The organism is Lutibacter sp., assembly GCF_033723435.1.
Lineage (GTDB): Bacteria > Bacteroidota > Bacteroidia > Flavobacteriales > Flavobacteriaceae > Lutibacter.
Window position 1 is genome coordinate 230685 of the sequence record NZ_JAWVXC010000003.1, and the last position, 57671, is coordinate 288355.

Below are 57671 nucleotides of genomic sequence, written 5' to 3' on the forward strand. Positions count from 1 at the left end.
AGTAACCACATTAATAATTTGACTAATATTTCTTTTTACAACGCAATGAAAGGTTATTATAAAACCAAGATTGCAGACATTGAAAAGGAATATGTCAAAGTAAGAGACAAACGTGAAGAACGTTTGAAAGAGAGAATTGAAATTCTTGAAAAAGAAATCAAGGAATTGAACGATTAGCTTTTGTTGTTAGAAGAGGGGGTCAGTATTCGTGCTGGCTCTTCTTCTTCTTCTTCTTCTTCTTAGATAATTTTTATTTGAAAATTTAGTACTTAATAGTAAGAAATAATCAATCAATATAAGCGCAAAGATAAACTCGTAAAATACACCCATCAAAAGACTACGGCATAAAGCCGTTCGCCCACTCACTATTTATTCCGTTTCCTTTTGAGCTGTGATTTTAGCTTCTGTTTGGGTTCTGCTCAAATATTGTTTAATCTAAAATCAAAAGTTATGTATTTACACAATTTACAACAAGATGAAATTTTCGTTTCTAATGAAGTGAAGTCATTGTCAAGCATTACTGGAATGGAATCCCGAAAGGGACTTGAAAATGCCATTATATCCAATGGTAAAATTGTCAGCGTGGTATCGAATCGTTACGGACATATTCCGAATGAACTCTTCTTCAAAAAGGCCGAAGAGCTATTAATCGATGCCCACTTGAACTATCACAAACGTACCATCAATAGAGACGACAGGTCTTTTATTACTGACTTTATCATAGAGGATGAAAACCAGTTTACCTTAAAAAATGAAAACGATAGGATATTACCGATGCTTCGTTTTAAAAATTCCTATGATGGAAGTGAAAAGACCTCGGGACATTTTGGGTTTTATCGGGAAGTATGCACTAATGGTCTTCACGTTTCAAACGCGCAGATAGACTTTTCAATAAAACATACGAAAAACAACACCGAATTGATACTGCCGAAATTGAATGGATTGTTCGAGCGGTTTTTGAACAATGAATATTACGAAATCACTCAAAAATTCAAGGAAATGGAAGAAATAGTACTTATCGACACTAAAGCTTTCGTGAAAGAAATACTGGAAAAAACGAAGCTGTTCCGATATGAATGTAGTGACAAAAACGATAGTCCATCCAAAAAATCTAGAGAGCTACTGGATCTGATAGCTGAGGAAGGTCACGATTACTATGCAACACCAACATTATGGGACGGCTACAATGCCTTCAACTGGATGCTTCACAACACCTTGAAAAAGACCTTTTCACAACAAGAAAAGTTGGATAAAATGGTATTCGATGAAGTTTATGCGATGGTGTAAATTCCGTTCAAAGGTTTATCCAGTACCTAATGAAACTGGATTTTTTTCTTCTTATACTTAAAAAATACTTGTTTGAAATTACTGAATTATGATTCCATTCAGCACATTCCTCTACATTTCGCAAAAAGCTTCATTTCGGGGAAAGAGCTTCATTACAAAGGTCTTGGACACCATCCTCAATTTCAGCTGTCCACTGCGTTAACCCTTCCCGCTATGCTGGAAAGGAACACTTCATTACCGAGCTAAAATCGTGAATAGCGTCCGCTTGATAGGAATTCCAATATTCATTTGGTATTGCTTCCTATGTTTTGGTACTTCACAAAAACCTTTAGATCTACATCCGCACCCTCACTGTCCCTCCCTTTTTTTACAGCAAAATACCAATAGTTGGAAGTTGAACGGACTGCATAAACCATTTCGCTACGCTTTACTATTTATAAGTCCTTATCAATTCCAATTATTGAAAATGTATCAGCAACAAAAAAAGGTAACAGCGAGGGCGCTATGGGAAGTAAATCTAAAATGAATCTTATGAAATCTTACAAAAACATCAAAAAGGAAGCAGCACCAAAAAAAACAAAAAAGAAAAACGCTCAAGATATACTAAGTAAATCACTTCAAAAAAAAATACAAAAGTAAACTGTCTGAATAGTTCAGATGGTATTTTAATTAATCTTTAAATATTTTATTATGAGTACGCTAAAAAACAAAGTACAGTTAATCGGAAACGTTGGGCAAGAACCAACCATTACAAACCTTGAAAGTGGTAAAAAAGTAGCCCGTCTATCATTAGCTACCAATGAAAATTACAAAAACTCTAATGGAGAAAAGCAAACAGAGACCAACTGGCATACGATTGTAGCTTGGGGAAAAACAGCTGAAATTATTGAGAAGTACGTTACGAAAGGCAAAGAGATTGCCATTGAAGGTAAATTGACATCTCGGTCGTATGAAAACAAAGAAGGTGAAAAACGCTATGTAACTGAAGTAATAGCAAATGAAATATTATTGCTAAGTAACGCAGAATAGCACACAAATTAAAGAGGGTGTTCTCTTCGAAAATTACACCCTCTTTTATTTATTAGTATTAACCATAAAAAGTAAAACAATGAAAGCGAAGATTCACGAATTCCAAAACAAATATTTAACTATGAGTAATAACAAAGTTAATGAGATAAAAATCAGTTATAAAGAAAATATTACGACTTCAAAATCCAATGCCATCAAAAGTTCAACAGATGCAGGAAAATTATTGTTTGAGCATTGGGATAAAAATACCATTGGATTGCAAGAAGCATTCAAAGTACTATTATTAAATAATTCCAATAAAACAAAAGGAGTTTATCAATTGTCCTCGGGAGGCATCACAGGAACTGTTGTTGACATACGGATATTATTCGCCATCATTTTAAAATCACTGTCAGTAGGTATTATTATAGCGCACAATCACCCAAGCGGTAAGTTAAAACCAAGTGAAGCTGATAAACAGCTTACGGATAAAATTAAGAAGGCAGCCGCATTTTTTGATGTAAAAGTGTTAGATCATTTAATCATCACTCCTGATGGTAGCTTCTATAGTTTTTCTGACAATGGTCTTTTATAATCTAATCTAAAATTTTAAATGATGATTTACCTAAATTATTCAAATCTGAACGAAGAAACCCAAGAGCGATTACTTCAAGATTCAAAAAAGGATGTAGAGCAACAATTTGGTGATTCCATCCGAAGCTATGCTAAAGAGCATTATATAAATTATGATACAATGCTGGAAGAAGAAGCCACACGAAATCTGTACAACTACAAGTTTGTTTTCAATATTTAGCCCACCAGTGGGTTTAATTCCTAAACTAACAAATTAAATAAATAACAGTAAAGACCTTTGAAAGAAGGTCTTTTTTTAGGGTCTATTCAAAACCACAACTATTGAATGACCCCTATTAAAAAATAGACGTTTTATATCACAACAATTTTGAAAATCATTTTTTATGGTTACAAATCATTGCATTTGGAAACAAGCCTAATTTTCATTTCAAACATAAAAACGATACATTTATAAAGCTGATATCAGCCTATTTTAAAGGATTGTTGTTTCTAAATAGTTGACTTTTATGGGTAAATATACCAATCAATAAAAGTAATTAGCACGGAATTTTAATTCCAATAAAAAGCAACTGACTCGGTCAGGTTGTGTGAAATTTTTGTTCGCTTTGGCGAACGAAAAGGAATAGCAAGAGGGTAACACGGCAAGCCGATGTTATTTATTTTTTAATTCGTAATACATTGATATACAAATAGTTATGTATTTGCTTGTGTTTAGAGGAACCTACGATTTGAGTCAAATCGTTCGGCAACCCTAATAAAATCACCAAATTTTGCGTCAAAAAGCACTTAAAATGAAGAAAAAAGATACGTTTTCAACGATTCGATTTAAGATAAAAATTGCCAATAGGTTTAGAAAATTCTCTATGAAAATAGCAAAAACCCATTCTGAAGCATTGAAAAGTATTCTTGATTTTTTTGAAGTGAATGGTATTTCTCCGAATGAAAAAATAGGTGCCAATATGAATACTTTAGAAAACCGCTTAAAAAAGCGCATTAATGCGCTAATTGCTATTGTAAAAGATATCGAAAAGAATGAGATTAAACCTACTAATGCTATGATACAAGCATTATTTCAAGAAAATCCTATGGATAATGTGAGTGATGAAGTATACAAATTTGAAGCGCCAGAACTTATTACGGAGAATGAGGAATTGAATTATTACAGAGATGGGTATTATAAAAACCAAGAAAATTATAATAAGTTACAACAAGAGATTGTACTTATTATTGAAAAAGCAAGGTATGTGAAAAGTAATTTTAGTACAGGATATTTAAGGTTGGATATATCTAAAGAAGAGTTGGAACAATTAAAACAAAAATTAAAAAGATGTACATCACTATAACGCCACAGAAACTTGGAGAAAACTATATGCAAAGTGTAACCGACTTTGTAGCGTATCTCGAAAAAGAAAATGAAAATAAATCGGTGGAGGTCAAAGAGTATTTCTTTAATCAATATGAGGGGAAAATATCCAGTAAGGAAGTTATCAATGAAATAGATAGCAATACTTCAAAACTAAAAAAGTCAGAAGCTAAGTTTTATTCTATTACCGTTAATCCAAGTAAGTATGAATTAAAACATTTACAGAATGATTCTGAATCATTAAAAAGATACACCAGAGAAATAATGAAGGATTATACGAAAGCTTTCAATAGAGAAATAAATGGACGTGCCATTACCGTGGATGATATTAAATATTATGCTAAGATTGAACACCAGCGCACTTATAAAGGCAGTGATAAAGCAGTACGAGAAAATGCTTTCTATCACAAAAAAATTGCAAGGCTTAAAAATGAAATTCAACAGGTAAAACGTGGGGAGTTAACAGGGAATATAAAAATGAAAAAAGCACAAATTAAAACACTTGAAAAGGAAGCTCCGTATAAGTTGAATGGTAAAATGATAAAGCAGGGTATGGCGAAAGAAGGACCGCAAAGCCATATTCATATTATTGTTAGTAGAAAAGATGTATCTAATAAATACAGCCTGTCTCCAGGAAGTAAATACAAAGCCTCCGAAGTGGTATTTAACGGGAGAAAAGTTAAGCGTGGCTTTGATAGGGATAACTTCTTTTCTGCTTCTGAAAAAACGTTCGATAAGTTGTTTGACTATAAACGAAATTTTGTGGAAACGTATAATGCTAGAAAAGTGTTTGTGAAAAATCCACACCATTATTTTACTAGTATATTAGGATTACCTATTAAGGAAAGAGCAGTAGCATTCAAACTATTAGGTAAATCAGGAATAAATACATCGCTACTAAATATCCCAACTAATAAAGTTCAGTTGGCTTTAAAATTAATTCAAAAATTAAAACGTGGAGTGGATGTTGCTATTAAATCAAGTTCCATCGGTATATGAGTTGGACGTTTGTATATAGTATCCTTTTGGTTTGTACCCCGATATTATTTATAAGCACGTTTTTGTATGCTTTTTTTTATACAAATCCGTCTATAAAGGAACGTAAAAAGTATAGGGTTCGTTTCCAATTAAATAGCGGTAGATTTCAAATAGCTAATTTAATACGTGGTGTGTCAGTAATCGGATCGGCAGGAAGTGGAAAAACGGAAAGTGTTATTTATAATTTCTTACAGCATTTTAGTAAATACCAATTTTGTGGAATTATGCACGATTATAAAGATTTTGAACTTACAGAAATTGCCTATCCACTTTTTAAAGAAAGAAATGTTAAATTTTATCCCATATCCTTTGATCCAATCTATTATCGCGTAAACCCTATAGCTCCAAAATATTTACCAAATGAAGAAAGTGTTAATGAAATTTCAAGGGTGTTGATGGAGAATTTATTAGAACAAAACTTTTCTGAGACTTCTGGTAGTTCTAAGTTTTTTATAGATGCAGTAGAGGGCTTATTAAGCGGACTTATTTGGAAACTTAGAACCTCGTATCCAAAATACTGTACTTTGCCTCACTTAATTGCTATATTTCAACTTCTGAATACTAAAAAACTGGTTGCTTTTTTAAACACGGACCTCACCTCAAAAAGCATGGCAAGTGCCTTCATTAATGGCATTGAATCTGAAAAACAAACCGCTGGTGTAAAAAGTACCTTGGCCAATGCATTTAAAAAAATTAGTTCTCAGAAGATATTTATGGTGTTGTCTAAAGATGAGGTTCCCCTAAATATTAATAGCAAAGAAAATAAAGCAATTATATCCTTGGTTAATAATCCAAAGTATGCATCGGTTTATTCTCCAATTATTGCTACGATTATGCATACCGTAATCCAGCAAATGAGTGTGCGAAAACAACAGGCTTCTTTTATTTTAATGGAAGAAGCACCTACTCTAAAACTGCTAAATATGCATCGTATTCCTGCAACATTGAGAAGCTATGATGTTGCTACGATCTATGTGATGCAGGATAAAATTCAGAACGATATGCTCTATGGAGACAAGGCTAGCAAGGCAATTCTAAGCAATTTATCGTATCAGTTTTTTGGAAAAGTAAACGATCCGGATACTGCTAAATATTATGAGCGTTTTTTTGAATTTATAAAAATGAAAACTACGAGTATTAACAGAGGGTTTAATTTAAATTTTGATACAAGAGTTACCAAAGGGGAAAGGGAGGTCTCCAAACGTAGAGCAGCTATTTTTTTTAGACTACAGCAAGGAGAATTTGTAGCTTTTGCAGATGGGAAAGACAAAAAAATTCAATTTAAACTGCAACAAATTCAGAAAGAAACACCTCCAAAGAAACATCAGTTTTCCAAGAAAGAACTGCAATTAAACTTTGATCGTATTTTTCGAGAGGCTATTGCTATTTTAAATAAATAGAATGTGATATGACATGATGCATTTTTAGGTATCCTAATATTTTTAATCACCTTTTTCACAGACTTTTGTAAAAAAAATGTATACGATGCTGTTTTAATTTTTAAAATTAGGATCTGCACTCAATTTTTTAGTATAGGAAATATATTGCCAACCGATCTTAGAAGCATTTGTATATTTTTGTTCAACTACTTTTGGTACCGAAATACCATAGAAGTTTTTCCAAAATTTTATTAAGCATTATTTAATAAAATTGAAAAATAGTCTACTGTTTTATAAGATTCTTTAGTTTATAAACATCCTTTATTTTATTTCTAATCGAATTTATAGTGCCATCTTTATCACAGGTTGAAGGCACATTGGGGGTAAGCCCAAGGCGATGATGGTTGCAACCTCCCAACAAATAGGCAAGATAATATAATTTTCGCATGATTCACTTTTGGAATAATTATAATTATTCCATCTTATATACTCTGCTTCGATATAATCGATATCTCCACTAGCATTAATCTTACCTATTGAATTGTTTGGTGGATTCACATCCTTAAAACATTTATACACAAGTCTATCATGATTAATGGCGAAACCATTTACAAGGCCCACACTACAATGGTGAAACCCAGTGTTTTTAGGTAAAAAATCCAACGGTTTTCTATATTTTAGTAATTCTTTCTGTGCTATTCTTGAAACTTATTGATATTTTTCAGTTGTTCACTTAATAAAATACTAATTTCATTATTTTGTTCAAGATAATTTATTAGCTCTAAAAAATTTGTTATTGCCGTAGATTATAAGCTGTTTTTTTTTCATTCAGATTACTATTCAGCGTTGGCGAGAAAGCTCTTTTATATTTGTGAGGTACGAGCAAACTTTAAATATACTTGTACTTGCGTTAGCTTTAGTCTGTTTATACTTCTGCAAACTTCTTTTTTGATTTGGCAGACTTTCCTCTGTTTACCCTACGGTCAGACATCTTTTTCCAAATCTGTCTAAATTCTAAAGTCTCTTCTAATGTAAATCCATAATGATCAATAAGAACAGCTTTATCTACAATGTCTAAGACTTCTTCAATTCTATCTTCACGGATTAACTCATCTATGAGATTTAAATCAATTCCGTGTTCTTCAACAACTGGAATGAGTAACTCTTCAATTTCAGTGGGTTCAAAAGTCATAACTCCTCCACCATAACTACGTCCAGTGACCTCTGAAAAAGCAAAAGTTAATGAGTTTAAAAAACAAACTACAATACTCTCTGGACTGAACTCTTCTGATATAAATCGAACCCTATGTATGGTGTCTGTTGAAGAAGCTTCAACGTGATTTAATACCAGCTTTGGGTATCTGTTTACTTGTCTCAAGGCAAAACCTTGAGGAATCCATAAAGAAGGTGTGATATACCATCTCTTTCTAATTCGACATTTATAGCCTTTGTGAAACTCTTTTTCTTCACCGTATTTGATATACTTCTTACTATATCTATCTAAATTTTCAAATTCCGTATTATCTGGCAGAAAAAGTTGGTTTGGCAAGTCCTTCTGAGCATTTTCATCAAAGTCTACATCATTAAAAATAATGCCTGATAATTGATTTGACTTGCTTACTACTTTTGTCGTAACGTCTTGTAGCTTCCATTCAACAACTTGAGATTGCTTTAGCATAAAGAACTCATTGCGACCAGTTACAATACCTACATCAGCATCTAAAATATCATTAGCCAAAGGGATACGATTACTGTCCTTTATTTCTCTCAGTAAATCTATCTCCCTTGGATTTAAAAAATATTTAGTCCACTTTTCAGTATCGTGTTGTATTTCTACAACCTCAGTTTCTGCTACTGCATCAAAATCAATATCATTAAGATCATCTAAATCGTCTAATTGTAGCACTCTGATTCCTTGAGCATTTGGAACTGACTTTTCACATAATAGTAGAACTACTTCTTGCTGTATTCCGTCAAAGACTAATTTCTTGAATGTTACTATAGTAATTCTTTCAAAGAAATTTGAAAGGAATACTCTTGTTTGTTCAGCATACTTAACTTGAAACAATTCCGCAGGAATAACCATTCCTAAACGACCAGTATCATTAAGGAGAGTTGAACAAATTACTAAAAATGGAACCCAAATATTTGTTAGTTTATTGGGCTTTAAGCCAATGTCTTCCATCATTTGAATTGCAATGTCTCTATGCTCTGCTGGAAAATTCTGATACCTTATAAATGGAGGATTTCCAATTATTGAATTAAACGTTGCATTCTCTTGATTTGAAATGAAGCTAAAGAAATCATCATTTACTATCGTATTATTATTTAAACCAAAATTAGCTGCACGATTTGCAGCTTTTGTTGCTTCTTCAGATATAAGTTCAACACCTCTTATTCTTCCATATAGATCATCACCGTTTACACCAAGCTCACCGAATCTCTCAATAGCTGCTTGAATAAAGTTTCCGTCTCCACAACTGGGTTCTAATACTAAATCATTCTCGTTTTGGATTGCCCAAGAACAAATGAACTCAGCAATTGGAGAAGGTGTATAATATCCGCCTCTCAGCTTGTCAAAATCAATATGTTGTTCTTTCTCTGCCATTTAAGATTTCTATTGGTGCGACAAATAAATTGTCACCTGTTATGCATTCTATATCCTCTTGAGTGAAACCATATAAAGTATCAATCTGAGTAAATAGATTGTTGTATAATCTGTTTATTTTTCTTTGTAATACTCTCTTCTTAATATACCCTGTTTCTGCATTAAAACTTTGCTTAGCTTTTATTATAGATTTTACGGTTCTTACAATTGTATTATATGCTTTCTTCTGGTCATTATCCGTAAAGTCAATTTCTTTTATTGGTAAATTCTCAATAAACTGTTTGCCGTGAGAATAGTACTCTCCTCTAAATTCACTTGCTCGGGATTTGACCATAGCTTCTATGATTGGGTGAGTCAACAATCCAGCTAAATAGTATATGGAGTAATCAGAATTTGAAGTTATCGAATAATAAGGACCATTTCCACCACCAGTAAATTGGAAGTTAGTTTCATCTATAATATAGCTTGGTTCTTGACTTAGAACAGGGAATACTATCTTATCAGTGTTGTGGAATTTTGTTAGACTTTGGTTTCTTCCATATTGATACCATTTTGGGTTTTTTCCGTTTGTACTTCTTTTCTCCAATTTGTCTTTAAACAAATTTAGGTACGCCCAGCAATCTGGGTAATCATTTTGAAAATTTGCCTCCGAAATCACTGTAGCATCATCTCCCTTGATTTCATAGGGAAAAATCATTTGCCCATTAGCTGAAACCGTATCAAAACTGCTATAACTTACATCATACAATGAGGGCTTACAAATTCCTTTTTCAACTCTGTGTTCGACTTCATCTTTAACAAAATAAAAGTGAGTATCATCGTCTTTCGTTGGTGTGAAAATATAAATAGGGTCTGCACTTGTTTGTAAACCAACTGGAATTTCAGCAACAGTCTTTAATGGAATTGTACTCGTAGATATAATTCTTTGAAATAATTTATCTGCTTTTTCAGAAACAAATACCCAAGGAGCTGAGTCAAAACTACTATTGTTGTATTGAATAACAGGAGTTGTATTAAAAACATCTTTGGATTCCAGATTGTCAATACGGCTAAAATCAAGTTTATCTTTTTCTTTTTTGACTAAAACCACAATTGCTGTGTAAGTACTTCTGTTGGGGAATAGTTGAGTTACCCCAAAGTGAATAATTCTATCTAAGGAAGTGGTATCAGTGATGTAGGCTCTTAATTTCTTTCCTCCCTTTACAATGAAAAATTTATGAGGAACTATATAGCCAACTCTACCGTTTTCACATAGAAGGTTTATAGCCCTTTCTATAAAGAGGTAGTATTTGTCAAATAAATCCTTCTTGGTGTATGTATAAGGGGATTGATTGCTTCTGTAATATTGAATTTCTTCTGGTGAGTACTTTACAAAATTTTGAATTCTAACGTAAGGAGGATTCCCAACTATTGCATTAAACCCATTAGTATCTTCTAAGAAAGGAAATTCTTCTTCCCAGTTGAATGGGTTTATTTTAAAAAGTAATTCGTCATTATCCTCTGCATCTTCATCAAAATCAAAATAAGTATCATCAAGAAGTGAATTTCCACACTTGATATTTTCGTCAAGATTAGGCAATACCTTTTGTCCTGTTCTATCCAAAAAGCTTTGAATAGATACAGCGTTTTCATTTTCAATTAACCGAAGAAGTAAACTGAAATGAGCTACTTCTACTGCATAAGGGTTTATATCAACACCAAAAATATTATCAGTTAGTATGGTGTGCTTCTCAGATAGTGATAAGCCAAATTGCCCTTCAGAATATTCGGTTAAATGCCCTAGATCTAATTCCTCTTGTTCTATATAATAAGTTTCACGATAATGAAGAATGTAGTCGAAAACGGAAAGTAAAAATGTACCAGAGCCACAGCAGATATCCGCTATTTTAAACTCCAAGGAATCATTAAAGTTAGTCCCTTTATATAGATTGTCTAAAGTCTCACTAACAATTTGCTTTACAATTCTTTTAGGCGTAGGTACTACACCATTTGAGGCAACTACTTCCGGTTCTTGTACTATTGAAACTGAATAGTCTGCTGCTAATTCAATTTTATTCCCTAAGTACTGCTCATATATTTGACTTAAAATATCTGAGTCAATTACAGAGAAATCATAAGGGCTAACAGGATAATATAATTCGTAGAAAATATCTATGAGTATTTGGTCATCAATTGTTATTTGTTGAGCCAAATCATCTTCTATGAATGAGAATAAACCAGAGTTATACTTGTTATCCGAAGCTATAAAAAGTTCTTTTAGCTTGTCATAGGTAGTGATATTTTTTAAGGTCTCGTATTTCTCTATTTCCCTGTCTTCACATATTCTTAAGAATATGATTTTATTAATCATCCTTTGGATAAGGAAGTTAATATCATCTTGAGATAAACCTGCATTATTTTCAACTACGTTTTCAGCAAGTACTTGTCTCCAATTTTCAATTTGATTTAAGAAATGACTATCGAAAGATTCTTCTCCCTTTAATTCGCCAGTATCTATTCTATCTAAGCTACCTGACTTTACAGCTTCATACGATAGAAGCGAGTGTATTTCTTCTAAGTTGTCAAGAAAGTCAGTGTAGTAAAATGTCTTGTATCTGTTGTGAGAAGAAAGGTCTTCTAATTCTGGTTTTACTGTGCAATCGTAAAAAATTAAATACTCAAAATTTGTAAGAACCGAAAAAGGCAAATTTGCACTCCATCCATATCTCCTAGTTTGAAAGGCTGGTGCTTTTTCTATTACTATATCTATAGAAACCTTTTTAGCTTCAACAAACAAAGAACGTTGTCCCATTTGCTTTAAGGTATAATCGGGATTCTTTTTAGTAATCTTATCTTCTTCCTCTACATCAATAGATTCTTCTTGAATAACTTCTCTGTAAAGTTGTGTCTTTCGAGCTACATTATCGACATCCCAACCAAAACACTTCAGTAATGGGTTTAAAAAATCAATTCTTACTTGAGCTTCACTATATGCACCTTTTTTATACTCGGCATAGTCATTACCAAAAGCATCAACTAAAATTTTTAGTTGATCCCTACATTCGTTAATATTTTGGCAAATTTTGTACGCCATTATTCAGTTACTTTCTTTTGGTATTTCACTTCTTTTTTAGCAACAATCAATGCCTTTAGTGCCTCATCTTCATTCGCTACTACAGCATATACCTGGTCTGCTAACCAAAGTGCTATTGTTTCCGCTTCGTTAAGTTTAAAGATTTTAATGAGCTGGTGTACGTGTTCACGTTTAGCCGTTCGTTCCCCTCTTTCTATTTTGCTCATTTGAGCAGTGTCTATATCCAGTTCTGCCGAAAGGTGTCGTAAAAGCATTTCTTGCTCTTCTCTTTTAGCTCTAATAAGGTCTCCGAATTTATTCATTGTTTCTTTGTGACTTGACAAATAATGACAAATGTAATAAAAACAAGAGGATATTTGTCAATTTTTATAATCAAATCTTAGCGTGGGCAAAAAAAGCAATATGAGCGATAGCACTCTTTGCTTTTTTGGGTTGGGTTTTAGCTTGTGTACAGCGTTTAGTGTATGCGTAGTGGCGGACTCCGGAGCTACTCGCTATCAAACGAGATGGTGTTGATACGAGCCACTAACCTTGATATTTACTACTTTCCCAGCCATTACGTATGACACATTGTTGTATGCCGTTATTATTTTATTCATTTCGTTTTCAGCGTTGGTGCAGACATACTCTTTGACAAGTTTTGGCTTGGGCGGTTGGCTTTGAGCGACTTGACAATGTGTATGGATGCTATTGGTTGGTGTTTCATTATTGTTCTTTATTAAACGGTGATAATTCTATCACTTCATCCTCTTGAAATCTAAATCTTTCGTTCAAGAATGACTTCAATGCTTCAAAATTTGGGAAACGAGATTTATCTTCTAGTCCAAATGACTTGAGTACATGATGTGCTACTTGTTTCAATTGAAGCTCCAAGTTTTGTCCGATCAATTCACTTATTGGTATCTCAACGTAAGTTTCCGACTCGTCCTTAAATCTGATTTTATGAAAGGTTTTTTGAAAATCTTCGAGCCATTCTTCATCGTTGGAATATGTTTTGCTATTTTGGCCAAGTAAGTTTTTTGCCTTTAGGTCAACAATGTTGTTGTAAAGAGCAAGTACTATTTGCCAGTCTAACCATCCTTTACCTTTCAATCTATTCAGTTCTGCATTAAACTGGTCAGATTGTTTTAAGCGTTCAAGAGTCAGATGTATTACGCCAATACAATTTTTGTAACGTTCCTTAATATTTTCAATTGAATTGTCTCTATTGTAGAGTGGACTATCGTTTTTTTTTGAAGAGAGAGTATCAGATTCATGCTGTTGAATATTCAAAATTTCAGATTGGAATTTGTTTCTCATGGACTCTTTGAATTTGTCCTCAGAGATCAAATCTCTATATGCTCTTTGATAAGCATTAATAGTTAAAGCTCTATTACCAAGTCCCTCTTTAAATAAGGTATGAAACTTTTCTTGAAAATCATCAGCTGATAGGAGGCTCAATTCATTTAATATCACTTGAAAAGCAACAGTGATTGCTGCATAATGCATGTTCTTTTCAGTAGGTTCTTTTGATTTAAGAACAGGCAGAAATACTTTCCAGTGGTATTCCGAATTTGATGGAAGTTGTTCTGGGCCTTTTGGATTATCAACCGATTCAATTATGATATTTATTCGCCCCTTAGTCAAATGAAAGTCAACATCACGCAAAGCAATTTCGGCTTGAATGATTTGAATTAAAGAAGCAAACTCCTCACCAACTGAATTAGTTAAAAAATCATTTTCAAACTCTATGTTCCACCCGCTACCAAAAGCCTTCCAACTTATATTTCTTCTTAAACCAAGATCATTAATTGGAGGGTTTTCAAGTTTACGGGCAATAAGCTCATTCAGACCAATTGTACTTTGTTCCTTTTCAATGTAATCAACCATGTCCTTCAGAAAATCTAAGTACAATTGACCCATTCTATTTTTTTCGAAATCAATAAACCCTGTTAATTGGTTCGTTAGAATAGGTGCTAAGCCAATAATAAAGGCACATTCCACAAGTGTTTTTCTAAAAAGTTCATCTGTCTCCGGATCAAATTCCCTATGGTCAAATTCGTTGCGTGCTGTTATGTAATTTTCAAATACTTGTAAATAACTCATCCATGATCCTTGCTTAAAATCATAATGTAGCAGCAATGCATAAGAATCACTTATGCGTTTGTAGAGTTGAGAATCTTCCTTTTGAAAGCAGAACCAAATGGCAGATAATGAATAGTATTTCGCTGCAAGGTTCATTCCAATAGCTGAATATAATTGGGATATACCCATTACAGCCAAAATAAAACCTTCATAAGTAGCTTCATTCTGATAAAGATCTTTAGCCTTATGAAAAAAGTCTAGGGCTTTTAAAATACCCTTGGAATTTGTCGAGTGTAGATGTTTCCATCCTTTCTCGGTGTAACGTTTTGCAGCACTAAAATCACCCTCACGTTGTTGAACAAGTGGTAGGATATCTTCTGAATATTTCTCAAACTCAAGAAATTCATCATCCAATCCGAACTGAATGGCTAAATCAACAATGGCATCAACTCTTTTGCCTAATTGAGAAATGGCATATTGTGGAGCATTAGGTAATTCAACGATTATTTCATTGAAACATGCTAGGGCGTTTTCTTTGTTATCAGATCCAATACAAATAGAGCTCTTATTAAGACTTGAAAATCCTTCTAACTCTAGAAGACTGCAATAAATATTTCTATCTGCTGCTACGGCTTTTTGCTCTTCGACTATTGAATCGAAAAGTTCAAACCATTCTAGAATCTGACCTTCTTCAATATCAATTAGATCTAGCTTTTGTGTTGTTGATATTACAGTCAGTAAATTGAGAGAATCTTCAAGACTTCCTAAATCAGTAAATACTCGAATATAAGAAAAGTAATCATTGATAATCCCCTCTAATCCTTTTAAATTTTTCTTCGGCCTTTCATCAACAGATGGCCTTAATGTCAACCATACAATTTCATATATAGCTTCTCTCTTCAGTCTTCTTAAAATGTCCGCATGATTTTGGTAAATCGTTAAGAGATTTAGCCATAATTCACTTTGGTCTACTAAGTAGCTGTTTCTTCTATAATGTTTTGCAGCAAAAAGTACTTGATAAAACTCGCCAATATTAAAATTTGGAATATCCTTAACATCTTTCCATAACTCGTATGAATCCAGGTACACCTTGTCGTCCTTACTGCCTAAACTTAACAGTTGACTGTCAAGGAGTTCATTCGTAAGTAAGCGATTTTCAGGATCTGACTCCATTGATTTATCACCGACTACGCCTCTAAGTCTATCAAAAACTAATGACTGCTCATCCTTGCTGATAGGAAAGGGTAACTGACGTATTAATTCAAATGAATTTTCAATGGAGACGTCAATTGCTTTTTCACTTGATATTCCATCAAATACCCACCGAATTGATTTTGCAAAAGTCTCCCAAACATTCTCAGGTAATTTATCATACACCTCTTTTGCAATCAGCAGCTCTCTATTGTCTCCATCTGTTTTTAAATTCTCATACTGCTCTTGTATGTAAGAATCTATAATTGTCTTCAACTTGACTGTACATTTAGCAAGTAGCTCAGGAGAAGGTTTATCTTGATTTGAAGCCCACTTTGATAATAGTTCCGCATCATTATCACCTCTTTTAGCTGCTATTGAAGTATTTGTTTCGAATATAAAAAGAGGGGCATCCATTAAATACTCACCCTTTACAAAAAGCATAAAGAAGTGAGCTAATGATTTGGTTATTTCAATGCTTGAGAATGAAAAATTCTTGGATGAATAGAGTTTTAGTTGTTTGAATGTTGATTTAAATGAAGTCAGGTCTCTTTGAAAAATATCATCTTCAAAATCACAGTAAATATGCTCATCAATTCCATAGACCTTGTTGTATAACCAAACTTCCAAAGTTTTAAGCTCTTGATATTTAAACCCTTTAATGACATCCGGGGCATCTGTGTCCTTTGCAAAGAGATGAAGTTTCGATATGTGTCCTGTATTAGTCATTGTTTTAGTATGTAAAAAACAGCTCTTTGGGTTTTTCAGCGTTTGCTATGTGTGTCGCCAAAACCAAAAGTGCTGTTTGTGCGTTTGGCTTTTAATGGCATACAACGATATTTTATAAGATTTGTGCGACTGAGAAATCGGAGATTTTTCGGACGTAGCAAATCGTTTGTTGAATGTTTGTCAGTTAGTTATTTAGTTTAAATGTAAGCATAAATTTTATGAGGTGTTGGCAAATCGGTTTTTTTATCCTAATAATAATTTCATACGTTCATTTTCAATTTTATTCAATTCTGATTCGGTTAATTTGTAATTTTTCTCGTTAAACATTACTTTTAATTCAGGGAGATTATTTTCAAATAATTCACTTTCTTGCTCTAAATTCAATCTTTTTGATAAGTCGGATTTTCCAAATTTTGGTTTTTCCTCCTTAGATTTATTTCTCCGATTGAGATAAATGTTTATTACTCCAAAATCATAAAAATTTTCAGAGAAAAGTGAAGAAATTTGAGTTTCAATTATTCCTCTGTCATTTATAATATCAAAGTTTAACCAACTATTCTTAAAACGATAAATTCCACCCATTCCGCTAAAATCAGATTCGCTCATTTCAAATCCGTTATGGTTCAAAATTCTGAGATAATATTTGTTCAGACATTTATCTAAATATTCTTTCATTTCAATAATCGTTCGGATTGCTTTTCATCAACTGTTTGCCAACGTGTTTGTGTAAGATTAGTTGCGTGTTTTAAGCACTAAAGTTAGCAAATAAAACACAGATAGAAAGTCCGCGAGGACTTTCGTAAATTGGCTGAAACCAGCAATTAATTTTACACGGTGTTGGCTGTAGTTTTTTTCCATTTAGAAATCCATTCATTAAACCATTTATTTCCTCGTAGTCCAGATTTGAATTCCCATTTATTAAGTTTTGTTAATAAATCTTGAGTTAAAAGTTCGTCTTTTTCGTAAATATCAAAATAACCTTCTTGTGATAATTTTCTCGAACAAACCTCTTTTAAATAGTCATTTAATAAAGATACCATTTGTTTAGCATCTTTCTCTTTTATCCTTTGTGGAGTGCTAATTCTACTTGTTACATCAATCTTACTTTTTATTCTATCTAATCCAACATATGTTGCTTTCTGTTTTTTTTGGTCAAGCTTTTTATCTTTAACAAATTCAACAAATTTTGGAGAATAACTCCAAATATCATCTAAACTGAAGAAAGCTGTTTGTTTACTAGAATGTAAATAAAGTTCTTTTAGCCATTTTTGTTCAAACTCTTTTTCAGGAAATCCGTCATTAGTTATTGAAGACCAATAATAATGTTCAACCCAATTTGATTTTGCAAATTCCTCCATTGCTAAAACAGATAATTGAAAGGCAGAAGGGAAAGAGCTATTTGAATATAGTAAAATTGAATCAAAATGTAATCGAAGTCCATTTTTGAATGACTCAAATACAATTCTTTTAAATTTATACTTTGATAGTTTTTCTGTCATTTTTTAATTACAGCCAACGATTTTTTATAAGATTTGTGCGACTGGAAAATCGGAGATTTTTCGGTTGTAGCAAATCGCTTGTTGAATGTTTGTCGGTTCGTATTAAATCCGATTTGAGCATAAATTTTATACATTGTTGGCTTTTAGTGCTTTTTTGTAATAATCATTTTTCATATCTAAAATCGGTTTATTTAGTTTTTTATAATAGGGGAAACTCATTTTATATATAATTCTCTGAAATGTTCAATTCGTGTTCCTGGAATTAACAATTTCCAAAAGTCTTTTTTAGAAATAATCTTTTTATCAATAAGCCTTTTGCTATCAGTGTAAGTTCGATAAATAGTGACATAAATTAAAAATAGAATTAATAAATAAGTCGAATCAATAATCTGAAATTTATAAAATATGAATATAATTATTAAAGGAATTATAATAGCGAGATAATAGATTTTTAAATTTTTCATATTTCTTTAATTGTTAATTAGTCTGTTTTTGTTTTCTGCCAATTGTAAAATATAAAATTGCTCCTAACAAATTTAGAAATAGAACAACTAGAGCCCAAACAATTTTATCATTTCCATTGAATTTACTCTTTAAAATGTCAATTAGAGCGATAATTGTCGGTATAATTCCAAGAAATACAGCTATTAATATTATAATCAATTGATAAGGTCCAATCATTCCTAAATAATTCATCTTTTTCTGTTTTAAGTTACTATTTCAATTTTTTTTGTCCGCATTAAAGCCAACGAGTTTTTATAAGATTTGTGCGTTTGGAAAATCGGAGATTTTTCGAACGATGCAAATCGGTTTGTTAGAATTATTGTTGTTTTGTATTAATTCAAATTTAAGCATAAATTTTATGAGGTGTTGTAGCACGTTTTTCATTACTCATTATATTTATTCACATCTGCAGAATAGAAATTTCCAAATGTTTGTAAACTATCTTTTGGTAAATCGTAATTCACCAATTTTGAATCATCAGATGTTATTACTATTTCAAACCTTTCATTTTCAAATTGTCCGATTGCACTAATTCCACGTTCTGAAATGTTTCTTACAGTCAATCCTTTTGGAATAGTAAAAATAGCTGAATCAGAACCGAAAATCCCAATTTTCACTTCTTTTTCAAGTCGTCCAAGTTTGTATGTTGGACTATTAATCCAATTTAGTCCATAACCTAGTAAAAAAATGATATTAAATATAATCGAAATTCTATAAATCCTTTTCTTCATATTAGTCAACTTAAAAATATTTGATTATTAATTTTTCTTTTTGCAGTCTTTTTTTCAAATGTGCTACAACGGTTAGTATATGAAAAGTAGGCGGTTTCGAAGCACTAAACTTTCAGTGAAGTACGAAGTTTGACACGAGTTAAAACCCTTGATTTCACTACTGTTTCGCCTATTTTTTATATACATTGTTGTGTGCCGTTTTTCATTCAAATATTCTTTTCTCAAATAATACGTTCATTTTTCCGAAATCTTGTTTGGGACTTTCACAGATATAAACTCTTTGATAAAGTTCTTCTTCATTGTCGGCATACGGATTATAAATTGATTTCACCAAAGTTACTTTCTCAAAGTAGGGCTTAAAGAAATCGCCAACTTGATAACTCAATGCAATAATAGTATTGGGCATTTTACCTTTTGGTGCCCAACTGTAAAAGCTTCCGTGATAAGAAAAAGCTTTTGGAAGATTGTACGTTGCTCGAAACAAATTTACCGCTCCCGCCTGTGCATAATGTTTGCCCCAAATTAAACAATTCTTTTTTTCATTATCGGGTAAACTGTCGTAAACCATTTTTAATGTCAGCATTGTTGTTTTCCATTTTTCTTTTGTATAATACTCATCATATTTAATTCCAAATTTGCCACCTTCAATTTGTTTTATTTCGTGTGGATATACTTTTTCAAGATAACGATTAAAGCTATAGACAGGCATTCCGAAAGGAATAAGTACAGCACCTAAAATCATTAAAAACGACATTGGATAAATTATCCATTTTCTTTTATGTAATACTATTTGCTCCCAAAATATTGCTCCAAATGACAGGAGTGTTAATATAATCGGGAAGAAATAATAAGCTTTACCATTTTTAAACAAAAGTAGTAGAAAAGACATTCCAATTGTTGTGGATATTATGCGAACAAAAATTTGGTCTTTTGACTTGAAAAGATAAAAAAGGGCTGGAATTACCAATAACAGAGATACTATCGGATTAATTGCAATTAATAAACTTGTAAAATTTTCAAACCGACTTATTTTATCTAATTGTGTTTCATATAGTCTATCTGTCATTTGTAGTAGCGGAAAATCATTTAAAAATTGCCAAATGATATTTGGTGCAATGCAAATAAGAAATAAAAGGATATTTAACCAAAATTTGTGCTTTATTAAAGCTGTTCTTGTTCTTTGATAAACTAATAATGCCGAGAGTCCAAAAATGAAAAAGATGCTGTCATATTTTACCAAAAAGCCAAGAATACAAAATAATGTAAGGTACCACAAAGATTTTTTATCGAGGTGTTTTGTAAATTTCACTAATTGGTAAAACCCTAAAACCCAAAATAATTGACTAAAAACTACAGGTTGAAAAAGTTGCTCCGAGCGCCCAAAACCTGGTGCAATAATTATAGCTAATAGCACTAAAAATACTGCTTTGTTTTTCCCTCCTAATTCAAGGGTTGTTTTTGCTACATAAATAATAATGAGTATTGCGGCAATGTGTGGGAAAATATGGTGAATAAATACGGAATTAGAATGAAATAAATTTTGGATAAATGCAAAGGCGGCAATTAATGGCGGAAATTCCATATAGCCAAATGCAAGGTGTTTTCCTGTTTCAATATGTAATAGTTCATCTCCCTGAAATCCTGAATGACTGTCTGCAATTAGATGTAAAATTAGTTTTATAATGCAAAAAAATAAAACTATAAATTTGGTTTGTCTATTCATTTATTTGGTTTGTTCAAATGGCACACAACGAGTTTTTATAAGATTAGTGCGATTGAATAATTTAATTATCAAGTTATAAAAAAGCATTATTAATAAGTTAAAGTTTCGTTATTAAGTTTAATAGGTAGCATTAATTTTATAAGGTGTTGCCAAAAGTAATTTTATCATTATGTCTTTTGATTTTACTAAATATGGATTTACTTTTAAATGTGATAACAATGGTATCAAAGTATGGTATTTAAAATTAGAAGATAATTCATTTATTGATCTTACCGAACTTGAAGGTGTTGTATCTATTGATATTATTAGCACAAGCTCCGATTATCCGTTAGTTGTTTGTTCTCGTTATGAATGTAAAAACTATCAAGACGTTGAGTTTTTATTATTCAATGGTCGTATCGGATATGTTTTTAAGTCTTAATCGTGATAATTCTCTATTTACATCCATTTTAAAATTATTTATAAAATCTGAAAATGGTCTATCTAATTTATTCTCTGACTTCCATTTTCTTTTAGCTAATATAAAAGATTTAGCTTTCTTTTCAATTGTTTGTTTAAGATTCTTTCTGTATGAAATACTTCCGTATTCATTGTTTTCTGTAAAATATTCCTCTTGTATTTTTTTGTACAAATTATCAAAGGAATTTTGGTCTCTTTCAGATTGTGTAATTAATTCTAAAAGATTTCCAAGTTTACTTATTTTTTCTTCTTGCTCTGTCATAGTTATATAATTTATAAGCATTGAATAACATATAGTGAAACATTTGTTTTTGGGTCTTTCGTTGTAATTGCTATATGAAATTCATTTTCTTTATTCTTGTAAACTTTTGAAATTCCTCTCTTCTCTCTCCATTATTAGTTGTTTGTTATTTTTGGCAACTCGTTATAACCCTTAAAAAGTTACTGTTTATCAATTAATATTTCCGGATAAAAGTAGTTTTTACTAGCGTTTATCAATTATATAAAAATCTAAAAGTATATAATTTATGATTAAAAATATTACGGTTTTCCCGTAAATAGTTATAAAGATAAATTTGTATGAATCTTTGAGCTAGTTGCTCTATCGTTTTATCAAAATGTTTGTAGGTTTGTTTCTAATTTAAATGTAAGTATAAATTAAATACAGTGTCAGTAGTATATTTTCCAGTAATAATATTTTTTTGAAAAATCCAGCCATTTTTTATAGCAAGTTTCTACTAATTAGTCTAATCGAAAAATTAATCTCCCACTTTTATCCATTATACTTCCATAGATAAACAGTGTTATTCTTTCGTTATTTACTAAATTAGCTAATAAAATACCTATAAGATAAGCCTATTAATATCGCGAGACCAAAACTAATCAATGAACCTATTAACATATACTCCGTAAGCTTTCTGTTTTTTGCTCTAGAAAGATCACCAAATCTAAAAACAGATTTAGCAGCTATAAGTAAACCAATTGCTCCCCATTGATTCAAAATTATAAATCCAAATACAAAAAGACGCTCTAAAATTCCAATATACTTTCCAGCATTTTGCAATGAATCATCCGAACTATCTTCTTCTAAATTCCATTTAGTCATTATCATTTTCATAATAATGGATGATACAAAAGTTATGGATAGTAGTGCAAGTATAAATAAAAGCGATTCTTTTGAATAGATCTTTTCTAAATCTATAGTGTAGGGGGTAATTAAATAGACAACAATACTTATTATGATTATATGTGATATTTGATCTATAATAAATAATATTCTGTTATTTATTATTCCTTCAAGGTTAAGTTTTATTAGATCAATGATTAAATGACTTATTACAATTGTTATTAAATATGGCCAATATGGCCAATTAAATTGTACTAATATGATAAGTGCTATTAAGTGAACTAAACCATGTATATATAAGAATTTTGATTTATGTTTATTAATTTTTTTATCTTCTACCCAACTGTCAGGTTGGAATACGAAATCACCAATTATATGAGCAATTAATAATTTAACAGTTAGAATTAGCATAGTTTATAAATTTGTGTTTTATAAAAATTATTCATACTCATGATTTCTTCAAACCCACCTCTTTTAAGAGCTTCACTAATGCTACTTTGAGATTTATGAAGAAGTTTCGCTAAGCCTTTTTGATTTTTTTCAGAGTTCTCTATGGCTGTTTTGATAACTTCCGCAACTGTACTGCTCCAATTATTAGCTGTTAATAAGGATAAGCTAAGCATAATATTAAATGATTGGTCCATTTCTTCATTATTTGATCTTATAGCTAGAGTTTGTTTTTTTAATGATTCAAAGCATTCGCCTGATCGTACATAAGCGGACCCGTTAGATTCGGATATTTTAGAAGCGTTATATTTTTCTTCTCCTATGCCTATTGCCATCCGAACATCTTGTAGTTTTGTTTGTTTAATAGCTGATTTAACATGAATAGCTGCTAGCATTGCTTTTTCAGGAGTTATTGATAATTGAAAACTATCCCCTCTGAATATCTCCCAGTCTTTTGGTTCATCACCATAATAATTAAGTATCTCTTTAAGCGAATTTAGCCAACTTTCGACTTCTCCTTCTCTTGAGTTTATAATATCACCTGTTATTATTGCTTTCATTACCTGTTTTATTTCAAAGATATTGGTTTTTAAAACGATATGCAAATATATCGGGTTTATAGCCGATATATTAAATTATTGGGTTTATAGCCGATAATTATTTCTTTGAAGTAACTAGTTTTTTGATAATAAAATACAATGGTCTTGTATATGAAACGTTTGGCATTTCAAAGCGATTCCCTATCAAACCGTTGCGATGTTTATTAAATGTATCGCCCTTAAAATTAGCACTTTCCGCGAAATGTTTTATATACCGTGTTGTATGCTGGGCTTTATTCATTATCGGTTAATTATCAATACTTTACAATCCTTAATCCGTTCAGTCGAAGCACTGCCATTTCCGAAAAAATTAGTTTTTAGGTTCGGCAAAAAAGGGATGGCAAACAGACAAGCTCTTTTGTGATTTTTGGCTGTGTGTTGGCTTGTTCGAATTGCAAATGTGCTTGGATGTGTGGGCTGTTCACCTAACATATTTCATTCGTTGTTTCATTCCTGTAGAATTGTATCTCCATTGAGTCATTTGTTTGCTAATATTAAAATGGTCTGCAATACTTTGTATACTCATTCTCTTTTTTAGACCCCAAATTAAACTTTCCTCAGGAAGTAATAAACACCCAGCCAACCAATTTGCTTCATCCTCCTTATCTTTGTCAAATTCTCTTGCAATAAATTTAATATCTGTAATTAAGGAAAATTCATGACCAAGAATTATATGGGAAGCCTCATGAGCTAAAGTACTATTTGTCCTTTCAAAACTGTGTGACTGATTGTAGAATATTAAATGCCCAAATGGTACTGATATAGTTGTAGCCGAAAATTGTTGCTTTCCTTCTGAATAACATATTGTATTAATATGCTCGGTTGACAGTCCAAATTCTCCCATTTTATCAACAGGATAGGTTGGAATATTTAAAAAATCAACTAATTCGAAACAATCTAAAGGTTCATTCAGTTTAACATTTAACTCCTTTCTTATCTCTAAGCCTTTTTTCTTAGCTTTTGTTTTAAATCCTCTAACCACAGCACTCTATTTTTTTCTTAATTCATCAGAATTTTTGTAAGCTAATTCTATCATTTTTGTAAGTGCTTCGGCAACATCCTGAGATAAGGACTGGTCAGCTCTCAAATGAAAAAATATCTCATCTTTGTGGCTTTTCTCTTTGTTTTGGCTGCCAATTGAAAACTCTTCAGGAGACACTTCAAGCCATTCGCAAATTTTCATGTAAGTTGACAAATCTGGAATTTTTCCTTGTTCAATACGAGAAAGTGTTGAAATACTAACTTCTCCTATTTCATTTGCGATTTCTCGCAGATTCTTTTTACTACGCTTATTTTTAACTAATTGAGCGAATTTTTCAATGTCTATAGATGCCATACTCTCATATTTGTTTCAACAATAATACAACATTTTCTTGCGTGAAACAAATTTTTATTGTTTCTTTGCTGAAAATATTGTTTCACATGTGCAATATTTAGGTTTTTCTTTCAGGCCTTATTTATTGAAAGAGTAAAAAATTATTAAGGAATGAGTTTCAATTTTAAAGTAAACGGAAAACAGTTATCAAGTGATAACAAAATTATCTCTGGCTCAGAGATTTTAAAAATTGCTAGTTTTGAACCAGAAGAAGATTTTGACTTGTATAAGAAAATACAAGGTCATGAGTATGAACCTATCCAGTTTGATGAAAATGTCGACTTGGAAGAACCAGGTATTGAAAAATTCAAAGTTTCGCCAAGAAAATCAATCAAGTTTGAAGTTGATGATGAAGAATACGAAACTATTGAATTAGAACTGACACCAATTGAAATATTTAAAATCATTGGACTTGACTCTTCTAAATTTTACTTAAAACAAATTAAGGGACATATGGACATCACATACAAAAATGATGAACATAAGAGTATTGATATGCTTGGGCATTTAAAGTTTATAACTTGTAAAAGGGAAGCTGCTACAGTTTCATAAACTAGGTACATATGAATATTGGATTAAATGAATTACAAAATCAATTAACCGAGCTTGGGTTTGAAAATGAAATTTTAAACAATCGGTTTGTCGTTTTTAAATTTATAGTCCCAACAGGAAGATTTAAAAATAAGGAAATTGAGATTGCACTTGAAGCACCTCAGTTTCCTTTAAATCCACCTTCTGGGCCATATATCAAACCACATCTAATGCCTATTACAGGTGGTGGCGGTGTTCATCCTACAGGTGGAATTCATGGTCGAAATCTACCTACGTCAGAATTCCAATACTGGAGTAGACCTTTTAGGGGCTGGAATAATTCAGATAAAAACGCAAAAGAGTATTTAGCATTTATAAGAACTTTATTCGATTTTCAATGATTTATAACGTAACAATAAAGCAAACTGTAAACACAAATCTTCTTAAACATTTAATTCGTGAAGATGGACAGGAAGATTTATGTTTTGCCTTGTATAACATCGGAACTAGTAAGACTAAAACTATAGGGCTAATTACTGAAATCATTCTACCTGAAAAAGGAGATAGAAATGTTCATGGCAATGTTAGTTTTAATCATGTTTATTTTGACAGGGTTATAAAAATTGCTTTACAAAAGAAAAAAGGCATTGTATTCATCCATAGTCATCCTTGTTTAGGTTGGCAGTCAATGAGTATGGATGATATTAATACTGAAAAAATGCTAGCTCCTAGAGTAAAAGCTGTAACAGGAAAGTCTTTACTAGGAATGACCCTTGGAACTGATGGCTCATGGAGTGCAAGGTTTTGGAATAAAACAAAACCCAAAACATACGAAAGAATTTGGTGCCAATCAGTAAAAGTCGTTGGAAAGAGTTTTTCAATCACATATGATGATAGACAAACTCCTCCACCAATTTTTGATAAACAATTTATCCGAACAATCTCTGCGTGGGGAAACAAAAAACAAGCAGATATTTCCAGGCTAAAAGTTGGCATTGTTGGCATAGGAAGTGTCGGTTCGCAAATCGCTGAGTCTTTATTAAGAACAGGCATACAAGACATTTATTTAATTGATTTCGATATCGTCAAGCTTAAAAACTTAGATAGACTACACGGAATTAACAAAGAGAATATTGGTTATTTAAAAAGTGATACATATTCGAAAAAATTGAATGAATATAAACTTTTACCAAGTCAAAAAATTCATACGATTCCCTACAGTATAGTTGAAGAAGCAGGATTAAATGCGGCTTTAGATTGCGACATTATTTTCTGTTGTGTTGACAGACCATGGCCAAGGTTCGTTTTAAACTGTATTGCCTATGCATATATGATACCTGTTATTGATGGTGGGATTGATGCAAGCTTTAGTAAAAAATCAAACAATCTGGAACAAGCAAGATGGCGTACGTATACATCAAATCCAGAAAGAAGGTGCATGAAATGTATGGGACAATATTCACCAGAAGATGTATCACTAGAGCAATCAGGCATGCTGGAGGACCAAAATTATATTAAAGGGCTATCAAAAGACCATTTTTTAAATAGAGGAGAAAATGTATATGCTTTCAGCATGGGTTTAGCAGGATTACAGATGCAACAATTTCTTTCTTTGGTTCTAACACCTAAAGGGGTGTATTACGGGGCAAAAGAAATGGATTTTACAACTGGAAATATTGATTCCGATTTTAAATTTAATTGTCAATCTAATTGTGAGTTTAGTGCTATGATTGCTATTGGGGATGACATAAAAGGTTCTTTAATTGCAAATCATCAAGTAGCACAAGAATCAAGAGCCAATGCATTGTATTATGATAATACTAAAAAAACAACATTATTAAAAAGTCTATTTCGCAACGTTCTATCTTTGTTTAGTGCTTAAGGTAAATTGCACTCTTTTGCAAATTTCGGTTAGTGGGTCAGCCTGTGCGATTTGCAAATGTGTGCAATGTGCGATGGCTTCCTAAACTGTCCCGAAGGGCAGAAGCGGGCGGGGAAAAACTAATTTTTTCTTGCACTAACCTTCAATCAATGAGCTTATATTTTCTATCTGTGTTTTCAAATTTTATAATCAGGTTTCAATGTTACAGTTTCGTTCTTTTCACTTGCAGCTAATGGTTGGTACATGTTGTCGTGGCGGATTTCGGGGAGCGTTCCTGTCCGAAGGACACGGAACTGCGATGCGAGAATCCGCAGTTGGCGCACCACTGAACCCGCCCCGCAATATGTACTGTATTAGCAACCGTATTTTTTAATTTAATTTCAATTGTCATAAATAATATTCCTTGCTACAATCTGAGTCAAATCATAACCTGATTTTAATTGAAGCCATAACCATTGTCCATTTGGATTTAATTCTAGAAATACAAATTCTTCATTTGCTGAATAGATGAAATCGAATACTCCAAAATGTAACCCGTAATGCTTTATCATTTTTAAACAAAAATGTTTAATGTTTTTTGGCAATTCTATGTGGTTATATGGAACATTGTCAAAATCATATCTGCGAAAGTCCACTTGAGATAATTCTGATTCTTGTGAATGAATTGCAATACCAATTTGTTCAAAATCTGTGGCAATAATTCTAATCTCATAGTTTTTTTCTATGTACTCTTGGAATTGACAAGGATGCGATTTTACTAGATTGATATTTTCTAAATCTTTTTTAGTTACTTTATTTGTATAAATAGTTTGGTAATCATCACCTGATTTAATAATGACACCTTTTTGTAGTTTGAAACAAATATTGCCATTGTGCTTTTTGAAAAAGCTTTCAACATCTTTAGGATTATTAGTTATGATTGTGTCTGGAACGACAATGTTTTCTGTGTTGCAAAGAGCATAGTTTAACTGGTCAATTTTATTATTTGCAAAGAAATGATTTTCAGGTCTATTAATAACTTTTCCCTTGTGAGAGAATAATAGTCCATCCCAAGTTCTTTCAGTTTCTTCAAAAATCATATTTGAAACATCCTTAGGCAACCCTTTTTCAACGTCAGGATTCATAACTCTTCGATTCCAGATATTCCAGGAATTGTCAATTACATAGTCTTTATCCCCTATACTTATGGTGTAGCAAGATTTTTCTGTACTATATAAAATATCATAATTATCGATGAGACTTTCAGTGTCAATTCGTAGAAACTCAATTTTATTTTTTGAAAAATATTCTGAAACGTAATCGGCATGAAGGTCTTCACCGTATGTTAATATTAATACTTTCGGCATATTGATTTAAAAATCGTCAATAGTCGGAATATTCCTAAAAGTGCAAGTAGTAATTGTGACTTTAGCATTGTGTTCAAAATCACCTTTCATAACTGGTTTTTCCAAATACTGTTCTCCAAATGATTTTAAGACATTTTTTGACTTTAATTCTGTCTTTACTTCTTCAAATTGATTAAGATTTTTTTCCATGATTCTAAATTTAAATTGTTAGTTATTTTGTCTGTTAATATGGTTGCTAACGGTCTTGTATATGAAAAGTAGCGGATTTTAAGCACTAAATTTTCGGAAAGCAAGATACTTAATTAAATGCAAAAACGGTTCAGGTTAGCACCTAAACCGCTATTTTTTATATACGTTGTTACCCACTGGCTTTATTCCGTTCAGCTTGGTTTTCAGCGTTGGCAAAGACATACTCTTTTGCAATTTTTGGCGTAGCATTGGCTCGTGCGAATTGCAAATGTGTATGGCTTTTAGCGTTGGCTTTTTAGCAACAACTTTCTTTCTGTTGTATTGAAGGACATTTTACTGAACCAAAACTGCAATAGACACAACAATCGCCTTCGTTTGGTTGTAATACTTTTTTACAATTCTCACATTCGTAAAAGAATTGACAGGATTCTGTTGGCATTTCTTCTACTTTTTTATGTCCACAATTTGGACAAGTAATTTCTGATTTTAATTGAACTTCCATTAGTTTTCTTTTTTGTCGGTTACTTTATAACCTGTTGAGTTAATTGCTTTCTCGATTTCCGTTTTATTGGTTTTGGTTTTGTCAAACTCAATGATTGCATTTCCATTTTCGTAGGACGCTCTTGAATTTACAATTCCATTGAGTTTATTTACTTCGTGATTTACGTGTTCTTCGCAACTCGCACAAGTCATTCCGCTGATTTTGAATTCAGTGGTTTTAATGTCCGATTTGTCAACTACAATTATTTGTTTTTCTGTGTTTGGGTAAAAAATTCCAGAATAATATGGGAAAGCCAACATTACAATTGCAAATACGGTTACAATTCTTAAAAACTTTTTTGATTGAATAAATTTTGGTTTTTCGTCCGTTTCGCAGTCGCAGTCAATTTCTTTACGAGGTTTTAATTTTTTATACCAAGCAAAACCGAGAACTAAAATTGTCAGTCCTATTAAATAAGGTCTAAAAGGTTCTATCCAAGAAAATGTTGAAGCAATTCCGCTCGTTCCTGCGATTAGAGCCAAAACTGGTGTAATACAACATAATGAAGCTGTAATTGCGGTTAATAAACCTGCACCAATTAATTTGTTATCACTTTTCATATCGTTTCTAAAATTTTGTTTTTATCAAGTATCTCAAAGAACGGATTTAACATTTTTTCGTATTCCGCTGTCAATGAGTAAAATATTGTTTGAGCTTCTCTTTCCGTTTCTATTAAATTTCTGTCTTTCATTTTCCTCAAATGTTGAGAGATTGCAGAAATGTTCATTCCAAGAATATCGCTTAAATCACAAACGCAAAGTCTTTTTTCCTCAAAGAGTAGGTAAAGTATTTTCAGGCGAACGCTATTTCCGACTAATGAAAGTCCGTTCGCCAAATAGTCGAACGATTCGCTTAATTCCGAAACTGTGTCTTTGCAACGATTTATTTGCTCAATATCGGCTTGTTGTCTTATGCAAGAATTATTTTCCATATCGCAAAGTTACAATTATTTCTTATTTAAGCAAATACTTAAATACATAATTCTTAAACGTTGGGAAAATTTTAGCTCTTTTGGTTTTTTAGCGTTGGATTTGTGTTTCGGAAAAAACCGAAAGTGCTAAAATGTGCGGTGGGTTTTCAGCTTGTGGGTAACTCGTTATATCCGTTAAAAAGTAACTGTTTATCAAAATTAATATTTCCGGATAAAAGTAGTTTTTACTTGCGTTTATCAATTATATAAAAATCTAAATGTATATAATTTATGATTAAAAATATTACGGTTTTCCCGTAATTAAATTTATATAAAAAATAAGGCTATTTTTTTATCTTTAGGCTAGGGTCAGCTTTTTCTACTAATTCGAAAAAATTTGAAATTGTGATCTTATAATATTCACAAAGTAAAAAAATTGTGCTTGGAGAAATATTTCTATTGCCTGTCTCGATTCTTCCAAGATTTAATGTAATATTTTTATTATCGTAAATATCAGTAATTACAGCATCTTGTGTCAAAGATGTTGATGCTCGAAGCTCTTTTAAAACTTTCTGAATTGCTAATAATAGCTTTTCATTTTTTAGTTGTTTCATATCATATCAAATTGACACAGAAAAAAAAATATACACAACGACATATATGTCGGTATTATTTTATATATTTGTTTAAGAATATTAGAAATAATATTAAATTTGCGATACTTCTTATAGAAAAAATTTGAAGCATTCGCTTTGAATCTCGTATCAGAAAATTGGCATTTTTATAACCACGGGATGATAAGTTTAGATGCTCACGACCATGGCGTGGGCTCACTTATTCGTGTACGGGTATACCAGTACCTCTGATACAATAAGCTGAGTTCCATGCCTTTTTATTGGTATAAATTCCGCTTACATTCTTAGCTAATCTTCTACTTTTTTATAGTCTCGTTTCATTTGTTAATCAATTTAACTGTTAAAACAATTGTGTATGAAAATATAAATGTCCTTTACTATAAGTTTAACCAAGCAGCGTAAGTAATTCCGCTGAAATTACGGATCCGTATTCTATGAAAAAAACAGAAAATTTCTCATAGAAAAATAGGCAACCTTCCTCTTAAAATAACACTTTTTAAACGTATTAAATAATAGGTAATAGGTTGTATTCAAAATTTAGATTTCTGAAATCAAAAAAAAAGACGCTCTACTCTTGTTGTAAACCAAATAGAGCGCCATGGTAATACAAAACGCATGTTTCAATTAACCAATACTTAATAATATGAAAAAAAAGTCAATAAATAAAGCTATTAAAATAGCAATGTATCCTTTTATTCTTGGGTGTTATTTGTTTTTCTCTACCGGGCAGGCACGTAATAGGTTACATATTTTAAATTTTCAACAACAAAAACTACAAGTAAGTGGTACTGTTACCGATATAAATGGTGAGTTGCCAGGTGTCTCCATTATTGTACAAGGCAAAAGTACAGGTACTGTTTCCAATTTAAATGGATTCTATACTATAGAAGTAACGGTAAAAGACACCTTAATTTTTTCTTACTTAGGATATAAAACTAAGGTTGTTCCAATAAATGGTCGTTCTCAAATTAATGTGCAATTACAGGAAGACTTAACAACCTTACAAGAAGTACATATTAATGCAGGATACTATGCTGTTAAGGAAAGTGAACGTACAGGGAGTATTTCTAAAATCACATCCTCAGCTATTGAAAAACAACCTGTTTCTGATGTATTGGCGACTATGCAAGGACGCATGGCTGGAGTAAATATTACACAAACTACAGGTGTTCCTGGAGGAGGGTTTGATATACAAATTCGTGGACAAAATAGTTTAAGAGCTAATGGAAACAGCCCGTTGTATATTATTAATGGAGTTCCATATGCATCAGATCCTATCGGTACTGGAATTAATTCAGCTGTATTGCCAACGCAACCAAGTCCGCTCAATAGTATTAATCCAGATCAGATAGAAAGTATTGAGGTGTTAAAAGATGCAGATGCTACTGCTATTTATGGTTCTAGAGGTGCTAATGGTGTGGTATTGATTACTACCAAAAAAGGGGCTTCAGGAACTTTAAAATTTACTTCCAATTTTTCACAAGGAATGGGAAAGGTAACTAGATTTATGGATTTGTTGAAAACTCCCGAGTATATAGCTATGCGAAAGGAAGCTTATGCTAATGATGGAATTTCAACAATCCCATCTTATGCCTATGATGTAAATGGTATCTGGGATCAAAATAGATATACTAACTGGCAAAAAGAATTGCTGGGAGGTACTGCCGATGTCACTAATGTTCAATCGTCATTATCAGGAGGTTCTGCACAAACACAATTTTTACTTAGTGGTAGTTATAACAAACAAACAACCGTTTTTCTTGGCGATTTTGCATATAAAAAAGGCAATGTTTATTTGAACGTTAACCACGAATCCGAAAATAGAAAGTTCAAAACAAATGTATCCGTAGGCTATACCGTACAAAACAACAACCAACCACGAGTAGATATGATGCGAGAAGCAGTAAGTATAGCTCCTAATGCTCCTGCACTTTATAAGGAAGATGGAACTTTAAATTGGGAGAATAATACCTTTAACAATCCGCTTAGCAATTTAGAAGGAACCTACGAAGCCAAGACCAATGATATGATAGCCAATATTAATCTATCTTATCAATTGACAGATGATTTGCAACTAAAATCCAGTATTGGGTATTCCACACTTTCTAACAAAGAGACCACAGCTAATCCATCCACACGATATAACCCTGCTTGGGGGTTAGGATCTGAATATTCGAGCTTAATTGCAAGCCGCGCTGATCGAGAATCATGGATTTTTGAGCCACAACTGAATTGGAATAAAACTATTGGAAAAGGAAAATTGAAGACCCTAGTAGGTGCAACATATCAATCTCAGAAAGGTAATCAGTTAGTACAATACGCGTCAGGATTTACAAGCAACAGTTTGATCTATAATTTGGCATCCGCATCAAATGTGTATACGCTGGTAAGTGAGGAGACAGAATATAAATATCAGGCATTTTTTGGCCGTATAAATTACAATTGGCAGGAAAAGTATATGGTAAACCTTACAGGAAGAAGAGATGGATCGAGTCGATTTGGCTCTGGTAAGCAATTTGCAAATTTTGGAGCAGTTGGGGTAGCTTGGTTATTTTCTAAAGAACGATTTTTGGAAAACAATACTATTTTAAGTTTTGGAAAATTAAGAGCTAGCTACGGGATTACAGGTAATGACCAGATTGGCGATTACCAATATTTGGATACGTATGCTTCTTCTGGCGTTAATTATGATGGAGTCATTGGGCTGCAACCTACAAGATTGTTCAATCCTGAATTTGGATGGGAAACTAATAAAAAATTGGAAGTGGCATTGGAAACCAGTTTCTTAAATGAGCATATTTTTTTAACAGCTGCATGGTATAACAATCGATCTTCAAATCAGTTGACTGGTATTTCGTTACCGGGTACTACAGGTTTTTCTTCCATACAATCTAATTTGGATGCTGTAGTACAAAATAGAGGAGTAGAACTTACCTTGCGAACTGTAAACTTAAAAAATAATGATTTTAGTTGGATAAGTAATTTTAATATTACTATCTCACGTAACAAACTTATAAAGTTCCCTGACCTTGAAAGTTCGACCTATGCAAATCAATATGTAATTGGGCAACCACTAAACATTCAAAAAGTGTATCATTATACAGGAGTAGATCCACAAACAGGTGTTTATACCTTTGAGGATGTAAATGGTGATGGAATTATTTCTGGTATTGAAGATAAAACAACCCTTCGCGATTTTAATCCAAAATATTTTGGAGGTTTTCAAAATCAACTGAAATACAAGAACTGGCAATTGGATTTCCTTTTTCAATTTGTAAAGCAAATCAATTACAATTCTACATTATTTTTTGGAGTTCCAGGATCGCAATCAAACCAACCTACTGCTGTTTTAAATCATTGGCAACAGGCTGGTGATATTGCTCCATATCCAATATATACGGATGGTAATAATAGTGCGGCAGTAGATGCTTATTATAAATATTTTGAAAGTGATGGGGCTATCAGTGATGCATCTTTTGTACGTTTAAAAAACATCTCTCTTTCCTATAATATACCATTGAAAGATATACAATGCATGGTGTTTTTTGAAGGACAGAATGTGTTAACCTTTACCAAATATGATGGGGCGGACCCTGAATTTAAGTCAGCTGGATATTTGCCGCCATTGAGAATCCTTTCAGCGGGTGTAAAATTTAGTTTTTAATTTAATAAAATAAACCATGAAAAATTTTAATAACAATAAATTAAATACAAGGTATCACAAGGATATTATTTGGAGATTGGTCGTTCTGGTAATAATCATTTTAGTGGTTACTTTGTCAATTTGTAGCTGTAATGACTTTGTAGAAATAGACCTGCCAAGCTCACAATTAACTTCTAACGGAGTTTTTGAAGAAAAAACAACTGCAAATGCAGCAATGACAGATATTTATTCGAAAATTCGAGATGCGGGATTACTAACTGGTTCAGCAACAGGGTTGTCTCATTTATTGGGTAATTATGCAGACGAACTAGACTTTTATGGAAGTTCACAAAATGCAGCAGTAGTGTTTTATAATAATTCCTTAATTGCATCTAATGCTGATGTAAAAAGGTTATGGGATACTAGTTATAACCAAATTTATGCTGCAAATGCTGTTATTGAGGGGGTAGAGAATTCTGTCAACTTGCCGATTGCCGACCGTAAGCAATTAAGGGGAGAGGCCTTGTTTGTTCGTTCTTTAATTCATTTTTATCTAACAAACCTATTTGGGGATATTCCATATATAACCACTACGGATTATGAGAAAAATAGTATTGCTGTACGAGTACCTGATAGCACTATATACAATAATATCAAAGATGATTTGGAAGAGGCTATACAACTTTTACCAGAAGATTATTTTTCTACGGAACGTGTTCGTCCTAATAAATATACCGTTTATGCACTACTTTCAAGAGTGAATTTGTACGCTGGACTATGGAGTGAGGCTGCTATTGAAGCATCAGAAGTAATTAACAATACAGGGCTATATGTATACGAACAAGATTTAGATAAAGTTTTTCTGAAAGAAAGTACTTCAACTATTTGGCAATTAGCCCCAGGGTTTTCGGGTGGTAATACCTTGGAAAGTGAGACATTTAATTTTACTATTGGGCCGCCACCATTATCGGCATTGAGTGCTAATTTTATGGCAGCATTTGACCCTAATGATCAAAGAGAAATTCATTGGACTAAAGCAGTTAGTGATGGTAGTACTACTTGGTATCATCCGTTTAAATATAAAAGTTCCAATACAGGTTCTTCTGTAGAGTATTCTATTGTTTTTCGTTTAGGAGAGTTGTATCTGATAAGAGCAGAAGCAAGGGCTCATTTAGGAGATTTATTAGGAGCCAAAGAAGATTTAAACAAAATAAGAAATAGAGCTGGTTTAGAGGATACCACGACACTTTCACAAGACGAAATCTTGGATGCTATTCTTCAAGAAAGAAGATTAGAATTATTTACAGAGTTTGGACATCGATTTTTTGATTTGAAACGATTTAACAAGGTTGATGAGGTTCTGTCAATGGTAAAACCTGGTTGGGATTCCCATGATGTATTGTTTCCAATTCCAGAAACTGAATTGAAGCTAAATCCGAATCTACAACCTCAAAATCAAGGGTACTAATGGATTTCATAGATAGCAACTTCAAGATTGTTTGGATTAATTTTATGTTGTTTTTGATAACCTGTCCGGTAATAGGGCAGGTTAAAAAAACAAAACAACTCCTGCCTGAAGAGTATAAATTGTGGAGTGTCTTGAGTGCAGAGAGCATTTCAGATTACGGAAAGTGGGTGAGTTACGCTCTTTCATATGAATCAGGGTTGGATACGCTTTTTGTAAAAAATACAACCACAAAAAAAACCTTCGCTTATGCAAAAGGGTTTGATGGGAAATTTATAGGAGATACTTGGTTTGGATATATGTTGCCTAAAGATAGATTTCAATTACAAAATCTACTTACTGGAAAAATACAAGAAGTGGGTAATGTTAAACATTTCAAATTGATAAATAAAGGTCAATATATCTTGCTTTTTTGTAGTACCAGTAAGAGTAAAACAAAGATAGTAATCAAAAACGTACATGGTACTGTTTTGGAAACGATTGCAAATGTTACTTCCTATTCTTTGAGTCCTAAGAAAGACCAACTAGTGTTTTGCGCATCTGATTCAATTAGTGCTAATGTCGGTTTGCTACAATTTGGAAAAAAGATTGTTAAAACAAGCATTATAAATAGCAATATTGAACTATTTGAAAACGTGGTTTGGCATAGAGAAGAGAAATCAATCGTTTTTGTTGGTAGATCAATTGATGCCGAAGCTTTTACAGCTAGTACTGTATTGTATTATAGGATTGACAGTAAGCAATTGTATCAATACGATACTTTAACAGAAAAATCTTGGCCAAAAGAAATGGTTTTAGAAGCAAATTTCAAATCAGCATTAGGGATATCTGAGGATGGTGAGCGTGTGTTTTTTAAATTTAAGAGAATACCTGAAGTAAGTGGTATTAACAAAAATTCAGGTGTACAGATATGGAATACTAAGGATAAAGATGTATACCCTATATGGAATACCTATGGCAAATCTGAAAATAATCCGAGGCTTGCTGCTTGGTGGCCAAAAACTGGGAAATTTATATCAGTTGGAGATGCTATACATCCTTCTGCAATACTTAATGGAAATCAGAAATTAGCTTTAGTATATAACCAAGACAAAAATAAGCCCTCTTTTAAGCAAAATGCTGATAGAGATTATTATTTATTGGATTTAAAAACAGGTATAAAAACGTTGTTTCTGAAACAATTTTCAGATGCAATAGGTCATTTAGCCATGTCTCCTGGAGGTAAGTATATTCTTTATTTTAAAGACGCTAATTGGTGGGTGTATTCTTTTTCAAAAAAAACACATACTAATATCACAGAAAAAACGAAAATTTCTTTTTATGATAATTCCAGTTATTCGAGTGAGCCAAGCCCTTATGGAATATTGGGATGGACAACAAAAGATAAATCATTACTACTTTATGACCAATTTGATATCTGGGAATTTTCATTGGATAAAAAAGGGATTTCTAAAAAATGGACTCAGGGAAGGAATAGTCAACAAATTTTTAGGCTAGCAGAGACTTCATATTGGAATCCTTATGCAATCACTTCAAAAGCCAAAATTGTCAATCTGAATAGTAGTTTATTACTAAAGGTAAATGCGATTGACAATAGTAATTCTGGTTATGCTAGTTTAGATAAAAAAAAACTATTGCAATTGATATCCTATAAGCCAAAATTGGTAAGCGCTTTGCATAAAGCAGAAAGAACCAACTATTTTATGTTTGTTCAAGAAGATTTTAATGAACCTCCAACACTATTTGTCAAAAAAGGGGATGCTCAAGCAAAATCTATTTTTAAAAGCAACCCACAACATTACCATTACGGTTGGGGGATTTCCAAACTTATTGAATATAAAATCTCAAAAGGAGTATCCTTAAAGGGTGCATTATTTTATCCTTTTAACTATAATCCATTGCAGAAGTACCCAATGGTAGTACATATTTATGAAAGGCAAACAGGAAATATTCATAAATATGTTAATCCGAGCCTCTTAAATCAAGGAGCTGGATTCAATATATCCAATTTTACAAGTCAGGGATATTTTGTTTTGTTGCCAGATATTATTTATGAGATAGGAAGACCAGGTTTTTCTGCTACAGATTGTGTAATTGCTGCAACGAAATCTGCTCTTAAAAGTGCTCCTATAAATAAAAAAAAGCTAGGACTGATTGGGAGTTCTTTTGGAGGTTATGAAACAGATTTTATTATAACACAAACAGATCTTTTTGCAGCGTCAGTAGCTGGGGCCGGGGTGTCAGATTTCAATAGTAGCTATTTATCGTTATGTTGGAGTGATAAAAAACCAAAAGCATGGCGATTCGAACACTTCCAAATGAGGATGGGAAAATCATTGTTTGAGGATATGGAAGGATACTTAAGAAATTCTCCTATCCATGCTGTTTCAAAAGTAACAACACCACTTTTATCATATGCTGGAGAAGAGGATACACAGGTGAACCCGAATCAAACGATGGAATTTTATTTGGCAATGAGAAGATTAAAGAAAGAACATATTATGTTAATCTATCCTAAAGAGGGTCACGCCTTTCTTGGAAATGAAACACAATCTGATTTAACGAATCGTATTTCAGATTGGTTTGGATATTATTTAAAAGGAGAAAAGAAACCAGATTGGTTTGACCCTCAGTAAAATTAAATTTAAAAACCATGCAATCTTCTAGAGAGGAATGCATGGTTATAACAATTAATTCACTAACTTAACTAGTTAGGAATTTTGTACAATGGCACATCACATACATTGACATTTGGATTTACTTTTCCCCACAATCGTTGGCTCCCAGAAGTACAAATTTAAACGCACAAGAATTAGAAGAAAGATATGGAAACAGAGTTCGTTCCAGAATGCGTCAAATGTTTAACCTGATAAGCTTTGATTCGAGTAGTAAGGATAAACGTAGTTAAACATTCACGAGTTCCTTAATTTGAAATATAAACGAGACGAGTAACTCTTCAATTTGATTGCTTTTGATAAGGAAAGTGTGGATAAACGAACTTAATTTAATTAATTTTAACGGTGTCAACCATTTTATAAAATGTTATGAAAGAGTTTGCTTATTCAGTTTATTTAAGCGAAATAATTTTTCAGGTAAAAATTGCCCAACAAGCAGCAACCCGTTTACCTATAGATCCTGGAAATTTTGACCACATTGAAGTTTGGTGTTCAATTCAATCTATTCTTGGAGCAACTGCAAATGTTTCTAAAATACTTTGGCCCAGTTCAAAAAAAAGCCAAGAACGAGGTAAAGAGTTAAGAGAACTGCTGGGTGTTGATGAAAACAGTATTATTGCCGGTAGAGATATACGAAATCATTTTGAGCATTATGACGAACGCATAGAACGTTTATTTCAAGGCAAATCAAGTGTTAGTTTTATTGATCTAGCTTTCGACCCTTTTAAACCACAAAAGTGGGAAACGCCAAAATATTATCAAAGGGCATATAATCAAGTTGACAGAATAGTGACATTTCAAAACGAAACGCTTGATTTAAAAGAAGTTCTTATTGCTCTTGAAAGCATTAAAATAAAATGTAGTGCTTATGTCCTAATTTAAAAATGATTAAGTAATACATAAATACTTAAAGTTTATTGTTTTGCTTTTCTAATGTTGACGAAACTCTGATGAATTATACATTTCGCTTTAGATAAACAAAGTATAGGTAATAGATTGTTAAACAACAATTATAAATTACAGTATAATGATTATGCAATTTTAAATTTGCGTATATAAATATTTTATGTATATTTGCAGTATAGTAATTATGTAAATTATTTATGCAAATTAAAAATACAACATTAAAAACAATATTACAAGGTCAAGGGATTTCTTCAGGATACTCGTTTAGGGGTAAGATTGAGGATGATCCTAATGGTGAGTTAAAGGTGGTGCAGTTAAAAGACCTAATTAACGACTACACAGTCATTGGTGACGAATGTTACAGGGTGTCTGCAGAAGGTATAAAAGAAAAATACATCTTAAAAAATGGTGATATTTTATTTATTTCTAAAGGCCAGAACAACAATGCAGTCGCCTTCTCTTCAAATAATTTACAAGGTAGGTATATAGCTTCATCTGCATTGTTTGTAATTGAGGTAAACCGCTCAAAAGCAAACCCAAATTATATTGCGTGGTACATTAACCAGTCACCAGTTCAAAACTATATCAAACAAAATTTAACAGGTACCTACACGCCTACGGTTAATCGTAAAGTAGTAGAAAATATTCCAATTAAATTGCCCAGTATAGAACAGCAAGGGCAAATAGCGGCATTAGGTGCTTTGGCAATTGTAGAAAAAAACTTGCGTGCAAAATTATTGGAAAATAGAGAAGCTCTAATAAACACCAAATTGCTAAATCATATTAACAAAAGATAATTCACATAAAAATGACAAATAAAAGACCATCCCAAGACCAAATCAATGCAGCACTATGGAATGCTTGCGATACCTTTAGAGGGGCATTTGATTCTTCAGAATACAAAAACTACATCCTGGTATTCATGTTCATTAAATACTTAAGTGATGTATGGGAAGATCACTATCAAGAGTATAAGGAAATGTATGGTGATAATGAAGAGCTTGTTCAACGTAAGTTAAGCAGGGAGCGATTTATTTTACCTAAAAACTGCACATTCAAATACATTTATGAAAACAGGGATAATCAAGATATTGGTGGCATCATAGATAAAGTTCTAGGGCAAATTGAGGAAAAAAACATTGAAAAACTAGATGGTGTATTTCGCAACATTAGTTTTAATTCGGAGAAATTGGGTCAAACCAGAGACCGAAACCGTCGTTTAAAAAACTTGATTAACGATTTTGCACAACCAGAACTGGATTTCCGTCCATCACTTTGGGATGGTAAGCAGGATATTCTAGGGGATGCCTATATGTATCTGTTAGAAAAATTTGCATCGGGAGCAGGTAAAAAAGGCGGTGAATTTTTTACCCCTAAAGAAGTGTCTAGCTTGCTAGCAAAATTAGTAAACCCTCAAGAAGGAAATCGCATTTTCGATCCTACCTGCGGCTCTGCATCTTTATTAATCAAAGTAGCAGAAGAAGTCAAGGATAGCGACGGCAATCCAACAAACGATTTTGCATTGTATGGTCAAGAATCCAATGGAGATACTTGGGCATTGAGTAAAATGAACTGTTTCCTGCATAGTATGGACTCGGCTCAAATTGAGTGGTGCGATACCATTAACAATCCTAAACTTATTGAGAATGACAGTTTGATGAAGTTTGATATTGTAGTGGCAAATCCACCCTTTAGTTTAGACAAATGGGGGCATGAAAATGCCGAAACTGACCGTTACAAGCGTTTTTTAAGGGGAGTGCCACCTAAATCAAAAGGGGATTATGCATTTATATTGCATATGATAGAAACGGCGTTGCCTACGGGTAAAGTTGGGGTTATTGTACCTCATGGCGTACTGTTTAGGGGAAGTGCCGAGGGTAAAATTCGTCAAAAACTAATAGAAGAAAACTTTTTAGAAGCTGTTATTGGGTTACCATCCAATCTCTTTTTTGGCACAGGTATTCCAGCTGCAATTATAATTTTTAACAAAGCCAAAACAACAGATAAGGTGCTGTTTATAGATGCCAGTAAAGAATATCAGGATGGTAAAAAACAAAACATCCTGCGTAAACAAGATATCAACAAAATTGTAGACACCTTTAAAGAGTTTGCTGCAATAGAAAAATACAGCCATTTAGCAACCATCGATGAAATTGCTGAAAACGATTTCAACCTCAACATTCCGCGCTATGTAGATACCTTCGAGGAAGAAGAACCTGTAGATATTGCGGCTACGCAACAAGAGATTGAAAGATTGGAAAATGAACTAGTAGAAGTGCGCGGACAAATGGATAGTTATTTAAAAGAGCTTGGGCTATGAGTGAAAACAAAAGTATTATAGAGCATGTGAAAACCATGATATGCGATACCTGCAAAACTTGTGAGGTAAATGCTGTGGATGATAAAGGCAATAGATACATCGTAGATGCAGGGTATTGTAATGATGGCACAGGCTATATAGAAATTAACCTGTATGATGCAGATAGAAATTGGTTGGAGGTTTGTAGGTAAAAGGATTTCACGGACTCGTGCCAGTTACCTTACAAATTAACAGTAGATGAAGAACCGGATTGCGATTGTTTATAAAATTGGATTATGAAAAAAGTATTACGACTTAAAACCGAATTCGAAAGAATCATAAAAAGAGCAGATGAAATTCTCATCGCTTCAGCTATGATTACGGACTTTGGCTTGTCTCTTTTTGATAATCGAGACCAAGACGCTTTGTTTCAGGTTTTGGTCGGTATAGACTTACCTACGCAACCATCAGCATTGCAAAAAATGTTTGATAATAAGGTAGAAGCTAGAGTGCATAATATAAAAGGGCAATTTTTTCATCCAAAAGTGTATATGTTCAGGGTAGATGATAGCTGGCTAGCTTATATAGGTTCTGGTAATTGCACCCAAGGGGGGTTAGAGCGTAATATAGAAATGTCTGTTAAAGTTGAGGATGAAGATACGGTTGAAGAACTCATAAAATGGTTCGATATCTACTTCGATAAACACGGAGAGGTGCTAACGCAAGATTTTATAGACGAGTATACCGTCATGTTTAATGCAAGACGGGATTTAGAGGCTAATTTAAATGCAAAAATAAAAAGCTTTAAAAACGAAACAGGCGTTTCTAAAGGAAGACGAAAACTATCGGACTATAACTTTTCAGGTCAGTTTTTTCAATTTGAGCATTATAATGCGTTTACAGGAACAAAACCTATAACAGATTCACCAGAAGCTAGAAAAGAACGATTAGTGGTTCAAGAAAAATTGTTAGAGCTACATCAGGAGCTATATCCACTAATGCAAAAAAGAGGTTGGCAGGTGTATGAGCACCACATGTCACAACATATCACCTCATCCTATATGCACAATGAGCGCGCATCAAAAGAGCTTACCGCTATTTGGTTGCATTATGGACGTAGCGAACCAGAATTGGAAGCCTACCAAAATGCGTATGGTGATAACATGACATCGCTTTACCACATGCGTTTAGAGGTATTAATTACTAAAAACCACCTATGGGTAGAGTTGCGAGTAGGTAAAAGAGACGGCAGTTATCCAGATAGGGAATTTATTAGAAAGCAATTAAAAACAAACCCAAAATTCAGTACCAACTATTTCAATTTAGTAAAAGCTTTAAATAAAGAATTTACGGTAACCATAGCAGATGAGTACGTTCATGTAAACGAGTTTCAAGATGAAGAAGATTTAAAGGAGTTTACCCTTAAAGATAACCCAAGACGATATTATTACAGAATTGGTAGAGAGTACCAACCAGACGATAAAGCCATTTCAGAGCAAAATATAGTGAGTACAATTATGAAAGATTTTGAGAAACTGTACCCACTATATCAACTATTAAAACACAAGCTATAATGACGCACAACACCGACATAACACCGACAAAAGTCCATAAAGATGCCAAATTGGGAGTGATTCCTGATGGTTGGACGACGCCTAAAATTAGCGAGGTGTTTCAGTTTATAAATACAACATCATTTCCACGTAATCAATTAAATTATGATGAAGAGAACGAGGTATTTTATATCCATTATGGCGATATCCACGCAACATACAAAAAACCGATACTTGATTTTGAAATTGAAACCGAAGTACCAAGGTTAAATAAAGATGTAGAATTACCAAATAGCATCCAGTATTTAAAAGATGGTGATGTAATTATAGCAGATGCATCAGAAGATTACGAAGGGGTTGGTGAGGCTATTGAAATGAAAAACCTAAATGGCAAAATAGTAATTAGTGGTTTGCACACCTTTGCATTAAGGGACTTAAAAAATAAAACGGTCCCTGGTTTTAGAACCTATATTTTTAAAAACCAAAATGTAAAAAAGGCTTTAAAGACCATTGCTACAGGCAGTAAAGTGTATGGTATTTCAAAAGGCAACATCCAAAAGTTTAAAATAGTGTTGCCACCACTACCAGAACAACAAAAAATAGCGCAGATTCTAGCGACTTGGGATGTGGCTATAAATAAGCAAGAAGCATTAATTGCTCAAAAACAAGAACAAAAAAGGGGTTTGATGCAGCAATTGCTCACAGGTAAAAAAAGATTATCTGGGTTTACTGGTGAGTGGAAACAGGTTAAAATGCAAAAGATTGTATCAATAACAAGTGGTGAAAGCCCAATCAAGCATAAGTTTGTTGATGATGGACAATATCCATATTTGAAAGTAGAAGACCTGAATAATTGTTCGAAATATCAATTGGCAAGTAGAACTTATTCAAACAAGAGCACAAATTTAGTTTCAAAGGGTAGTATAATTTTTCCTAAAAGAGGAGCGGCAATTTTAAATAATAAGATAAGAATAGCTTCATGTGAAGTGCATATGGATAGCAACTTAATGGCTGTTACACCTATTTGTGAAAAAGTATCAACAGAGTTTTTGTTTTACAAAATATTTAGAGAAAAATTATGTAGAATAGCAGATACGTCTACCATACCACAAATAAATAACAAGCATATCAATCCTTATAAGATTAGTCTTCCTAGTTTAAAAGAACAACAAAAGATAGCAGAAGTATTAACAGCTGCCGACAATGAGATAGATGCCTTACAACAACAATTGCAACAACTAAAAAAACAAAAACATGGGCTCATGCAACAGTTGCTAACTGGGAAAATTAGAGTAAAAGAATAATTATAAAATTTCAAACAATGCCAAGAAAAGAAAGACACGTAGTACCCAACAAAGAAGGAGGTTGGGATTCAAAACGAGAAAAAGCACAAAGAGCTTCAAAACATTTCGAAACCAAAAAAGAAGCAATGGACTGGAGCCGCCAAAAAAGCAGATCTGAAGGTTCAGAACTTATACCGCATAGAAAAGATGGGCGTATTCAAAACCCAGACAGTCACGGTAACGACCCTAATCCACCAAAAGATAAAAACTAATGGAAGTATTACTTACTCAAATATTAGGATTATGGCGCTACACAGAGGGGAATAATATCATAGATTTCTATGTGCGCCAATACGATGAAAGAATCCAAAGAGGACTGTCATTTTTTACATTGAACAGTGTAAATGGCAATAATCCAGGAATAAACTATGAGTGGCAAGGGATTCCAACAGTCGTCAATGCGCCAGAAGGATTACCGGTAATTCAAATAGATAATTTAAATGCTACAGAAGCAGAATCAAGGTATCAAGATATCACGATATGGTGTTTTGAAAATAACCAAATGACATTACAATTTGGTGATGGTTCAAGAGCAGTTTTTACAAAATTAGGTCAATAATAAATTCAATCTAATGACAATACAACAACTCATAAAACTGAAAGAATCAGAGGATAAAATTGAGTTCAAGGAAGCTAAAAATCAATATAACTATAATAATGGCCGTAAATCAGTATTAGGGTATGTTTGCGCATTAGCAAATGAAGGTGGTGGCATACTTGCTTTTGGAATAAAAGAAACAAAGCCATACACCTTGGTGAATTCTCAAGCTTACATTGGTCGAATAGGTCAATTAGAACAAAATATTTATAGAGATAAAGCTATTAGAGTTAAGATTAGTGAATTATTTGATGAACATAATAATCGTGTTATACTAATTGAAATCCCTTCAAGACCTGTAGGCAAAATGCTCTATTTTGATGACGTACCATTAATGCGAGTTGGTGACAGATTAGAGCGCATGAACGAAGAGATGTATGCATCAATTGTAATGGAAAAAGAACCTGACTTCTCTGCAAAAATATGTCCGGAACTTACACTAAATGATATTGACGAAACGGCGGTAAGGATTTTAAAAGAAAAATATGCGCTAAAACAAAATAATCCTGACTTTAAAGAATTACCAACAGAACAACTATTAAAGGATTTAGATTTGTTGACTAATGAAGGACTTACCAATGCGGCACTAATCCTTTTGGCTAAAGAAGAGGCTTTAAAGAAGTATCTTCCAAATGCCCAAGTAAATATAGAATACCGTAAAACGCTAGAGCAAACGCATTTTGATAAAAGATATACTTATTTAAAACCCTTATTTGTTGGGATAGATGAGATTTGGAAACAGCTCAATGCGCGTAATCTAGACCATAAAATAAACCAAAATCCCTATAAGTTTGATATAGCCTATTTTAATGAAGAAGTAGTAAGAGAAGCAGTACTAAACGCTATTGCACATAGAGATTATACCATAAATAGTGAGGTGGTTATCAAACAATCACCAGAGCAAATGACGATAACTAACGCAGGTGGTTTTCCTAAAGGGGTAAATCTAGATAACTTGTTAACTACAAACAGTACACCTAGAAGTAGATTATTGGCGCAAATTCTAGAAAAAACGGGTTTGGTAGAACGCTCTGGCCAAGGGGTTGATAAAATTTATAGAATAACATTAGCCGAGGGGAAACCAGGTCCAGATTATTCAAAATCAGATATGTTTCAAGTAGAGCTCACACTAAAGGCTGCAATGGAAGATCCTGCGTTTGCAATGTTCATGTATCAGTTACAAGCAGACCGTGGTGAAGAGAATCCTATTGGGACATTCAAAACTATTGCACTGCATAATATCAAAGAAGGAAAATCAGAAGGCATCAATGCACAACTGCTTCAGGAATTAGAACAGGAAGAATTAATTAAACGTTCAGGTGGTTCTGCAAGTGAAAAGTATGTATTGGCAGATAAGTATTTCGATATTAAAAATACTGCTTCTGAAGTAGGTGGCTTTAGGATTATAGATTTAGAAAGAGTACTCAATGTGCTTAAAGATAATCCTGTGGCTAAAATGAAAGATTTCGTTGCTGCTTTCGATAATGATTTAAATAGAGAGCAAGTAAGATATTTAATAGATAAGCTTGTAGATGTAGTAATAGAAAAGCAAGGTACAGGTAGTGGAACTACTTATAGTCTTAAAGGTGGTGTAATTGATTTAAATAATATAACTGATATTTTAAAAGGTGCTTAAATCAATTCCCCAAAAACGAATAAAGTTTCCCCAAAAAGAAGTACTAGAGTTAAAGGTCTTGTAAATGGTGTAACTAATAGTAAAAGAGGTTTTGTAGGTTTTATAAGGGGTTCTAGGGGTTTTAAAGAAGCAAATAATAGCGCTCATAACAAAAATCAATTCCCCAAAAAACCAAATCAATTCCCCAAAAAGGAAAATAAATAAATAAAAGGATGGCAGTAAATTATAACGAGTTTCAAGATTCACAATTACCAGCATTAAAGTTGCTGCAAAAACTCAATTGGCAATACATGTCACCAGAACAAGCACTTCAGGCAAGAGGCGAATTGTTGTCTAATGTGATTCTCGATGATATTCTTGAGGAACAGTTAAAGGTCATGAACCATTTCGAATATAAAGGCGAAACTTATAAGTTTTCAGACGGTAACATACAAAGTGCTATCAATGCCTTAAAAAGTGTACCTATTGAAGGCGTTATTCGCACAAATGAGCATGTGTACGATTTACTAACACTAGGCAAAAGCTTTAATGAAACAGTAAAAGGCGACCGTAAAGGCTATACCCTAAAATACATCGACTGGCAAAATCCAGAAAACAATGTGTTTCATATTACAGATGAGTTTATGGTCGAAGGTTTAAAAGGCAAACGTCGTCCAGATATTGTGCTATTTGTTAACGGCATTCCTTTTGTGGTTATAGAAAATAAGCGTAGAGATAAAAACCTATCACTTGAAGAAGCCATTTCACAAAATATAGGAAATCAAAAAGATGATGGCATACCAAAACTTTTCCATTATGCACAAATTCTAATGGCAGTACAGCCCAATGCTGCTAAATATGCCGTAACTGGTACCGATGCAAAATTTTGGGCTGTTTGGAAAGAAGACGTAGAAAATGATATTCAGAAATTATTAAAACGTACAACTAATAATACGCAATCAGAAAATAGACTGGTTACAGAGCAAGACAAAGCCTTATATGCGTTGTGCAAACCACATCGATTATTGGATATGGTATATAAGTATGTGGTGTTCGATGGTCCGGATAAAAAAATATGCCGATACCAACAATATTTTGCGGTTCAAGAGACGATTAACAGGGTAAAACAACGCAATAAGGAAGGGAACAGAAAAGGCGGTGTCATCTGGCATACAACGGGTAGTGGTAAATCCTTAACCATGGTCATGCTATCAAAAGCGTTAGCATTAGAAGAATCCATTGAAAACCCAAGAGTTATTATTGTTACAGACCGTATAAGTCTAGACAAACAGATATTTAAAACCTTTATCAATTGTGGTAAAAGCGTCAAAAAAGCAACTAGTGGCAGTAATCTTATAGAGCTGTTAAAAGATAAAAGTAGCGAAATCATTACGACGATTATTGATAAGTTTAACATTGCATCCAACAGGGTAACCTTTAAAGACGAATCTCAAAATGTATTCGTTTTAGTAGACGAAAGTCACCGTAGTCAGTACGGCACAGCGCATGCGCAAATGAAACGTTTATTACCTAATGCATCTTACATTGGTTTTACCGGTACACCATTAATGAAATCGGAAAAGAATACCTCAAGAAAATTTGGTGGGTTTATTCATAAATATACCATAGACCAAGCAGTGAAAGATGGTGCGGTATTACCTTTGTTATACGAAGGGCGTTCAGCAAAACTATCTATTAATAAAACACAGATAGATAAAGGTTTTGAAAGGCTTTCAGAAAATTTAAGTGAAGAAGCGCAGAAAGATTTAAAAAAGAAATTCTCTTCCATCAGTAAAATTTTTGAATCGGAACATGTCGTAAACGAAATTGCTTACGACATTTCAAAACACTACACCCATAACTGGCAAGGTCATGGTTTTAAAGCGCAATTAGCAGTGCCTAAAATAGATACAGCTATTAAGTATCAAAAATATTTCGAAGCGCAATTAGACCCAACATTAAAAATAAACACCAGGGTTGTATTTACACCGCCAGATAGCAGACAAGATAATGATGATGTGTGGTCAGAAAGTAGCAATGAATCCAGAAACTACTGGGACCAATTAATGAAAAAATATGGTAATCAAGAGGCTTACGAAAATGAGGTGATTACAAAATTTAAGGAGGCCTCTCAAGAGGTAGAATTAATAATAGTGGTAAAAAAGCTATTAACAGGTTTTGATGCGCCAAGAAATACAGTGCTTTATTTAGCAAGACCTTTAGTGGCACATAACCTATTACAAGCAATAGCAAGGGTAAATAGGTTGTTTCAAGGCAAAGAACATGGTCATATTATAGATTATGTAGGGATTCTTGGGAAATTGGATGAAGCACTAACAGAATACAGTGCATTAGAGAATTTTGATGAAGACGACTTAACAAATGCACTAATTGATATTAAAGATGAAATTCGTAAAGTACCTGTAAAACATGCAGAAGTTACAGATATTTTCAAAGGGGTTTATAGTAAAGGTGACATTGAAGCACTAGAACGACATTTAGCAGAGAAGGATTTACGTGATGAGTTTTACGATAAACTATCAGATTTTGCAAGAACATTGCAGACAGCTCTAGCTTCTGATGAATTTTATATAGAGTTTACAGAGCAACAAATAGGCTTCTATAAAAGCGAATTAAAAAAATACCAAAGTTTACGAGTGTCAGTACAATTCAGGTATGCCGAAACCATATCATACAAAGAGTACGAACCAAGAATAAAAAAGCTGTTGGATACGTATATTGACGCTGATAAAGTGGAGGTGTTAACATCCGATCTCAATATTTTTGATAAGCAGCAAGTTGAAGAAGCTCTGGAAGCCTATGGAAAGTCACCTGCTTCCAAAGCAGATTTCATTGCACACCAAATGAAAAAAGTGATAACCCAAAATATGGAAAAGGATGAAGCTTTTTATAAAAAATTTTCAGACCTAATCGAAAAAACAATAAAGGATTTTAATGAAGGTAGAATTGATGAAGCAAAATATCTAGAAACAATTCTAAAAGTCAGAACCGACCTTAATCAAGGCTATCAAGAGGGAATTCCGGTGTTGTTATTGCACAAGCCGGAAGCCAGAGCATTTTACGGAGCATTAAGTGATGTATTATCTAATAAACATGGTGAAAGTGTGATAAAAAATATAGCAGATGATCTGGCGAATGCATCAGTTTCAATTTCTAAAATTGTTGAAGAGTTAACAATTCGAGATTGGAAAAGAAACCTAGATGTACAAAGACAAATGGAAAATGATATAGAAGATTATTTAATCAGTCATCGTAAAGATTTAGGTTTAGAAATTACATTCGATGAAATAGACAGCATCCTGGAGAAATGTTTAAAAGTGGCCAAAAACAATTATTAATGCATTCAATTAATTACGGTACAAAAGAGTTGTTTTTCGAATTAAAACAATCAGAAAGAAAATCATTGGCTATCGAAGTGCATCCAGACAATTCAATTAAAGTATTGGCACCTTTAAAATCTAGTTTAAAAGATATAAAAAAGGTGGTGCTTACCAAATCCAAATGGATTGTAAAACAACAAAGCTATTTCGAGCAGTTCTTGCCAAAAACCCCAGAAAGAGAATATGTGTCGGGTGAGACGCATTGTTATTTAGGGAAAGGCTATATATTAAAAATTAGACCAGGAACGGAAAATAAAGTAAAACTAAAAGGAGGTTGTTTTAATGTAGAGTTCAACGGTGAAAACTCACAACAAATAACAAGAAACCTATTGGCAAAATGGTACTATCAACATGCTGAAAGAAAGTTTTTTTATGTTGCTAATCAGGTCTTTCAAAAATTCAAAGAGTTTGAGGTTGAACAACCAAATCTTGAAATTAGAAGAATGACCAAACGGTGGGGAAGCTGTCAAAAAAATGGAAAAATAATCATCAACCCAGAAATTATTAAAGCCCCAACTAAATGTATTGAATATGTTATTACACATGAAATGTGCCATTTAATTCAATTCAATCATAACAAAAAATTTTATGAGCTACTGTCTCAAAAAATGCCCAATTGGGAAAAATGGAAAAATAGATTAGAACAAACACTATCATAATTAATGAGCACTATAAAGAAAAAGTTTTACCATCACTTTTGGCATAATCCCTCGTGTCAAAACTTATTTTTACTCTCAAAAGAGGAATTACTAGAGACAAAAACATTTGGTTCTGGGAGGAACACATTTACATACTCAACAAATAGGATAATTATTTCCAATGCCCAAGAAGGTAACGAAGATTTGATAGAAACAGTAAAGTCGAGAAGTGAAATATACAATATCGATTTAGACAGTTCAATTGGAGAACAAATAGAATATTTAAAACCTATTATAGAACAATTTTTTGATAGTCGCTTTAAGAAATCATTGGATAAACTATCTAATGATATTGAGAAAAAAGGATGGAAGTTACTCACCAAAGTAATTAAAATTTTACTTAAAGAAGATTCAAGAGAAGCTAATATTGTCAAATTATTACAACAATATGGCTTTATTGGTAGGCATCATAATTCGTTTAAGGAAATTGAGGAAAGTTTTGAAAAGATATTGGTTCCATCAAAAGGCAATGAACTAATCAATGAAAAAACAATTAGCACTTTTTTTGAAGGCTTAAAATTTATTAAAGAATACTATGTAAACAACTCTTATAAAAACCTATACAACACAAATCAGGTACTGGTTAACACATTAAATAGCGAAGATAATTTTGCATCAAGGGTTGAGCTATTTGGAAAACTGTATGATGCAAAAATATTAACAGCTAGTGCTGACGACGCTTTTATGGAATGTACGAATTGCGATCCATTAACTTATAGAGGCGTTTTTCAGCTACGTTTAAATCCCAAAAAATTAAAGAGCCTCAAGTGTCCGGTTTGTGCAAAAGAACTAACCTATTTTGTGCCTTATGAATTACATGAAGATATTTATAACATAGTTAAAGAAAAAGACGGTCTGTTATTAAATGCTTTATGCAACAAATTAGATACCCATAACATTAAGTATCAATTGAATCCAACATTCTTAAAAAACATAGAAATCGATTGCTTATTTAAAACAGAAGAATCAACATTCATTGTTGAAGCTAAAATGTATAAAATCAATACGTCAAAAGCTAAATTAAAAAGTAAAATACGGAAGCATTTTGGAAAATTAGTCAAAGACGTTACCCGATTAATTGAACTCGAACAGTTTAAAAACCAACCGATAAAACCAATACTTTTACTAAACATTCCGGACAAAGAGTTATTGACAGAAGTTAATCATGAGCTGAAAATAAAGAATCGTGATGCTATTTCACGACAAGTAAGTATCATAAATTTAAGTTTATTAAAGTTTAAAGAAGAATAAGAGATCGATATGAGTATAAGTGATAAATCGTTTTTAGAACGCTTAAATGAGAACCCGGATTACTTTGAATTTTGGCAAGACTTCCATGAATTTTGTAAGGATATAAAAATTAATGACAAAGAATACTTTGTCAATTCATTACCAATTATCTTCAAAAAGATTAAAAATGATGGAGCAGGATATGCAATATATCAGGGTTTAAGAAAACTTGCAGTAGAAAAACCATCAGAAGCTATTCAAATTATTGAACTTATAGAAGAAAAAAATAATAATGAATATCTAAACTTCATTTCTTCTTTGTTGGGTGGGCTATCCCAGAGTAAATCAAAATATACCTATAAAGATAAAATCCTCACACTTATTAAAAGCGAGGAAGAAGCTAAAATAAATAGCGGAGTTAATGCAGCATATCAAGTGGTTATTAGCAATAAGCAAGAAGAATTAAAATTCATAAATGAAGTTAGTCAGAATATCATTCAGACCATTGAAAAAGGAAATGTAGAGGATTTAGGCATTATAGCAAGATTTTACAATAAACATTTAAATAACTTAAATGATGCAAAAAAAATGGTTGTTCAGTTACTGAATACCAAAAAAGTAGAGGTGCAAAGCGAGGTAGCTAGATCAATCAATGCTGAATTTAATTTTGATGAAGACCCAATACATTTTAAAACTTGTTTAAAATTATTAACACATACTGATTCAAAATACATAGGTATTTACAACACAATCAACTTTAGATTGAAAGATACTATAAAAAAGCAACCAGAGGTAGTTACTGAATTTGTTAATCTATGGATTTTAAATAATAAAGTGAATCTTAAAGGAATTACTGTTCTAAAAGAAATAATTGAGGAATTGTATACATCAAACCCTCATACCATTGAAAGTCTTTTTTTAGAATGGTTAAATTCAGATAACAGTATTTACAAAGCTGCTTTACAGTTTGTTATTAGTGATTTAAGTAATCATGTAGATGCGGTTGGTCTTCCAAAAGATAAATTAGAAAAATTTACCGAGACGGATGCTCTTTATGTTGTCTTTATGATTGTAGGGAACATATTAGACCGTAAATACGCTTCAGAAATGCTCTATAATATTTTAGAGGTACATTTTAATAATGAGCGTATAAGAAATCATATAGCAACGCTTTACGCTAAATATTTAATAATTAATTATTATTCCGTTACTGATATTTTAAAAGAAAAAAGAAAAACAGCTAATCCGATTATAACTTCAATAATAGATCAAATAATTGAAGTTTCTGAACAGTATTATAAGCAAGTAACCGATTTAGAAGTGGTAAATGAGTTTGAACCCTCTGATAAAAGAATGACCTATTTTTTAAAGCAACAAAATAAGCAAATGCAAGAGCTTATGGATGCAACAGAAAATAAGAGAAGTTCATTTTTAGATTTTGCTACCAAGATTAGTTTGAAGGCAGGAAAGTCATTCTTTTCAAAATATAACGGAAAGTATACTGAAGAGAGTGAAATGCAAAACTTTAGAAGTAGTGTTGAGGTAGCAAGGGTGCAATATATTGACGAAATAGGTCAAATCAAATCAAGAATAATGTGGCAAAATATGAAGAGAAATGAACTTCCTAACTAGTGAGTATATAGCACTTCTTAAAGAAGATGGTGAACTTGATGCTTTGCTTATTGATATTTTAATTAGTAAAGGCATAACACCCATTTCTAAACCTCAAAAAGGGAGACAATATGGTGTCGATATAGCTGCAATAGGTAAAGATGTAGATGGAAAGGAAAAATTATTTTTAATAACAGTAAAGCAAGGAAATATTACCAGGCAAATTTGGGATACTGGCCCAACGAGTGTACGTCAATCTTTAAATGATATAAGAGAAACTTATATTAATATATCACTCACGCGAAGTCAAAAAAAACTTCCCAAGAAAATAGTAATAGCAACAAATGGTGAGTTAGAACAAACTGTGCAGACAAGCTGGGGGCAATATACTGAAACTTATAAGGCAAAAAAATTAGAGTACCAATTTTGGGGTATTGACGACATTTCTAAAATGGTTTCTGAAAATTTGTTGTCAGAAAGACTTTTTAATGCCGATATGCGATTGTTATTAAAAAAGACATTAGCATTTTTAGAACTTAAGGACTATGATTTAAACCACTTTGTCAAATTAGTAGACCTAATACTAGACAAACCAATAAAAACAAAAAAACCTCTTTTAAAAAGATTAAAGTTATTACAAATTTGTTTAAATATTGTATTTAAATGGGCTGAAGATAGTGGTTATATTAAATCAGCTATATATGCGGCTGATAAAACCATATTAAAATCATTTGATTGGTTAAATACCCAAAATCATTTTGAAAAGAAATATATTCAGATAGAGTTTTATAATATTCATGTATTAAGACGAAAAATTGGAATAGCTTACTTTAATAAAGTAAACGACCATTATTATGTAGAACATAGCATACAACGTTACTCAAAAAATCAAATTGAATATGGACTAACGGTGTGGCAAGAAATAGGTGTTTTAGGAAGTATTGGTTTAACAGAAATAAAACACTATTTATACCATTTTAATCTTGAAGACAAAAGTTTAGCAAAAATATATGAAGATTCAGTTATAACTATTGCTCAAGCACTTATTTCCTTTATAAAAGCTAATCCACCTTCTCATTATCCTTTATATGATGAACATTTAATAGATATTGAACCAGCAATGAGATTTCTTTATTTATCTGGCTTCAAAGAAGATTGTAAAAAATGGTTACGAATGATAATTGTAGGTATTCACGACGCCAAAATTCTTAAAGACTTTTTCCCTCTATTTAATACTAATTATGAAAACATGGTTGAGTATTATTTAGGCACAAAAAAGCAAAGAGAACAATCATCAATGCTGCTAGCATTTTTAGCAGATTGGTCAGTGATAATAAACTCTAAAGAAGCTTATAATGATTTACATAAGGTTTTAGAGTTATTTGATAATAAACTTAATCTTCAAATTTGGTTTCCAAAAAAAGAAACTGAAGATATTTATTTAGATAAGGGTTACAGTTTAAAATCGGGAAAGGTGAAGCATTCCATAATGCTTTACGAATCAATTGATGACTATAAAAAAGAGATTCAAGAAGAGTTAGAGCTATTTTCAGTAGAAAGAGATTTTATTGTTGTTAAATCTGGTTTCGATTTTATTTTATCAATATCTAGTTTACATCATAGAGATTTACCATTCCCTTTTCTTTGGAGAAGACTTATTAAAACAGAATAGAGTTCCCCACAAACCAAAACCCTGGCAGAACGTTAAGAAAACATCCTGTGGATGTTTTTAGTGAATGAGCCAGCGGCGGGTTGGCCAATTATAAATCAAAGATTAAAATTAATTATACAAACCCTCTGTCTTTTGGTTTGTTCCGCTCGCCAACGCGCTTGTAGTTTTTGGCTGCCAACCCTCACACAGCACATTGCTTGTTTGCTTAAAGATTTATTTAAAAGTTTGTTTAAGCAAAAAATCAAAGAGCTGTTCCCAACCCTCAAGCCAAAAACTACCCAAAGCTATGTTTACATAACGGGTAGTTATAGTAGCATTCATTTAGTTTCTGTACTATAACGCCATTATGTAAAATATCCGCTCACCAGCCGCCAATTCAGAACTCGATTGAAAGTGTAGAACGCACAACCTTTCCACTTTTCCCGTCACCTATTTCAACGGTGTAGGATGTTTTTAGAATTTCTATTTAAAAGGATTGTAGTTTTCTATCGCTAAACCAATTGCTCTTGAAGTGTCCGTTTCTTTATTGTTTTTTTTATCAATCCATCTACCTTCCTCTTTATATACAGTAATTGGATCTATTTGGTTTTCATGGAACCAAGCAACATATAATGGAGTGTGTTGAGTATTATAAATCAATACAGTAAAGATAATTGGTTTTGTTGGCGGTGTATCAATTAAAAATACAACTGCAGGAAATAGATTGTCAGGTAGTTTAATGCTCATATTTAATAGGTTTATATCAAATATAAAAACTATTCATCAAATTCTCTTTGTACGTTCCTCTTTTCCCCGCCACCCATTTCAACGGTGTAGGTTACAGCAATTATTAATGTTTTGCCTTGTGTCTGCGGTAGGATGCATTACATTCGCTCAATCCCTTATCAGGGTATCGCTCTTTTCATTCACCCACCTCAACACCCCGCATAAAAAAAAGAGCATTTTTTAGAAAATGCCCTTTATTTATCTTTCCAACCGCTCAACATCAATAATCACTTTCACCTACGACACTTTGCCCCGAGAAAAGTGATGATTTTTTTAAGTAGTAGAGAAACAAAGAAACTCACGATTGCACCAACAACAGCCAAAACAACGGTGGTAATCAAATCTTCAACACCAATATTCACTATTGATGAAAAGAAAGTACCACCAATAATGGCAAATTTGGTGTTATAGTCCATCGTCATTCTCATCTGTTTCGGTTTTTTTATCATCAGTAACAACCGCTTGACTAACTGCGGTGGCCACAGTTCCAGCAACGGTCATATAAGTAGCAATAGTTACCATTATGGCAGACATACTAATCGGTGCAGCTATGATAGCACCACCTGCGGTAGCCAATGCAATACCAATATTGCGTAAAGTCTTGAAAAATTTGGGAGTTGGTTTTTTATAACGTTCTACAATGTTCATAATTCTGTGATTTAATAATTAATAAAATGGTTTCTTTTCGGTCTTTAGCTTGATATACCAAAGACAACAGTTTTTGAATAGCATCCCTTGAATAAACACCTTTACCAATACCACTTAAATACGTTACTGGAGCAATACACCCTTGAAGCCCTTTTAAGGCATTATTCGCAGGATGAAACAAAATGTAACTTCTGTCTTTTACATTCTTTAAGATTAAATGATGTTTAAACCGTTTGGAAAAACGCGGCTCAAGGTTGTAAGTGCCTTCAGGAATACAGAAAATGTTTCGCTTGTTGTCGTTCCAGGGCAATTCAATGGTATGACAAAGAAACTTATCAGAATTAAAGAGAGCACCATTGGTGCCCTCTTCAAAATAGGCTCTATACAGCACTAATTCCATACTTACGGAGTATCTACAATAACAATTGCCAAAGCATTGTAAGCACCGTTCTTAAGCTCATACATCTGTCCATTTACCTCTTGGTAAAACTCAACACCAAGCACTTGAACAACAGGTAAAGTTGAGTTTGCCGTCAAAGAAGCTGTTAAGGCAATAGCAGCTGTATCGGCAGCAGTGTAAGGAAGAATGGCAGTCTCATCATTTTCAAAAGTTGAGGTTTTATTCTCAAAATCCAATTCAGAAGCACCCATTACTACCTTAAAATGGGTTGTTCCCGTTGGAGCTGCAATCCTTACCGTTGGAGAAAATGCATCAAGG

General features: G+C 32.7%; 51 protein-coding genes and 2 pseudogenes (1 of these 53 only partly in view). 28 read left to right on the plus strand and 25 right to left on the minus strand.

Annotated features, from left to right (window positions below; genetic code table 11):
* Window positions 1–450 precede the first annotated feature (450 nt).
* The 7 genes from R3342_RS06900 to R3342_RS06930 all read left to right on the plus strand — a co-directional run bounded on the left by R3342_RS06900 (window position 451) and on the right by R3342_RS06930 (window position 6690).
* Complete coding sequence (locus R3342_RS06900) at window positions 451–1287, plus strand: DUF932 domain-containing protein (RefSeq protein WP_318939251.1); 837 nt, start codon at window positions 451–453, stop codon at window positions 1285–1287.
* Window positions 1288–1977: 690 nt separating this feature from the next.
* Entirely contained in the window at window positions 1978–2316 is a 339-nt protein-coding gene (locus R3342_RS06905; protein WP_318939252.1) for a single-stranded DNA-binding protein, read from the plus strand.
* A gap of 79 nt (window positions 2317–2395) precedes the next feature.
* On the plus strand, window positions 2396–2890 hold the full coding sequence (locus R3342_RS06910; protein WP_318939254.1) for a JAB domain-containing protein: 495 nt from the start codon (window positions 2396–2398) through the stop codon (window positions 2888–2890).
* A 21-nt stretch (window positions 2891–2911) separates the two neighbouring features.
* Window positions 2912–3109, plus strand: coding sequence for a hypothetical protein (locus R3342_RS06915; protein WP_318939357.1), 198 nt, complete (start codon window positions 2912–2914; stop codon window positions 3107–3109).
* Window positions 3110–3680: 571 nt separating this feature from the next.
* A complete protein-coding gene (locus R3342_RS06920) occupies window positions 3681–4232 on the plus strand; it encodes a BfmA/BtgA family mobilization protein (RefSeq protein WP_318939255.1) in 552 nt (183 codons plus the stop codon).
* Window positions 4217–5251 (plus strand): MobB family relaxase, encoded by a 1035-nt coding sequence (mobB, locus tag R3342_RS06925; RefSeq protein WP_318939256.1) that lies wholly within the window; start codon window positions 4217–4219, stop codon window positions 5249–5251. The genes R3342_RS06920 and mobB overlap by 16 nt, the downstream gene beginning before the upstream one ends.
* A complete protein-coding gene (locus R3342_RS06930; protein WP_318939258.1) occupies window positions 5248–6690 on the plus strand; it encodes a type IV secretory system conjugative DNA transfer family protein in 1443 nt (480 codons plus the stop codon). Before mobB ends, R3342_RS06930 begins: the two co-directional genes overlap by 4 nt.
* A 904-nt stretch (window positions 6691–7594) precedes the next feature.
* Here R3342_RS06930 and R3342_RS06935 read toward each other — a convergent pair.
* From R3342_RS06935 to R3342_RS07005, 15 genes are all read right to left on the minus strand, one after another.
* Window positions 7595–9277 carry a class I SAM-dependent methyltransferase gene (locus R3342_RS06935; protein WP_318939259.1) on the minus strand — a complete coding sequence of 561 codons (1683 nt, stop codon included), beginning with the start codon at window positions 9275–9277 and terminating at the stop codon, window positions 7595–7597.
* On the minus strand, window positions 9252–12350 hold the full coding sequence (locus R3342_RS06940; protein ID WP_318939261.1) for an Eco57I restriction-modification methylase domain-containing protein: 3099 nt from the start codon (window positions 12348–12350) through the stop codon (window positions 9252–9254). Before R3342_RS06940 ends, R3342_RS06935 begins: the two co-directional genes overlap by 26 nt.
* Window positions 12350–12652, minus strand: a complete 303-nt coding sequence (locus tag R3342_RS06945) for a helix-turn-helix transcriptional regulator (protein ID WP_318939262.1) — start codon at window positions 12650–12652, stop codon at window positions 12350–12352. Before R3342_RS06945 ends, R3342_RS06940 begins: the two co-directional genes overlap by 1 nt.
* Before the next feature lie 403 nt (window positions 12653–13055).
* Window positions 13056–16334 carry a hypothetical protein gene (locus tag R3342_RS06950; protein WP_318939264.1) on the minus strand — a complete coding sequence of 1093 codons (3279 nt, stop codon included), beginning with the start codon at window positions 16332–16334 and terminating at the stop codon, window positions 13056–13058.
* Between the two features lie 243 nt (window positions 16335–16577).
* Window positions 16578–17009: a hypothetical protein gene (locus tag R3342_RS06955; RefSeq protein WP_318939267.1), complete on the minus strand. Its 432-nt coding sequence runs from the start codon at window positions 17007–17009 to the stop codon at window positions 16578–16580.
* A 152-nt stretch (window positions 17010–17161) separates the two neighbouring features.
* Window positions 17162–17833: an AbiV family abortive infection protein gene (locus R3342_RS06960; protein WP_318939269.1), complete on the minus strand. Its 672-nt coding sequence runs from the start codon at window positions 17831–17833 to the stop codon at window positions 17162–17164.
* A 477-nt stretch (window positions 17834–18310) separates the two neighbouring features.
* A complete protein-coding gene (locus tag R3342_RS06965; RefSeq protein WP_318939270.1) occupies window positions 18311–18529 on the minus strand; it encodes a PLD nuclease N-terminal domain-containing protein in 219 nt (72 codons plus the stop codon).
* A 191-nt stretch (window positions 18530–18720) separates the two neighbouring features.
* Window positions 18721–19068 carry a hypothetical protein gene (locus R3342_RS06970; protein ID WP_318939273.1) on the minus strand — a complete coding sequence of 116 codons (348 nt, stop codon included), beginning with the start codon at window positions 19066–19068 and terminating at the stop codon, window positions 18721–18723.
* A gap of 202 nt (window positions 19069–19270) precedes the next feature.
* Entirely contained in the window at window positions 19271–20791 is a 1521-nt protein-coding gene (locus R3342_RS06975; protein WP_318939274.1) for a glycosyltransferase family 39 protein, read from the minus strand.
* 117 nt (window positions 20792–20908) lie between these two features.
* On the minus strand, window positions 20909–21103 hold the full coding sequence (locus tag R3342_RS06980; RefSeq protein ID WP_318939276.1) for a hypothetical protein: 195 nt from the start codon (window positions 21101–21103) through the stop codon (window positions 20909–20911).
* Window positions 21104–21173: 70 nt separating this feature from the next.
* Window positions 21174–21512 carry a hypothetical protein gene (locus tag R3342_RS06985; RefSeq protein WP_318939278.1) on the minus strand — a complete coding sequence of 113 codons (339 nt, stop codon included), beginning with the start codon at window positions 21510–21512 and terminating at the stop codon, window positions 21174–21176.
* A 564-nt stretch (window positions 21513–22076) separates the two neighbouring features.
* Entirely contained in the window at window positions 22077–22787 is a 711-nt protein-coding gene (locus R3342_RS06990) for a DUF3307 domain-containing protein (RefSeq protein ID WP_318939280.1), read from the minus strand.
* Entirely contained in the window at window positions 22781–23383 is a 603-nt protein-coding gene (locus R3342_RS06995) for a SatD family protein (protein WP_318939282.1), read from the minus strand. Before R3342_RS06995 ends, R3342_RS06990 begins: the two co-directional genes overlap by 7 nt.
* Before the next feature lie 460 nt (window positions 23384–23843).
* The gene (locus R3342_RS07000) at window positions 23844–24404 is read right to left on the minus strand and encodes an ImmA/IrrE family metallo-endopeptidase (RefSeq protein ID WP_318939284.1); all 561 of its coding nucleotides are present in this window, start codon (window positions 24402–24404) and stop codon (window positions 23844–23846) included.
* A gap of 6 nt (window positions 24405–24410) precedes the next feature.
* Window positions 24411–24758 (minus strand): helix-turn-helix transcriptional regulator, encoded by a 348-nt coding sequence (locus R3342_RS07005; RefSeq protein WP_318939286.1) that lies wholly within the window; start codon window positions 24756–24758, stop codon window positions 24411–24413.
* Between the two features lie 150 nt (window positions 24759–24908).
* Here R3342_RS07005 and R3342_RS07010 point away from each other — a divergent pair, with 150 nt between their 5' ends.
* Genes R3342_RS07010 through R3342_RS07020 form a run of 3 tightly spaced genes read left to right on the plus strand, consistent with a single transcriptional unit; the run spans window position 24909 to window position 27210 of the window.
* A complete protein-coding gene (locus R3342_RS07010) occupies window positions 24909–25349 on the plus strand; it encodes a multiubiquitin domain-containing protein (RefSeq protein ID WP_318939288.1) in 441 nt (146 codons plus the stop codon).
* 11 nt (window positions 25350–25360) lie between these two features.
* A complete protein-coding gene (locus tag R3342_RS07015; RefSeq protein WP_318939290.1) occupies window positions 25361–25729 on the plus strand; it encodes an E2/UBC family protein in 369 nt (122 codons plus the stop codon).
* Window positions 25726–27210, plus strand: coding sequence for a ThiF family adenylyltransferase (locus R3342_RS07020; RefSeq protein WP_318939292.1), 1485 nt, complete (start codon window positions 25726–25728; stop codon window positions 27208–27210). The genes R3342_RS07015 and R3342_RS07020 overlap by 4 nt, the downstream gene beginning before the upstream one ends.
* Window positions 27211–27590: 380 nt before the next feature.
* Here the strand turns inward: R3342_RS07020 and R3342_RS07025 are convergent, their stop codons facing one another.
* The 6 genes from R3342_RS07025 to R3342_RS07050 all read right to left on the minus strand — a co-directional run bounded on the left by R3342_RS07025 (window position 27591) and on the right by R3342_RS07050 (window position 30810).
* A complete protein-coding gene (locus R3342_RS07025) occupies window positions 27591–28556 on the minus strand; it encodes an MvdC/MvdD family ATP grasp protein (protein WP_413468702.1) in 966 nt (321 codons plus the stop codon).
* 6 nt (window positions 28557–28562) lie between these two features.
* A complete protein-coding gene (locus tag R3342_RS07030; RefSeq protein ID WP_318939298.1) occupies window positions 28563–28745 on the minus strand; it encodes a hypothetical protein in 183 nt (60 codons plus the stop codon).
* A 295-nt stretch (window positions 28746–29040) separates the two neighbouring features.
* Window positions 29041–29247 carry a GDCCVxC domain-containing (seleno)protein gene (locus tag R3342_RS07035; protein WP_318939299.1) on the minus strand — a complete coding sequence of 69 codons (207 nt, stop codon included), beginning with the start codon at window positions 29245–29247 and terminating at the stop codon, window positions 29041–29043.
* On the minus strand, window positions 29247–29846 hold the full coding sequence (gene merTP, locus R3342_RS07040) for a mercuric transport protein MerTP (RefSeq protein ID WP_225037319.1): 600 nt from the start codon (window positions 29844–29846) through the stop codon (window positions 29247–29249). The genes R3342_RS07035 and merTP overlap by 1 nt, the downstream gene beginning before the upstream one ends.
* Window positions 29843–30217: an ArsR/SmtB family transcription factor gene (locus tag R3342_RS07045; protein ID WP_147860722.1), complete on the minus strand. Its 375-nt coding sequence runs from the start codon at window positions 30215–30217 to the stop codon at window positions 29843–29845. Before R3342_RS07045 ends, merTP begins: the two co-directional genes overlap by 4 nt.
* Before the next feature lie 323 nt (window positions 30218–30540).
* Window positions 30541–30810, minus strand: coding sequence for a helix-turn-helix transcriptional regulator (locus R3342_RS07050; protein ID WP_318939307.1), 270 nt, complete (start codon window positions 30808–30810; stop codon window positions 30541–30543).
* A 664-nt stretch (window positions 30811–31474) separates the two neighbouring features.
* On the opposite strand from R3342_RS07050, the gene R3342_RS07055 reads away from it, so the two are divergent.
* The 18 genes and pseudogenes from R3342_RS07055 (at window position 31475) to R3342_RS07140 (ending at window position 55540) form a co-directional block, all read left to right on the plus strand.
* Window positions 31475–34495, plus strand: coding sequence for a SusC/RagA family TonB-linked outer membrane protein (locus tag R3342_RS07055; RefSeq protein WP_318939309.1), 3021 nt, complete (start codon window positions 31475–31477; stop codon window positions 34493–34495).
* A gap of 16 nt (window positions 34496–34511) precedes the next feature.
* Complete coding sequence (locus R3342_RS07060) at window positions 34512–35942, plus strand: RagB/SusD family nutrient uptake outer membrane protein (RefSeq protein ID WP_318939311.1); 1431 nt, start codon at window positions 34512–34514, stop codon at window positions 35940–35942.
* Window positions 35943–36442: 500 nt separating this feature from the next.
* Window positions 36443–38575: an alpha/beta hydrolase family protein gene (locus R3342_RS07065; RefSeq protein ID WP_318939313.1), complete on the plus strand. Its 2133-nt coding sequence runs from the start codon at window positions 36443–36445 to the stop codon at window positions 38573–38575.
* A gap of 152 nt (window positions 38576–38727) precedes the next feature.
* Window positions 38728–38847, plus strand: a pseudogene (locus R3342_RS07070) (ATPase); the annotation flags it as partial.
* A gap of 136 nt (window positions 38848–38983) precedes the next feature.
* The gene (locus tag R3342_RS07075; RefSeq protein WP_318939314.1) at window positions 38984–39496 is read left to right on the plus strand and encodes a hypothetical protein; all 513 of its coding nucleotides are present in this window, start codon (window positions 38984–38986) and stop codon (window positions 39494–39496) included.
* A 221-nt stretch (window positions 39497–39717) separates the two neighbouring features.
* Window positions 39718–40317 (plus strand): restriction endonuclease subunit S, encoded by a 600-nt coding sequence (locus tag R3342_RS07080; RefSeq protein ID WP_318939317.1) that lies wholly within the window; start codon window positions 39718–39720, stop codon window positions 40315–40317.
* Between the two features lie 11 nt (window positions 40318–40328).
* Window positions 40329–41840 (plus strand): type I restriction-modification system subunit M, encoded by a 1512-nt coding sequence (locus tag R3342_RS07085; RefSeq protein WP_318939319.1) that lies wholly within the window; start codon window positions 40329–40331, stop codon window positions 41838–41840.
* Between the two features lie 35 nt (window positions 41841–41875).
* Window positions 41876–42031: a hypothetical protein gene (locus R3342_RS07090; RefSeq protein WP_318939321.1), complete on the plus strand. Its 156-nt coding sequence runs from the start codon at window positions 41876–41878 to the stop codon at window positions 42029–42031.
* Between the two features lie 84 nt (window positions 42032–42115).
* The gene (locus tag R3342_RS07095; RefSeq protein WP_318939323.1) at window positions 42116–43393 is read left to right on the plus strand and encodes a phospholipase D-like domain-containing protein; all 1278 of its coding nucleotides are present in this window, start codon (window positions 42116–42118) and stop codon (window positions 43391–43393) included.
* Window positions 43393–44676, plus strand: coding sequence for a restriction endonuclease subunit S (locus tag R3342_RS07100; RefSeq protein ID WP_318939324.1), 1284 nt, complete (start codon window positions 43393–43395; stop codon window positions 44674–44676). The genes R3342_RS07095 and R3342_RS07100 overlap by 1 nt, the downstream gene beginning before the upstream one ends.
* 17 nt (window positions 44677–44693) lie before the next feature.
* Window positions 44694–44927 carry a DUF2188 domain-containing protein gene (locus R3342_RS07105; RefSeq protein ID WP_318939326.1) on the plus strand — a complete coding sequence of 78 codons (234 nt, stop codon included), beginning with the start codon at window positions 44694–44696 and terminating at the stop codon, window positions 44925–44927.
* 71 nt (window positions 44928–44998) lie between these two features.
* Window positions 44999–45274 (plus strand): hypothetical protein, encoded by a 276-nt coding sequence (locus R3342_RS07110; RefSeq protein WP_318939327.1) that lies wholly within the window; start codon window positions 44999–45001, stop codon window positions 45272–45274.
* 13 nt (window positions 45275–45287) lie between these two features.
* Window positions 45288–46949, plus strand: coding sequence for an ATP-binding protein (locus tag R3342_RS07115; protein WP_318939330.1), 1662 nt, complete (start codon window positions 45288–45290; stop codon window positions 46947–46949).
* Between the two features lie 212 nt (window positions 46950–47161).
* The gene (locus R3342_RS07120; RefSeq protein ID WP_318939331.1) at window positions 47162–50287 is read left to right on the plus strand and encodes an HsdR family type I site-specific deoxyribonuclease; all 3126 of its coding nucleotides are present in this window, start codon (window positions 47162–47164) and stop codon (window positions 50285–50287) included.
* Window positions 50287–50988, plus strand: coding sequence for a SprT family zinc-dependent metalloprotease (locus R3342_RS07125; RefSeq protein ID WP_318939332.1), 702 nt, complete (start codon window positions 50287–50289; stop codon window positions 50986–50988). Before R3342_RS07120 ends, R3342_RS07125 begins: the two co-directional genes overlap by 1 nt.
* Before the next feature lie 183 nt (window positions 50989–51171).
* Window positions 51172–52278 (plus strand): hypothetical protein, encoded by a 1107-nt coding sequence (locus R3342_RS07130; protein WP_318939333.1) that lies wholly within the window; start codon window positions 51172–51174, stop codon window positions 52276–52278.
* A 9-nt stretch (window positions 52279–52287) separates the two neighbouring features.
* Entirely contained in the window at window positions 52288–53889 is a 1602-nt protein-coding gene (locus R3342_RS07135) for a hypothetical protein (protein ID WP_318939334.1), read from the plus strand.
* On the plus strand, window positions 53873–55540 hold the full coding sequence (locus R3342_RS07140; RefSeq protein WP_318939335.1) for a hypothetical protein: 1668 nt from the start codon (window positions 53873–53875) through the stop codon (window positions 55538–55540). The genes R3342_RS07135 and R3342_RS07140 overlap by 17 nt, the downstream gene beginning before the upstream one ends.
* 462 nt (window positions 55541–56002) lie before the next feature.
* Here the strand turns inward: R3342_RS07140 and R3342_RS07145 are convergent, their stop codons facing one another.
* The 4 genes and pseudogenes from R3342_RS07145 to R3342_RS07160 all read right to left on the minus strand — a co-directional run.
* Complete coding sequence (locus tag R3342_RS07145; RefSeq protein WP_318939336.1) at window positions 56003–56266, minus strand: hypothetical protein; 264 nt, start codon at window positions 56264–56266, stop codon at window positions 56003–56005.
* A gap of 444 nt (window positions 56267–56710) precedes the next feature.
* Window positions 56711–56839, minus strand: a complete 129-nt coding sequence (locus R3342_RS07150) for a hypothetical protein (RefSeq protein ID WP_318939337.1) — start codon at window positions 56837–56839, stop codon at window positions 56711–56713.
* A gap of 91 nt (window positions 56840–56930) precedes the next feature.
* Complete coding sequence (locus R3342_RS07155; RefSeq protein ID WP_318939338.1) at window positions 56931–57353, minus strand: DUF5675 family protein; 423 nt, start codon at window positions 57351–57353, stop codon at window positions 56931–56933.
* 2 nt (window positions 57354–57355) lie between these two features.
* Window positions 57356–57671: pseudogene (locus R3342_RS07160) on the minus strand (hypothetical protein) (it continues 433 nt past the right edge of the window).

What these genes read in the sequence shown, in the direction of transcription:
- R3342_RS07100 (WP_318939324.1), top strand. Translation starts at nt 43,393, where the DNA reads ATGACGCACAACACCGACATAACACCGACAAAAGTCCATAAAGATGCC.
- R3342_RS07125 (WP_318939332.1), top strand. Translation starts at nt 50,287, where the DNA reads ATGCATTCAATTAATTACGGTACAAAAGAGTTGTTTTTCGAATTAAAA.
- R3342_RS07145 (WP_318939336.1), bottom strand. Translation starts at nt 56,266, where the DNA reads ATGAGCATTAAACTACCTGACAATCTATTTCCTGCAGTTGTATTTTTA.
- R3342_RS07095 (WP_318939323.1), top strand. Translation starts at nt 42,116, where the DNA reads ATGAAAAAAGTATTACGACTTAAAACCGAATTCGAAAGAATCATAAAA.
- R3342_RS07015 (WP_318939290.1), top strand. Translation starts at nt 25,361, where the DNA reads ATGAATATTGGATTAAATGAATTACAAAATCAATTAACCGAGCTTGGG.
- R3342_RS06995 (WP_318939282.1), bottom strand. Translation starts at nt 23,383, where the DNA reads ATGAAAGCAATAATAACAGGTGATATTATAAACTCAAGAGAAGGAGAA.
- R3342_RS06960 (WP_318939269.1), bottom strand. Translation starts at nt 17,833, where the DNA reads ATGACAGAAAAACTATCAAAGTATAAATTTAAAAGAATTGTATTTGAG.
- R3342_RS06965 (WP_318939270.1), bottom strand. Translation starts at nt 18,529, where the DNA reads ATGAATTATTTAGGAATGATTGGACCTTATCAATTGATTATAATATTA.
- mobB (WP_318939256.1), top strand. Translation starts at nt 4,217, where the DNA reads ATGTACATCACTATAACGCCACAGAAACTTGGAGAAAACTATATGCAA.
- R3342_RS06955 (WP_318939267.1), bottom strand. Translation starts at nt 17,009, where the DNA reads ATGAAAGAATATTTAGATAAATGTCTGAACAAATATTATCTCAGAATT.
- R3342_RS07020 (WP_318939292.1), top strand. Translation starts at nt 25,726, where the DNA reads ATGATTTATAACGTAACAATAAAGCAAACTGTAAACACAAATCTTCTT.
- R3342_RS07085 (WP_318939319.1), top strand. Translation starts at nt 40,329, where the DNA reads ATGACAAATAAAAGACCATCCCAAGACCAAATCAATGCAGCACTATGG.
- R3342_RS06920 (WP_318939255.1), top strand. Translation starts at nt 3,681, where the DNA reads ATGAAGAAAAAAGATACGTTTTCAACGATTCGATTTAAGATAAAAATT.
- R3342_RS07120 (WP_318939331.1), top strand. Translation starts at nt 47,162, where the DNA reads ATGGCAGTAAATTATAACGAGTTTCAAGATTCACAATTACCAGCATTA.
- merTP (WP_225037319.1), bottom strand. Translation starts at nt 29,846, where the DNA reads ATGAAAAGTGATAACAAATTAATTGGTGCAGGTTTATTAACCGCAATT.
- R3342_RS07135 (WP_318939334.1), top strand. Translation starts at nt 52,288, where the DNA reads ATGAGTATAAGTGATAAATCGTTTTTAGAACGCTTAAATGAGAACCCG.
- R3342_RS07115 (WP_318939330.1), top strand. Translation starts at nt 45,288, where the DNA reads ATGACAATACAACAACTCATAAAACTGAAAGAATCAGAGGATAAAATT.
- R3342_RS07140 (WP_318939335.1), top strand. Translation starts at nt 53,873, where the DNA reads ATGAACTTCCTAACTAGTGAGTATATAGCACTTCTTAAAGAAGATGGT.
- R3342_RS07060 (WP_318939311.1), top strand. Translation starts at nt 34,512, where the DNA reads ATGAAAAATTTTAATAACAATAAATTAAATACAAGGTATCACAAGGAT.
- R3342_RS07050 (WP_318939307.1), bottom strand. Translation starts at nt 30,810, where the DNA reads ATGAAACAACTAAAAAATGAAAAGCTATTATTAGCAATTCAGAAAGTT.
- R3342_RS07055 (WP_318939309.1), top strand. Translation starts at nt 31,475, where the DNA reads ATGAAAAAAAAGTCAATAAATAAAGCTATTAAAATAGCAATGTATCCT.
- R3342_RS07025 (WP_413468702.1), bottom strand. Translation starts at nt 28,556, where the DNA reads ATGCCGAAAGTATTAATATTAACATACGGTGAAGACCTTCATGCCGAT.
- R3342_RS06990 (WP_318939280.1), bottom strand. Translation starts at nt 22,787, where the DNA reads ATGCTAATTCTAACTGTTAAATTATTAATTGCTCATATAATTGGTGAT.
- R3342_RS07045 (WP_147860722.1), bottom strand. Translation starts at nt 30,217, where the DNA reads ATGGAAAATAATTCTTGCATAAGACAACAAGCCGATATTGAGCAAATA.
- R3342_RS07035 (WP_318939299.1), bottom strand. Translation starts at nt 29,247, where the DNA reads ATGGAAGTTCAATTAAAATCAGAAATTACTTGTCCAAATTGTGGACAT.
- R3342_RS07010 (WP_318939288.1), top strand. Translation starts at nt 24,909, where the DNA reads ATGAGTTTCAATTTTAAAGTAAACGGAAAACAGTTATCAAGTGATAAC.
- R3342_RS07105 (WP_318939326.1), top strand. Translation starts at nt 44,694, where the DNA reads ATGCCAAGAAAAGAAAGACACGTAGTACCCAACAAAGAAGGAGGTTGG.
- R3342_RS07090 (WP_318939321.1), top strand. Translation starts at nt 41,876, where the DNA reads ATGATATGCGATACCTGCAAAACTTGTGAGGTAAATGCTGTGGATGAT.
- R3342_RS07030 (WP_318939298.1), bottom strand. Translation starts at nt 28,745, where the DNA reads ATGGAAAAAAATCTTAATCAATTTGAAGAAGTAAAGACAGAATTAAAG.
- R3342_RS07005 (WP_318939286.1), bottom strand. Translation starts at nt 24,758, where the DNA reads ATGGCATCTATAGACATTGAAAAATTCGCTCAATTAGTTAAAAATAAG.
- R3342_RS06915 (WP_318939357.1), top strand. Translation starts at nt 2,912, where the DNA reads ATGATTTACCTAAATTATTCAAATCTGAACGAAGAAACCCAAGAGCGA.
- R3342_RS06900 (WP_318939251.1), top strand. Translation starts at nt 451, where the DNA reads ATGTATTTACACAATTTACAACAAGATGAAATTTTCGTTTCTAATGAA.
- R3342_RS07080 (WP_318939317.1), top strand. Translation starts at nt 39,718, where the DNA reads ATGCAAATTAAAAATACAACATTAAAAACAATATTACAAGGTCAAGGG.
- R3342_RS06940 (WP_318939261.1), bottom strand. Translation starts at nt 12,350, where the DNA reads ATGGCGTACAAAATTTGCCAAAATATTAACGAATGTAGGGATCAACTA.
- R3342_RS06945 (WP_318939262.1), bottom strand. Translation starts at nt 12,652, where the DNA reads ATGAATAAATTCGGAGACCTTATTAGAGCTAAAAGAGAAGAGCAAGAA.
- R3342_RS07155 (WP_318939338.1), bottom strand. Translation starts at nt 57,353, where the DNA reads ATGGAATTAGTGCTGTATAGAGCCTATTTTGAAGAGGGCACCAATGGT.
- R3342_RS06905 (WP_318939252.1), top strand. Translation starts at nt 1,978, where the DNA reads ATGAGTACGCTAAAAAACAAAGTACAGTTAATCGGAAACGTTGGGCAA.
- R3342_RS06935 (WP_318939259.1), bottom strand. Translation starts at nt 9,277, where the DNA reads ATGGCAGAGAAAGAACAACATATTGATTTTGACAAGCTGAGAGGCGGA.
- R3342_RS06985 (WP_318939278.1), bottom strand. Translation starts at nt 21,512, where the DNA reads ATGACAGAGCAAGAAGAAAAAATAAGTAAACTTGGAAATCTTTTAGAA.
- R3342_RS06910 (WP_318939254.1), top strand. Translation starts at nt 2,396, where the DNA reads ATGAAAGCGAAGATTCACGAATTCCAAAACAAATATTTAACTATGAGT.
- R3342_RS06970 (WP_318939273.1), bottom strand. Translation starts at nt 19,068, where the DNA reads ATGAAGAAAAGGATTTATAGAATTTCGATTATATTTAATATCATTTTT.
- R3342_RS06975 (WP_318939274.1), bottom strand. Translation starts at nt 20,791, where the DNA reads ATGAATAGACAAACCAAATTTATAGTTTTATTTTTTTGCATTATAAAA.
- R3342_RS07150 (WP_318939337.1), bottom strand. Translation starts at nt 56,839, where the DNA reads ATGTCTGCCATAATGGTAACTATTGCTACTTATATGACCGTTGCTGGA.
- R3342_RS07075 (WP_318939314.1), top strand. Translation starts at nt 38,984, where the DNA reads ATGAAAGAGTTTGCTTATTCAGTTTATTTAAGCGAAATAATTTTTCAG.
- R3342_RS06930 (WP_318939258.1), top strand. Translation starts at nt 5,248, where the DNA reads ATGAGTTGGACGTTTGTATATAGTATCCTTTTGGTTTGTACCCCGATA.
- R3342_RS06950 (WP_318939264.1), bottom strand. Translation starts at nt 16,334, where the DNA reads ATGACTAATACAGGACACATATCGAAACTTCATCTCTTTGCAAAGGAC.